Source organism: Pseudomonas sp. FSL R10-0056 (assembly GCF_009600105.1).
Classification (GTDB): Bacteria; Pseudomonadota; Gammaproteobacteria; order Pseudomonadales; family Pseudomonadaceae; genus Aquipseudomonas; species Aquipseudomonas bubulae.
The window spans coordinates 55,729-111,387 of sequence record NZ_WIWL01000204.1 but is presented as its reverse complement, the minus strand read 5'-3'; the positions used below and the strand labels follow the sequence as shown (position 1 = coordinate 111,387).

Genomic DNA, 55,659 nt, shown 5'->3' with positions numbered 1-55,659 from the left:
CAGGCCTGGACCAAGCACATCACCGACGAAACAGCACTGGCGGGCCTGACCGACTCGGCCAAGGCGCAAATGGCGGCTGCCGCACAGGCCAAGGGCCTGGACGGCTGGCTGATCAGCCTCGAGTTCCCCAGCTACTTCCCGGTGATGACCTACGCCGAAGACCGCGCCCTGCGCGAAGAAGTCTACGCGGCTTACTGCACCCGCGCCTCGGACCAGGGCCCGAATGCCGGCAAGTTCGACAACGGCCCGGTAATGGAAGAAATTCTCGACCTGCGTCAGGAGCTGGCCAAGCTGCTGGGTTTTGCCAGCTTCGCCGAGCTGAGCCTGGCCACCAAAATGGCCGAGACACCGGATCAGGTGCTGACCTTCCTGCGTGACCTGGCCAAGCGCAGCAAGCCGTTCGCTGCCCGCGACCTTGAGCAACTGCAAGCCTACGCCAGCGAGCAAGGTACCCCTGAGCTGAAAAGCTGGGACACCGGCTTCTTTGGCGAAAAACTGCGTGAGCAGCGCTACAGCGTGTCGCAAGAAGCCCTGCGCGCCTACTTCCCGATCGACAAGGTACTGGGCGGGCTGTTCGCCATTGTCCAGCGCCTGTACGGCATCGAAATTGCCGAAATCAAAGGTTTCGATACCTGGCACCCGGATGTTCGCCTGTTCGAAATCAAGGAAAACGGCCAGCACGTCGGGCGCTTCTTCTTCGACCTCTATGCCCGCGCCAACAAGCGTGGCGGTGCCTGGATGGACGGTGCTCGCGACCGTCGCCGCACCGCAGCCGGCAAGCTGCAAAGCCCGGTGGCCAACCTGGTGTGCAACTTCACTCCAGCCGTTGCGGGCAAGCCTGCACTGCTGACCCACGACGAAGTGACTACCCTGTTCCACGAATTCGGCCACGGCTTGCACCATATGCTGACCGAGATCGAACACGCGGGTGTGTCGGGCATCAACGGCGTAGCCTGGGATGCGGTCGAACTGCCGAGCCAGTTCATGGAGAACTGGTGCTGGGAACCTGAAGGCCTGGCGCTGATTTCCAGCCACTACGAAACCGGCGAAGCACTGCCAAAAGACCTGCTGGATAAAATGCTCGCAGCCAAGAACTTCCAGTCCGGGCTGATGATGATTCGTCAGCTGGAGTTCTCGTTGTTTGACTTCGAACTGCACGCCACCCACGGTGACGGTCGCAGCGTTGCGCAGGTGCTTGACGGCATCCGCGACGAAGTTTCGGTGATGCGTCCGCCTGCCTACAATCGCTTCCCGAACAGCTTTGCGCATATTTTCGCCGGCGGTTACGCCGCGGGTTACTACAGCTACAAGTGGGCAGAAGTGCTGTCGGCCGATGCGTTCTCGCGTTTTGAAGAAGAAGGCGTGTTCAACCCGCACACCGGCAAAGCGTTCCGCCAGGCGATCCTGGCCCGTGGCGGCTCGAAGGCCCCGATGGAGCTGTTCAAGGACTTCCGTGGCCGTGAGCCGTCGATTGACGCCCTGTTGCGTCACAGCGGCCTGACCGAGGACTCGGCAGCATGAGTGATGCACCGGTGAACGTGAGCAAAAAACGCTTTATCGCCGGGGCTGTCTGCCCGGCGTGCAGCGAACCTGACAAGTTGATGATGTGGAACGAAGACGAAGTGCCGCACCGCGAATGCGTGGCCTGCGGTTATTCGGATACGTTGAATGAACAGGGTTTGTCGGTGCCCAAGGAGTTGGGTACGCGGGTCAATACGTCAGCGCTGAAAAAAGCACCGGATCCCAAGGTGCAGGCGGTGCAGTTTTTTCCTAATCCGAAACTGAAAAAGCCCTGAAGATCAACAGCCCCTCACCCTCTCCCGGAGGGAGAGGGGACTGAAGTCAAAAGCAGATTCACGCAACGCCATAGATCAAGCCCCCTCTCCCTCCGGGAGAGGGTTGGGGTGAGGGCGCTCGTGCTTTTAAGCCTTCTGCCACACCTTGGGCTTGAAGAACAACGTCTCGCCCCGCGCCAGATCGGTCAGGCTGTCATGGTCCTTGACCACTTCCACTTCGATCAACTCGCTCTGCCCTTCAACCTTCAATGTCACCCGGGTGGTTGCACCCAATGGGCGAATGTCACGCACCTCTGCAGCATGATGGTCTTCGATCTCGTGACGCGACAGTGACACTTCATGCGGACGGAACAGCACATGCTGGTCCTCACCGATATGCAGGCGGTTGGAGTCACCCAGGAAGTGATACACAAAGTCGCTGGCCGGGTTTTCATAAACTTCGCCCGGTGAGCCGATCTGCTCGATTACGCCCTTGTTCATCACCACGATACGGTCGGCGACTTCCATCGCTTCTTCCTGGTCATGGGTCACGAACACGGAGGTCAGGTTGATATCTTCGTGCAGGCGCGCCAGCCAGCGGCGCAGTTCTTTACGCACCTTGGCGTCCAACGCACCAAACGGTTCGTCCAGCAGCAGTACCTTGGGTTCTACCGCCAGGGCACGGGCCAGGGCGATACGCTGACGCTGACCGCCTGACAGCTGCTCAGGGTAGCGATCCGACAGCCAGTCCAGCTGCACCATGTTCAGCAACTCGTGGACTTTTTCAGCGATGCGGGTTTCGCTCGGGCGTTCCTTTTTCGGCTTCATGCGCAGGCCGAAAGCCACGTTATCGAACACCGTCATATGGCGGAACAAGGCGTAATGCTGGAACACAAAACCGACGTTGCGATCACGCACATCGTGCCCAGAGACGTCTTCTCCGTGGAACACGATGTTGCCTTCGTCCGGGGTTTCGAGGCCGGCGATAATGCGCAGCAAAGTGGTCTTGCCGCAGCCCGACGGGCCGAGCAGGGCCACCAGCTCACCGCTATGAATGTCCAGATTGATGCTGTTCAGGGCCTTGAAGGCATTGAAGTTCTTGCTGACGTTACGGACTTCGATCGACATGGTTTATTCCTCCGCGGCGCTGGCGCGCAGGCGGTTAATACGGGATTCGCTCCACTGCTTGAGCAGCAGGATGAAGAGCGCCAGGATCAGCAACAGGGTGGCCACGGCGAAGGCGGCAACGTGGTTGTATTCGTTGTAGAGAATCTCGACGTGCAGCGGCAGGGTGTTGGTCACCCCGCGAATGTGCCCGGAAACCACCGACACCGCACCGAACTCACCCATCGCCCGCGCAGTACACAGCACCACGCCGTAGATCAGGCCCCATTTGATATTGGGTACGGTCACGTGCCAGAACATTTGCCAGCCATTGGCGCCCAGCAGGCGTGCGGCCTCCTCTTCCTGAGTGCCCTGCTCCTGCATCAGCGGGATCAGTTCCCGGGCCACAAAGGGCACGGTCACGAAGATGGTGGCCAGCACGATACCCGGCAAGGCGAATACGATCTGGATGTCGTGGTCCTGCAACCACGGACCGAGAAAGCCCTGCGCGCCAAACATCAGCACGTAGACCAGACCGGCGATCACCGGTGAGACCGAAAACGGCAGGTCGATCAGGGTGACCAGGATGCTCTTGCCGCGAAAGCTGTACTTGCTCACGCACCAGGCCGCGCTGACGCCGAAGACCACGTTCAGTGGCACCGAAATCACCACGGCGATAATGGTCAGCTTGAGGGCCGACAGGGCGTCGGGTTCGAGGATGGCGTCGAAAAAAGTACCGACCCCCATTTTCAAACCCTGGGACACCACGATCAGCAGCGGCAGCAGCAGGAACAGGGTGAAAAACAACCAGCCGAAGCCGATCAGCAGGCGCCGCGACAGCGGGCTGCCACGGCGGGCGGCATTGGCCACGGATGAAGCGCTCTGTGTTGAGCTGGACATGGTCAGGCCTCCTTCACGGTTTTTCGATGCGACGCTGAATCAAATTGATGATCAGCAGCAAAATGAAGGAAACCACCAGCATCATCACGCCAATGGCCGTGGCGCCGGTGTAGTCGTACTGGTCCAGCTTGACCATGATCAGCAGCGGCAGGATTTCGGTTTTGAACGGCATGTTACCCGCGATAAAAATCACCGAGCCGTACTCGCCCACACCGCGGGCAAAGGCCAGGGCAAAACCGGTCAACCAGGCGGGCAGCAAGGCTGGCACCAGGATGTAGCGGAACACTTGCAGGGGCTTGGCGCCCAGGCAGGCAGCGGCTTCTTCGATTTCACGGGGGATATCGGCCAGCACTGGCTGCACGGTGCGCACCACAAACGGCAGCGTGACGAACGTCAGTGCCAGGGTGATGCCCATCGGGGTGTAGGCAATCTTGAAACCCAGGTCGTTGGCGAACTGGCCGATCCAGCCGTTGGGGGCGTACAGGGCTGTCAGGGCGATACCGGCCACGGCAGTCGGCAGGGCAAACGGCAGGTCGATCATGGCATCGATGACCTTGCGTCCGGGGAAGGTATAGCGCACCAGCACCCAGGCCAGCACGGTGCCGATCACGCCGTTGATAATGGCGGCGACAAAGGCGGTGCCAAAGCTCAGTTGCAGGGCGGCCAGCACCCGGGGGGCAGTGATAATGGCCCAGAACTGGTCCCAGGTCAGTTGGGCGGCATGCACGAACATCGCAGCCAGCGGGATCAGCACAATCAGACTGAGGTACACCAAGGTGTAGCCCAGTGTCAGCCCGAAGCCGGGTATGACGGGGGAGATACGACGAGACATAAGAGTCCTTGGTTAACGCACGAAGCCCGCAACTCGGTCGCGGGCTCTATGTTCTAGCTTTCAGCGAGGCCAAAGGCCCCACCCCACAGGTTACTGCGCCTGGTAGATCTGGTCGAACACACCACCGTCATTGAAAAATTTCGGCTGCGCAGTTTTCCAGCCACCGAAGTCTTTGTCGATAGTCACAAGCTCCAGTTTCGGAAACTGCTGTGCGTACTTGGCAGCGATTGCTGCGTCACGCGGGCGGTAGAAATTTTTTGCAGCAATTTCCTGGCCGGCCGGGCTGTACAGGTGTTCGAGGTAGGCTTTGGCGATTTCGGCATTGCCCTTTTTATCGGCGTTTTTGTCGACTACAGCCACTGGCGGCTCAGCCAGGATCGACAGGGAAGGTACGACGATGTCGAATTTATCGGTACCGCCATCCTCCTTGAGTGCCAGGAATGCTTCGTTTTCCCAGGCCAGCAACACATCACCCTGACCGTTGTTGACGAAGGTGATAGTCGAACCCCGGGCGCCGGTGTCCAGTACGGGCACATGCTTGAACAGAGTCTTTACATATTCTTTGGCTTTTTCTTCGTTGCCGCCGTTGGCTTTCAGGCCGTAAGCGTAGGCTGCAAGGAAGTTCCAGCGCGCGCCGCCGCTGGTTTTAGGGTTCGGGGTAATGACCGATACGCCGTCCTTGGTCAGGTCGCCCCAGTCCTTGATGCCTTTAGGGTTGCCCTTGCGCACCAGGAACACGATGGTCGAGGTGTACGGGGTGCTGGCGTCCGGCAGGCGGGTTTGCCAGTTTTCCGGCAGCGAGCCCTTGTTCAGCCTGGCGATTTCGTCGATGTCACCGGCCAGGGCCAGGGTTACCACGTCAGCGCGCAGGCCGTCGACCACGCCGCGGGCCTGTTTGCCCGAGCCGCCGTGGGATTGCTGGATTTTGACGTTGTCACCCGGGTGGCTGGCTTTCCAGAACTGGGTGAACTCAGTGTTGTAATCCTGGTACAGCTCGCGGGTTGGATCGTAGGAAACGTTCAACAACTCGTAATCTTTGGCTACAGCGGAGCCAGCAAAAATGGCACTGGCCAGCGCGGCCAAAGCGTAACGGCGTAGGGACATAGGTGAGGCTCCAAAGCATTTTTTAATTTTTATTGAGCGCACTCAGGTGAATGCGCTTGAACGATTCAGGCGTTTTTCTGACTCGGGTTTTGCAGGCGGAATTTCTCTTTGCGTTCGATCTGCACCACTTGCGCGTTATGCACAGTGATTTCCACAGCACCAAAGCGCAGGTCTCGCAGCGCGCTCTGGATTTCCCGCAGGATGGTTGCTTCGTCCTGGCCGTCAACGCTACGCAGAGATGCGCTCATGGTGCTGCTCCTGAAAATGGGGTGCCGACAGGGTTGCTGGCGTAGGGGCAATAGTAGTGAGGTGTAGATATTCTTAAAAATACTATTTAAGAATGTTTATATAACTGAAAGCTCAAAACAGGCGCTTGAGCACCATGTGTAGCAGCTGCCGAAGGCTGCGTCCGGTTGCTAAGCGACCGTAAATACTGCGCGCGATGTTTTTCTGACACAGCGCAGGGTTCGGTTTTACGACCGCGGCGCGGCCGGACGCAGCCTCGTTCCTTCGGCAGCTGCTACGAATTTCCCAGCGGCAAACTGGGACGCGACTACACTCCAACTGCCTTATAACGACAGGATGTTTTGCAAAGGTGGGAACTGTTGCTGGACAGTCAGCACAAGTGGGATCACCTTAGAGCGGCTGTCGTCTTTTCCTGCATAGTCTGGAGTCTTTATGTCGTTTACCCCTGAGTTGGTTGCCGAACTGGAAGTCCTTGCACTGTTTGACTTGGAAAGTACCCTTGAGGGCCTGAAGATTCATCAACATGCCGCGCCAGAAAAAGTCGCCGCGGCGCAGCGCCTGTTCGAGAAAAAACTGATCGATCAACCCGATGGTGGCTATCTGACAAGCCTGGGACGTGATGCTGCCGAAAGTGTCCAAGTACTGCTGTCGATTCTTGTTGAATCCAAAGAAGTTGCCTGACGCCACGCCCCGCCCTCGGGATCTGAACGATTAATGATTCCGCGGGCACACTTATCTCCGCCCGCACTGAACCAGAGAACTGAGCGACAGGTTCTCCAGCAGTTGCGTGGGCGCTTTTTGCGCGTCAATCAGGGTCGCCTGGCCCGAGCGGTAGAGGGGTTGGCCCCTCGCCAACAAGCGCTACTGAACCTGTTGGCGCTGCTCTTTCATATCAATCACCCGCTCTTGCCCGGTTATGTGTCTGACTGCACTCCCGCCGGGGTGTCGGGTTATAAACCTGACGCACTTGCCCTCGCCTCTGCCCGACATCTGGTTCACGACTTTTCTTGCAGCATGGGCAGCGCTTGCCAGTCACAACCGATCCATGGGCTTTTTTTGATGGGCAGCCTCGGCACATTGGCCCAGACCGCGCAAAGCGATATGGACGTGTGGGTCTGCCTCGCTCCGGACTTGAATGATGCCGCCGTGTCGGCCTTGCGCAAAAAATGCCGACGCCTGGAAGCCTGGGCGACGAGCCAGGGCTGTGAAGCACACTTCTTTTTGATCGATGCACAATTGCGCAACGACGAGGGCGACGAGCCACGACAGAGGTTGTTGCTCGATGAGTTTTATCGCACCGCCATCTGGCTCGCCGGGCGCACACCGATGTGGTGGTGGGTGCCGGTGCATGAGGAAGCGCGGTACGCTGAATTCGCCTGTGGGCTACTGGAAACAGGGGTAATCGACCGTGACGAAACCATTGATCTTGGCCACCTGGCCCATATTGCCCCCGGCGAGTTTCTGGGCGCCGGGCTGTGGCAATTGCTCAAGGGCATTGAGGCGCCCTACAAGTCGCTGCTCAAGCTGCTGCTGATTGAGGTGTACGCCAGCGAGCACCCGCAGGTGAGCTGCCTGAGCCTGGGGTTCAAACAGAGGGTGTACGCCAATCAACTGGACCTGGATGAGATGGACCCCTACGTGGTGGTTTACCGACGTATTGAGCGTTACCTGGAGGGCCGGGGTGAGTTGCAGCGACTGGAACTGGTTCGCCGCAGCCTCTACCTGAAGGTCGGCCACGAGTTGAGCAATGGCGAGGCAGGCATGTTGTGGCAGCGGCGGTTACTCAAGCGCCTGACCCGCGAATGGGGCTGGGATGAGCAGCACCTGGCAATGCTCGACAATCGCTCGCAATGGCAGGCGCAGCAGGTCAGTCATGAGCGTCGGGCCCTGGCCCGGGAGCTGAGCGTCAGCTACCGGTCTTTGCGTCAGTTTGCCCGTGACGAGCAAACGCCTGCGCTGTGACATGACTGATCCGGAAGGTCTTAAGCGCTGAAATCGCTTGCTGCTTTTGGCTGGTATTCCACTTCAAGCAGTTCCAGCTTGAGGGTCTTGCCACCGGGAGCAGGCCAGTTGATGTGCTGGCCAACTTGCAGCCCCAGCAACGCGCTGCCCACAGGGGCCAGAATCGAAATCTTGCCTTCGTCGGCGTTGGCGTCTTTTGGGTATACCAGCGTCAGGCGGTAGTCCTTGCCACTGCTTTCTTCGCGACAATGCACACGGGAATTCATGGTCACGACGCCGGCAGGCACTTCTTCGTGGCCAACGATGGTTTCGGCGCGATCGAGCTCGGCTTGCAGTGCCTCAATGCCAGGAGTCGTTTCTGGCAAGCTGTCGATCAATTGCTCCAGACGCTGTACGTCCAGGCGGGTGAGGATGAGTGGGGTTGGTGTGCTCATGACCTGGCAGACTCCTTTTTTCTGCACGAAAAAGCAAAACCCCGCCGGAATATGGCGGGGTTTTGACGAACCTCGTTAGTGCGAGGCGAACCCGGACACTACCACAGCAAAATAAATACACAAGCAGGGGGGACACTGCCCCCTGATTGCGTACGACGATTATCCGTAGCAGCTGCCGCAGGCTGCGTTCGGCGACGCAGTCGTCGTAAAGTCAGGCTCTGCGGTGTGTCAGTTGAACAAAGGGCTCAGGTTTTGCGATTGCTACGCAATCGAACGCAGCCTGCGGCAGCTGCTACGGGAGCCGCTACGGGAGCCGCTGCCGCAATTGGGCCTGTTCACAAATCACCCGGCGCCGCTGGTCGTCTGCCGAGCGCCACTCGCGAATATCTTCAACGTGGCGAAAACAGCCCAGGCAGACTTTGTGCTCATCCAGCCGGCAGGTGCTGATGCAGGGGGACGGCACTGCCGGACTGACGTTACTGTAGAGCGGTTTTGCAGGTTTAGCAGAAGCGGTCACTGTCAGATCTCTTCAAATTCCAGCTCGGCGCCTGCGTGTTCCAGTGTCAGGCGCTGAACCATTTCGCTGAGCAGCTCGTCGCTTTTATCGCACTTCCACGAACTGCGTTTTTCATCGTAGTCGAAGTGAAAACCGCCGCTGGGGGCCGCCAGCCAGAGCTGCAGCAGCGGCGCCTGACGGCTGAAGATCAGGGCTTTGCCATTCTCGAACTTGATTGTCAGGATGCCGGCGGAATTCTCTACATCTACATCCAGATCAGAGTCATCAAAGATGTCTTCCAGATTTTCCTGGGTGGCATCGACCAGATCGTGAAAACGGGCTTCAGTCAAACTCATGGTGGAACCTCGTAATATCTAGTCATGCTCGGAGCTCGCAAGATACGGGCGCTCCAGGCCGATTGCAAACCCCATAACAGCCATCTGCCCGCGACCACTGATCATCCACACAGGACGTAACGCTCGGCCGCTCTGCTGCATAGGCAAGCTGGTGGGTGCTCGGTATACTCGGGCGCAATTAATGCTTTTCAAAGGATTTCGCCATGAAGCGCCTGATCTCTTCTATTGCTGCGCTCGTCGCGGTCGCCTGCCTTGTTTCTGCCTGTGGTCAAAAAGGACCGCTGTATCTTCCCGATGACAGCAAATCCCCTGAAGACCAAGCGAAGTCGTCGCAATCGCAATCGCACAAGCACCAATAAGGGAACACCATGGACGCTTTTAATTACCGGGACGGCGAGCTGTTCGCCGAAGGTGTTGCGCTGACGGCCATTGCCGAGCGTTTTGGCACGCCGACGTATGTTTATTCCCGGGCACACATCGAGGCGCAGTACAACGCTTTCGCCGATGCCCTGAACGGCATGCCGCACCTGGTGTGCTTCGCGGTCAAGGCCAACTCCAACCTGGGCGTGCTCAATGTCCTGGCGCGTCTGGGCGCCGGTTTTGACATCGTGTCCCGTGGCGAGCTGGAGCGTGTTCTGGCCGCTGGCGGCACGGCTGACAAGATCGTGTTTTCCGGTGTCGGCAAAACCCGCGATGACATGCGTCGCGCTCTGGAAGTGGGCGTGCACTGTTTCAACGTCGAGTCCACCGAAGAGCTTGAGCGCTTGCAGGTGGTGGCCGCCGAAATGGGCGTTCGCGCCCCGATTTCGCTGCGGGTCAACCCGGACGTCGATGCGGGAACCCACCCGTACATCTCCACCGGTCTGAAAGAAAACAAGTTCGGCATCGCCATCGCTGACGCCGAAGATGTCTACATCCGTGCCGCTCAATTGCCGAACCTGGAAGTGGTCGGTGTCGATTGCCATATCGGCTCCCAACTGACCACCCTCGAACCGTTCATCGACGCTCTCGACCGCCTGCTGGCACTGATCGACCGACTGGGCGATTGCGGCATCTACCTGCGCCATATCGACCTCGGTGGCGGCCTGGGCGTGCGTTACCGCGATGAAGAGCCGCCACTGGCCGGTGATTACATCAAGGCCGTGCGTGAGCGCCTCGACGGGCGTGACCTGGCGCTGGTGTTCGAGCCGGGTCGTTACATCGTGGCCAATGCTGGCGTGCTGCTGACTCAGGTCGAGTACCTCAAGCACACCGAGCACAAGGATTTCGCCATCGTCGATGCGGCGATGAACGATCTGATCCGCCCGGCCCTGTACCAGGCCTGGATGGACGTGACTGCAGTTCGCCCGCGTGACAGCGAAGCCCGCGCCTACGACATCGTCGGCCCGATCTGCGAAACCGGTGACTTCCTGGCCAAGGACCGCCAGCTGGCGCTGGCCGAAGGTGATTTGCTGGCCGTGCATTCGGCCGGTGCCTATGGTTTTGTCATGAGCTCGAACTACAACACCCGTGGCCGCGCCGCCGAAGTACTGGTGGATGGCGATCAGGCGTTTGAAGTGCGTCGTCGCGAGACCGTTGCCGAGTTGTTTGCTGGCGAAAGCCTGCTGCCGGAGTAAACCCATGTTGCTGCGTTTTACCAAAATGCACGGCCTGGGCAATGATTTCATGGTTCTCGACCTGGTCAGCCAGCACGCGCACATCCTGCCTAAGCATGCCAAGCAATGGGGTGACAGGCACACGGGTGTCGGCTTTGATCAGCTATTGATCGTTGAAGCACCGAGTAACCCGGAGGTGGACTTCCGTTACCGGATCTTCAACTCCGACGGTTCCGAAGTGGAGCAATGCGGCAACGGGGCGCGCTGCTTTGCGCGCTTCGTGCTCGACAAGCGCCTGACCACCAAGCGACAGATCAAGGTCGAAACCAAGAGCGGCATTATCGAACTGAACGTGCGCAGCGATGGGCAAATCAGCGTCGACATGGGGCCGCCGCGCCTGGTTCCGGCAGATATCCCGTTTGTGGCCGACGCCCAGGCGTTGAGCTATGAGCTGGATGTCGATGGCCAGACCGTCGAGTTGGCTGCCGTTTCGATGGGCAACCCCCATGCGGTGCTGCGCGTAGACGATATCAACGCTGCACCGGTGCATGAACTGGGCCCCAAAATTGAACACCATCCGCGCTTTCCCGCACGGGTCAATGTCGGTTTTCTGCACGTGATAGATCGTCAGCGCGGGCAACTGCGGGTCTGGGAACGCGGCGCCGGGGAAACCCAGGCCTGCGGCACCGGCGCCTGTGCAGCGGCCGTGGCAGCCATCAGCCAGGGCTGGATGGACTCACCGCTGATCCTCGATCTGCCTGGTGGCCGGTTGTCCATCGAATGGGCAGGCCCTGGCCACTCTGTGATCATGACCGGCCCGGCCATGCGTGTTTACGAAGGACAAGTCCGTTTATGAGCGAGCGCAACCGATGACCGACAAGACGCAGCCAGCAGCACTCGACGTCCCTGTGGATAACTCGCAAGCCGCAACGGTTGCAGCGTATCTGCAGGAGCATCCGGATTTCTTCAGCCAGCGCGAAGAGCTGTTGCTGTCGCTGCGCATTCCGCATCAGCGTGGCGACACCATTTCGCTGGTGGAACGTCAACTGGAGCTGCTGCGCAGTCGCAATATCGAGATGCGTCATCGCTTGTCGCAACTGATGGACGTGGCCCGTGACAACGACCGTCTGTTCGAAAAAACCCGTCGCCTGAACCTGGCCCTGATGGACGCCACCAGCCTCGAAGAGCTGGTGATTGCCGTCGAAGACAGCCTGCGCCAGGACTTCCAGGTGCCCTTTGTCAGCCTGGTGCTGTTTGGTGACAACCCGATGCCGGTCGGCCGTTGGGTCAGCAGCGCCGATGCGCAACGGGCGCTGGGTGGCTTGTTGACTGAAGGCAAGACCGTCAGCGGCAGCTTGCGCGAGCACGAGCTGGACTTCCTGTTTGGCGAAGAGCAGCGCAAGCAAATCGGTTCCACGGCCGTGGTAGCCCTTAATCATCTGGGGTTGCACGGTGTACTGGCGATTGCCAGTCGCGATCCGCAGCACTACAAAAGCTCGGTGGGCACGCTGTTCCTCGGCTATATCGCCGAAGTGCTGGGCCGGGTGCTGCCGCGCTTTACCAACGCGCTGCGCTCGGTGCGCTAGATGGAACGGCAACTGGACGCTTACTGCATTCACCTGCGCAGTGAGCGCCAGGTGTCCCCCCATACGCTTGAGGCCTACCGCCGCGACCTGAACAAGGTGCTGGCGTTTTGCGCCAAGGAATCAATCCCCGGCTGGGCGGCACTGGATATCCAGCGCATGCGCCAACTGGTGTCGCGTCTGCATCAGCAAGGGCAGTCCTCGCGCAGTATTGCCCGTCTGCTGTCGGCGGTACGCGGGCTTTATCACTACCTCAATCGAGAAGGCCTGTGCGACCACGATCCGGCAAACGGCCTGGCCCCGCCAAAAGGCGAACGTCGCCTGCCCAAGACCCTGGATACCGATCGCGCCCTGCAATTGCTGGAGGGTGGTGTCGAGGACGATTTTCTGGCCCAACGCGATCAGGCCATTCTGGAGCTGTTTTACTCGTCGGGCCTGCGCTTGTCGGAGCTGACCGGGCTAAATCTGGAACAGCTGGATCTGGCGGACGGGCTGGTCGAAGTGCTCGGCAAAGGCAGCAAGACCCGCGTGCTGCCCGTCGGCAAGAAGGCCCGGGAGGCGCTTCAGGCCTGGCTGGCAGTGCGGTTGCTGGCCAACCCCAAGGACGACGCCGTATTCGTCAGCCAGCGTGGTACGCGCCTTGGGCCAAGGGCAATTCAAATGCGGGTCAAGGCTGCCGGTGAGCGTGAGCTGGGACAGAATCTGCACCCGCACATGCTGCGCCATTCATTTGCCAGCCATCTGCTGGAGTCCTCCCAGGACTTGCGTGCCGTGCAAGAGTTGCTCGGGCATGCGGACATCAAAACCACGCAAATTTATACTCATCTGGATTTCCAGCATCTGGCATCGGTCTACGACAGCGCCCATCCAAGGGCCAAACGCAGTAAGGACAGTGAATGACGATTGAGCTGATTACCTTCGACCTCGACGACACTCTGTGGGACACCGCCCCGGTGATCGTCAGCGCTGAAGCCATGTTGCGTAACTGGCTGACGGATAACGCACCAAAATTGGGCGCTGTTGAGGCCGGGCATTTCCAGGCGATTCGCGAGCGGGTATTGAGCGAGGAGCCGCAGCTCAAGCACCGGATCAGTGCCCTGCGTCGGCGCATTCTGTTTCATGCGCTGCACGGTGCGGGTTACGCCAACGCTGCGTCTTTGGCCGATGATGCCTTTGAGGTGTTTATTGAGGCGCGTCACGCCCTGGACGTATTCCCCCAGGCCGAGCCGACCCTGATGGTGCTGGCACGGGATTACGCCCTGGGTGTGGTGACCAACGGTAACGCCGATGTGCGAAGAATAGGTTTGGGCCATCACTTCAAGTTTGTGTTGTGTGCTGAAGACATTGGCATTGCCAAACCGGACGCGCGCCTGTTTCACGAAGCGCTGGCGCGCGGTGGCGTGGCAGCAGGGGCGGCGGTGCATGTGGGCGATCACCCCGGTGACGATATTGCCGGAGCGCAATTGGCAGGCCTGCGTGCAGTGTGGTTCAACCCTGGCGGCAAGCACTGGGACGGGGACAAGGCTCCCGATGCGGAAATTGGCTGTTTGAGCGAGTTGCCGCTGGTGTTGAAGCACTTGTAACTGTGGGAGCGGGCTTGCTCGCGTTGCAGGCACCGCGGTCGCCAGACAAACCGGAATGTTGCAATCACGATAAGCCCGCGCCACAGGGATGTGAAGTTTTCCAACGCCCACAAAAAAACCCGCAGCGACGGCGGGTTTTTTCTTCAAGCATGCAAGCGGTCCTTATCCTTAGATAGGACGGCTGCCGTACTTGTTGTCAGGCTTTTTGGGCGGGTCAGCCACCACATTGGCCTCAACTTCCTGCACCTTGCCGCCCTTGGACAAAAACTCTTCCATGGCGCGGGCCAGAGCATCACGCTCCTTGTTTTTGGCTTCTACGCTCGGCAGGTCATCAACCGACACAGCGGCCTTTGACTTGCCTTTGGCCGCAGGGGCCGGCGCATCATCGCCACCATCGTCGTCTGCAACATCCTCGGCGGCCGTTTCCAGGCCCTCTTCGGTATCGTCGTCTTCGCCTACTTCGAGGTCATCGTTTTCCAGATCGTCGTCGCTCATGTTCTACCCCATGACATACGTATAGCAGATTAGTTATAGACCAGCTGTGGCGACTGTCGACCACCGCTGGTGAAAAAGTAGCCTTGGGCAAACCGCGGCTTACGCCTCTTCATCGTTGTAAGGTGAAGAGGGTTTGGCGAATACCACCATCATTACGGCATCCGCCTGAATTAACACCTCGCCAGGCGCCCTGTGCCGAATGCTCCAGCACACGGATCACGGGCCTTGAAAGCGTCGGGAGATCATCCTCGCCTTCGTCGTACTCGAGCATTGTTTTCTGCCCTCGGCGCGCATTCTAGCGTGCTGAAGAAAAAAGCAAAGCGGCTAATAGTCGAGTTGTGTCGCAAGCACGGGTCGCATAAACAAGCGTAGAACTTCGCAACCCCAATAACCTGTAGGGGAAATCATTTCATAGCACCGAATATCGCCTTATTACCGGCAAAAAAAAACCCGGCACGCCGGGTTTTTTTATAGAGGGAACCTTACAGGTTGTAACCACGCTCGTTGTGCTGAGCCAGGTCGAGGCCCACAGCCTCTTCCTCTTCTGTCACGCGCAGCCCCATCACGGCATCCAGTACCTTGAGGATGATGAAGGTGACGATCGCGGTGTAGACCACAGTGAAGGCTACGCCCTTGAACTGGATCCAGACTTGCGCTGCGATGTCGGTCACGGTGCCGAAGCCGCCCAGTGCCGGGGCTGCAAACACGCCGGTGAGGATTGCACCGACGATACCGCCGATACCGTGCACACCGAACGCATCCAGCGAGTCATCGTAGCCCAGCTTGCGCTTGAGGCTGGTGGCGCAGAAGAAGCAGATCACGCCAGCCGACAAGCCGATCACCACCGAGCCCATCGGGCCTACGGTGCCGGCAGCCGGGGTGATTGCCACCAGGCCTGCTACCACGCCCGAGGCGATGCCCAGTGCGCTAGGTTTGCCATGGGTAATCCACTCGGCAAACATCCAGCCCAGGGCTGCGGCTGCGGTGGCGATCTGGGTCACCAGCATGGCCATGCCGGCAGTACCGTTGGCGGCCGCTGCAGAGCCTGCGTTGAAGCCGAACCAGCCGATCCACAGCATGGCAGCGCCCACCAGGGTGTAACCCAGGTTGTGTGGCGCCATCGGGGTGCTTGGGTAGCCTTTGCGCTTGCCGAGCACGATGCACGCTACCAGGCCGGCGATACCGGCGTTGATATGCACCACGGTACCGCCCGCAAAGTCGAGTACGCCCCAGTCCCACAGCAGGCCGCCGTTGCCGCTCCACACCATGTGCGCAATCGGTGCATACACCAGGGTGAACCACACGCCCATGAAGATCAGCATGGCGGAGAATTTCATGCGCTCTGCAAAGGCACCGACGATCAGCGCCGGGGTGATGATGGCGAAGGTCATCTGGAAGGTGATGAACACGGCTTCCGGGAACAGCGCGGTGGATGAGGTCAGGCTTTCAGGCGTTACACCCGCCAGGAATGCTTTGCCAAACCCGCCGATAAAGGAATTGAAGTTGGTGACGCCCTGCTCCATGCCCGTGGTGTCGAACGTGATGCTGTAGCCGTAAATGACCCACAGAATGCTGATCAGACCGGTAATGGCGAAGCACTGCATCATCACGGAAAGAATGTTTTTGGAGCGCACCATGCCGCCGTAGAACAGCGCCAGGCCGGGAATGGTCATAAACAGCACCAAGGCTGTAGCAGTCAGCATCCAGGCGGTGTCGCCGGAGTTGAGGACTGGAGCAGCCACTCCGTCTGCCGCCATGGCCAGGCCAGGCATTACGACGGACAACAGGGCTCCGAGCCCTGCGATTTTACGCAGAGTCATAGTGTTTTCTCCTGGGGCGTTGGGTTTGGCGGCTTAGATTGCGTCGGTATCGGTTTCGCCGGTACGGATGCGAATAGCCTGTTCCAGATTGACTACGAAAATCTTGCCGTCACCAATCTTGCCGGTGTTGGCAGCCTTGGTGATCGCCTCGATAACCCGATCAAGATCCTTGTCGTCAATGGCGACATCAATCTTCACCTTTGGCAGAAAATCGACCACATATTCCGCACCGCGATACAGCTCGGTATGGCCCTTCTGACGGCCGAAGCCTTTGACCTCAGTAACGGTAATGCCTTGTACGCCGATCTCAGACAGCGACTCGCGCACGTCATCCAACTTGAACGGCTTGATAATGGCGGTGACTAGCTTCATGAAACTTCTCCCGAATTGGTGGACTTGCCCCAGGAAAACAAACCCGGCTCAAGTCTAAGCGCAGTGTCTGGCTTTGTAACGCATCGTCAGCCTTCTTCAGGCTGTACAACGTGTGTAAATCGCTGGTGACGAAAACACTCCTTGAACCACCTGCCGCACTGCCTTCGTCACAGCTACTGCATCAGTGCATGAGTCATGTTGGTCTTAGCAGAAACCTTGCCATGTCTGGAAAAAATCAATAATTACAGCGATTTAGAGGAAGTTGATGGCTTTTGGCCTGATTTCTCGGGGTATTTGTGCTCGATGATGGTGCGCAGCTTGCGGGGGTGGTGCGCGAAAAATGTGCAGAAAGCCCCCGCCAATGGGGGCCTACACCCCGTGATACACTCGTCACCATCAGTTTTAAGGACCTTATCCATGCTCGCGCCCAAAGATTTTCTCGACGCCCTTGGCGGCCACGCCTCCCGCTTGTTCAGTGGCGAAACCGCGCTGCCGCGCAATGAAATCGAAAGCCAGTTCAAAGCCTTGCTGCAAAGCGGTTTCAGCAAGCTTGATCTGGTGAGCCGCGAAGAGTTCGACAGCCAGATGGTGGTTTTGGCGCGCACCCGTGCTCGCCTCGAAAGCCTGGAGGCCAAAGTGGCCGAAATGGAAGCAAGGCTGTTGCCGCCGAGCGAATAACGCTCAAAGGCGGTGCATTCGCCTGTATTAACAAGGATGTTTTTATATGCTGGTGATGAACCCGCTAGTGCCCGAGATGATCGTCTCGGACCTTTCGCGCAGTCTGCATTTTTACTGTGAAGTGCTCGGTTTCAAGATCGAGTACCAACGGCCCGAGCATCTTTTTGCGTTTCTGTCATTCCATGGCAGCCAGTTGATGCTGGAACAGGACGACCTCGAAGAGTCTTCCTGGCGGGTCGGCCCGCTGGAGCAGCCGTTCGGCCGGGGCATGAACCTGTCGATCAAATGCCCGGATGCCGATTGCCTGATCGAGCGCCTGCAAGCCGCTGGCCACACCCTGCGCAAACCCCTGGAAGAACGCTGGTACCGCAGCAATGAAGTGCTGTTTGGCGAGTGCAACTTTTTGGTGCTCGACCCCGATGGCTATTTGTTGCGCTTTGCCGAGGATCTGGGGACCCGAGCGCTGGAGCAGTGAGTCAGGCGCAGTGGTGAATGGGTTGCACCTGTTCGCGAATCGCTGCACCGCGGTCGATTTCTGCCGTGCGCAGGTCGTAAGTGGTTTGCAGGTTAAGCCAGAACTCCGGGGTGGTTGCCAGGCAAATTGACAGGCGCAGTGCCATATCGGCACTGACGCCACGGCGCTGCAGCACGATATCGTTGACCGTCGGCGCGGACACCCCCAGCGCCCTGGCCAAAGCAGCAGACGAGAGGCTCAGGGGCTCAAGGTATTCTTCCTTGAGAACTTCACCCGGGTGAACCGGGCGCATGCCATTTTTGATCATGATGACCTCATTGGTAATCAGCTATTTCAACTGCTTCAGGGCCATTGGCGCCCCAGACGAAGCAGATTCGCCATTGTGCGTTGATGCGGATGCTGTGCTGGCCCTTGCGTGTACCGCTGAGAGCCTCGAGCCGGTTGCCAGGTGGTGACGCTAGATCTGTCAGCACGCTTGCAGCGTCCAGCATGGTTAATTTTCGTTCAATGACATTGAGAATGTCTGACCATAAGCGCGTCTTGCCATTTCGATACAGACTTTCAGTTCTGTTGCATTTAAAACTTACAAGCATAATTAATGAATAACGTTATTGATTAATATTAGGGTCTTTTAATTTTTTCGCCACCGCACTTTGGCAGTTCATTGGCCGTGCTCCCATACCCGTTAACATCCCGTATCCATTCCATGCCTGCCCCTGGCTTGAGATTCGCGCACCATGGTTTTTTTGCGAACTCAAGGAATGAGTCATGGCTCTGGCGATTGTTTACAGCCGCGCCCAGGTGGGCGTCGAGGCGCCTGCCGTTACGGTGGAAGCGCATCTGGCCAATGGGTTGCCAGCGTTGACGCTGGTCGGTTTGCCCGAAACAGCGGTCAAGGAAAGTAAAGACCGGGTACGCAGCGCAATCATCAACTCCACCCTGGATTTCCCGGCCCGGCGTATCACCCTCAACCTCGCGCCCGCCGACCTGCCCAAGGACGGCGGGCACGGATTAGGTGAAGGTATGGACGCCGCATAGTACTTAGTTCATCTATGGACGCTTCCGACTTCTGAGCTACGCTTTCGCTACTCTTTATTGTCAAGCCTTCGCTTGGCTATCGGCGGCCAGGAACGGGAAGGCACTCATGGCGCGACTTGAGTCAGTCAACTTCATCCCCCACCGCTCAACGGTTATCGAGGGACGGGTACACTGGACAGCGGTGGTGCACAGTCGTGCAATCAAAGGACTACCTCAGCTGTTTTGGGCAAACGGAAGCCCTTGGCGTGAAGCAAACCTCTGGTTCATGGACCGTGCCAGTACCCGGGATGTTGATCTGAAGACGGTGCAAGCAAAGGCAACCTGTTTGCACGCCTACGCAAACTGGCTGGAGGCATCAGGCAGCATGTGGTGGGACTTTCCTGCTCGCAAGGAGAATCGTTGTTTAGTGCGCTATCGCGGTGCTCTCGTGGAAGCAAGAGATAACTCGGAACTAGCTCCATCGACCGTCTCGCAACGAATGCGAGTAGTCATCGGCTTTTATCGATGGCTAAGGGTTACGGGGCTTCTTTCTCCAGATTGGCCCATGTGGCTTGAGCGAACTGTAGGTATACATCTTACTAATTCGTTCGGCCTTGAGCGTACCCTTGCAGTTACCACCACCGATCTGTCAATTCCAAACCGACCCAGAGCAGGCGAGCGGCTGGAAGATGGTCTATTACCTGTATCGGCCGCCGACCGCAATCAAATCCTCGAACTCGCCCGTGAGCAGGCATCTGAAGAGCTTTTTCTTCTATTGACCTCTGGCTTTTTCACAGGGATGAGGCTTCAAACATTGACGGATCTCAAAATACAAACACTGATTAATGCCGTACCAGATCCAGCTGACCCAAACCTTTATCGACTAGCAGTGGGCCCAGGTGCTAGTCCATCTGTAGAGACTAAATTTGGTGTGACGGGGCAAGTTTGGATCACAAAAGATCTACTTGATGAAATTCTTCGCTACTCGTACAGCGCGCGTCGCCTTAAGCGCGAAATTAAGGCGTCTTCAGATTATAAAAATCTTGTGTTCTTGACTCGTTTTGGCAATCCATATGCTCAGCGTGGTTCGGGCAAATCTGTGGCAATCAATGTGGAGATGCATTACTTCAGAAAGATCGCATTGGCGAATGGACTTCAATCAATGCGTGACTTTCGATTTCACCAAACGCGGTGTACCTTCGCGACCGAACTGGCGCGAATTGCCATAGGTGCCGGTGGTGGGATTCATGCAGTAGCGATTGTTAAAGAGGCTCTTTTGCACAAGCACGAGTCTACGGCACTTAAATACATTAAATTTGTGGAAAAAACACCTATAAAACAGGAACTGGCGAACACCTTCACCAGGGCGTTTCTCGGAATTATTTCTGGGCAGGAATAAGAAGATGCCTGACGCAGCGTTACCGGATCTGACATTCCCTGATGTAAGTTACGGCCCGAGGGAAACGCCCCTCAATTTGTCACAACTACTGTACCGAGGAGGTGCGGGCAGTGACATGCGAAAATTTGCAAGCTTGGTTTCAAATGGTAGTTTAGGTCCGCCGCTTTTGGAGCGCCTACCGCTACTGACCAAAATTCACGATGCAATTAAAGGCACTCTCGCAGGAGGAGGCAGTCGCTTCAGTGCAAAAAACAGCATACAACTTTTACGGCAGTTTTACGCTTGGGCTGACAAAGCAAGTTGCTCCCTCGAACTAAACTCTATTGAAGATAACTTTATTGCATGGACTGACCACTTATTATCTCGGCAGCGTAATGACCGCTATTTAAAAACTGCCACTATAGCAGCAAAGGCGACGACTGTAAGTTCATTACTTGATCAAGCTCTGGAGTTAAAGATCGGGCTGTATCGCAGCACGCGCATACCTAAAAGATATAATAAAAAACAGGTCCTAGGCACCCAGGCTGACAAGGTTAAGCTAAGTGATTCTTTTGCATTTGGAAGCGCCTTGCTCGATATTTCCAGTGCTCTGACAAGCGAATCAATTCGTGGATCGCTGCCGGTGCAAATTCATCTTCGGACAGGGCAGATTATCGAAGAGTGGTCCGGACTAACACCAGCGAAAAATGTAAAGTACCTTATTCCTGGCTATGGAAGCTCAGGCTCCAGAAGAAGGGTCAAGGAGGCCCGCGATAGATGGGAGGAAGACGGTTCATGGCGTACTCGATATCCGTTGATCAACCTCAGAATCCAATCAGAGATGCTAATTTTTATTTCGCAAACTGGAATGAATCTAGCGCAAGCTAACAAACTCAGAGCTGGAAAGTGCTCATACCAAAGTTACTTTGATGGATATCAGGTTCGTCGCGTGCATAAAGGACGTAGGCAAGGGGAGGTAGCTTTCGAAATATTCAATGAGTATCGGCCTTTTTTCGAAATATATCTGAATTGGCGAAGTGAAATGTTTCCTGATGATGAGGGCGGCCTTTTATTTCCAGACTCCTCACCTCAGCAGCGCGCCCAAGATAGAGCACCTAACTTTTATGCCATTAAAAAAAGATGTAAAGATCTAGGAATTCGCTATATTTCGCCAAGAGAACTTCGTAAGACTAGAATTAATTGGCTGATAAGAAAATCCCGTGATCCCATGCTGACGGCAGAGATGGCCCAGCACACGCAGGAAGTACTTCTTCGCATCTACGACCAGCCACACCACCAAGGTGCAGTATCTGAGATCAGCAAATTTCATGCTTTAGCTGATCCATCGTATGAACCGCCAGGTCCGGGAACATGTATTAAACCAGCACCTACTCCTGAAGCAGATCGACCTATTAATGCTCCGCGCCCTGACTGCTCAAGTCCTGCCGGATGCCTGTTCTGTGATCACCATCGTGATGTTGACGATGCTGAGCACGTCTGGTCGCTGGCAAGTTATCGATATTATAAGTGCTTGGAGCTAATGTGGAATCGGCACTCTAATAAAGGTGAGAGTCCAGCATCAATTACTGTCGACCGAATTACCGAAAAACTAAAGCAGTTTGAGATAAGCAGTACAGTACGTGCCCTATGGGTAAGCGAGGCGGTGAATCGGGTTGAAGAAGGGAATTTCCATCCAAAATGGGACGGATTTATTCGCCTTATCGAGGGGCGTGTATGAGCTCAAATATCTCCATCCGGAGGCTAGGTATTGACTCTCCATTAGTGTTACCTACATCAGATAACTATCGGCTTCCTAGCTGGCCTCCTCCAAGCGAATTCCCAGTCGTCATTGATTCAAACGGGAAAATAATCAGCCGCTACGGTGACACCATCTGGAACCTTACACCGTGGGCTAAACAGTCGCTTCGACTCAATTTTGGGGATAATCCACAACGTAAGGACGATCCCGTTGCAACACCCGTCAATGCCAATCTAGCGCGCCAAGTTGCAGCGTGGTGGTTGTGGGGCCCTCATGCTGTCCGCAGCGCAGCTTCTCTCAAGGCTCGATTCGTATGTATATTTCCGCTATTCGCCTTATGTTCAGCAGAGGGAATTGCGGCGTCTGAGTTGTGGAAGTTTCCAATAGTTGCCGACAAACTAATAACTGTCATCTCTCCTTCGAACGCAGTAGAAGCACTGGCGCACTTGCATGCACTGTTCGAGCAACGTGACCAACTCTGTTTCACAATACTCGACCGAGAAGGGTTACGACGATTTGAGGCTACGATACCCGAACATCAGGTAAAACAAACGCCGTATATCCCGCCTCGGATTTGGGCGTACCAAGTGGAGCGTCTTCGTAGGTTTCTGGAGGACTTTCAAAAGCACCGCGAGAACATTGAAGCCTGCTACCGATTCTGTCTTGAGAAATATGAAAAATATTATGGTTCCTTGGGTGAAGCTTGCCACCGGTCGCAGCACATCGACAAAAGCCCCCCCTCACCATTCCATCCGCGCAGCCGCTATACAATAGCCGATGACTTCACTTACGAGGGTAGATTTTCAACTATCGCGCAGCGTTTTGGCATTAGTGAACTGTTGCACCAATGGGTGCTTCAACCCGGCCAGTCACTCGATGGTGCTGGATGCAGCACGATGACGTTTTCAAGCTACCTTACTATGGTCGGTAAGATAGGAACGGCTTACTTATTGAATTTTTCAATGATGCGAATTGAAGAAGCGTGGGCACTTCGAACGAACTGTTTGGAGATCGAAAAGGATGACAACTTTGGGAACATTTACTTATTGCGTGGAGTTACAACTAAAACAATTGAGGACGACGATGCACGTTGGATTACATCGCCATTTACAGAAGTCGCGGTTGACGCAATGGCTTTGGTGGCTCGGCTGCGAATGATCTGTGCAGAAGCCAATTTAAATGTTCCCACCACCCTAGAGGAAGTTAAAGCGCCCTATCTTGTATTGCGCCCTTACGAACCTTGGGCTAACGCTAAAAACACCGGCGAACCTCTATACGTGCGACCAGCATACCCCAGCTACCAAGCTGTAATTCAATCATACCCGAAGCTCTTTAATCTTGAAGAGCTTCGGATCACTGAGGCAGATTTAAAAATAGCACGACTTGTTACAACCACATTAGACGAGAAGACGTTTGCGGTTGGTAACATCTGGCCGCTGGCCTGGCACCAACTACGCAGGACTGGAGCTGTCAATATGTTGGCCTCCGGCCTAGTCTCAGATGCGTCAGTTCAATACCAACTTAAGCACGCCACGCGGGCAATGTCGCTTTATTACGGTCAAGGATACTCACGAGCGCGCCTGAATGAGGACTCTCGCACCCATTACATTCGCACAATGTATGAGGTCTTAAGTAAGGAGATTGCTCTTTTATTTTCCGATCGTTTTATCAGCCCATACGGAGACAGCCGAAAGTCAGAAATTTTAAAAGTTGTTGATCCCAATGATGCAAAAAAACTCAACAAGGCCGCCAAAGCAGGCCAGGTATCATGGCGTCAAACTCTACTAGGAGGATGCACCAAGCGCGGTACTTGCGAATATGGTGGTGTAGATAATGTTATTCGATGCGGAGGGGGGGACAAACAAGGTCCTTGCGCAGATGCATTATTTGACCGGAATAAGGAGCAGGCTATTCGGCAGTTAGCGCGCGTGATCGATTCGCGCTTAATCGACGCCCCATTAGGCTCGCCATATCGCGAGTCTTTATATGCTCAACAACGCGCTGTGGAGAACGCCCTTGATATCATCTCGAAAAGTTAATCCACCAGACATGGGCAGGGCTGAGAAAGCTTTTCGCGAAGCTTTTGAACGACTGAAGCGCGGCAAGCCCGAAAGGCTGCCGCAAGGTACGCCAGTGTCGCAAAACAATGTGGCCAAGGAAACTGGCAGTGATCCCTCGGCCCTCAAGAAATCGCGGTATCCGGAGCTGATCAACGAAATCCAAAATTGGATAAATGAACACAATTTTCAGGCGCCTCCATCACCACGACAAAAGATCATCACCCAGCGCAAAAGGAATCGATCGCTCAAGGAAGTCATCAATGAGTTGAAGTCACAACGCGATAAAGCCGCCTCGTTGCTGGTCGAAGCTGACTCCAAGATTCTGGAATTGACTATGGAGAACGCCCGTTTAAAAGCGATGCTCAATCTTACCAATGTCAATCCGATCCGCAAACCCACAATTTAGGGAATGGACTTAACTTGGATTCTGGCAGACAAGCCTCATGGCTTTCAGGTAACGAACTCACTCGCTTTGTCTCCATACTTTAACTACCGCAGCAGAATTTAGGGCTACCAAAATGATTGAAGAAACAAGATCGATTACAAGTACCGGAAGCGAAATCAACGCCAATATTCTATTGAAAGCTGGATGGACTCTTCTGCTGGTTGCCGAACGTGAAAATAGAGATATGAAATGGGCACATTTCGTATTTGGTTGGCAAGCAGACACTCTCCCTCCGACGCTGAATTTTCCAGGTGTGGAGCCATTAGTCGACATTTAGCGTTGTGAAAGATGGGCACTTACTTTGAGTAAAACTCACGATCAATATGGACTGTGGGTTAACGCGCAGACCCATTGCACCGATAAATAGGCACGCCTATAGACTGCCACACCTATAACTCTTCTAGTTTCATGGCGAGCTCTAACAGTGACTCGACAGTCCGCTTCAGTAGTTCATGATCAACTTCTGAATCATGTTTCTTCTCACGAAGCATGTCTAGAATTTGTAGATTTTGATTGTTTGCAGACTCTATGAGATCTGCAAAAACTGGAATATCAGGTTCTGTCCTGATAGTCTTGGGGAAAAGCTTTCGAGGAAAGCCAGTCTCAGGCAGCCCCATAGATTTGAAAGTCAGTCCGATCACCTCTGGCTTGTCATCTAGCAGGTCAGCCATCCGATTAATCCAGTCTGAACTGGGTCCGATCTTGGACAACAAAAACCAGATCACTACAACTAAACCGTATAGTTTGTTGCTTTCCGAGCTACCCAAGGCTATCAGATTGAAATACCCATTTTTGGGGGTCATGATCGTCCGAATGTTGGATCTATTGCATACTCGACTGTGGTGAGCACAGCGGTTTCTTATTCCATTTAAATTGATTAACCAGTTATCTAGAACTTGTCTTTTGTCTATGCCTAGGCGATCGCAGATCATTTGTTGGTTTGCCCCGCTAAGCATACTATAGAGCTTAGAGAGGGTCCCAAAGTTCCAGGCTTCGCACGCTACCCAGATGGGAATTGGTTTTTCGTTATCTATATGAGAACGGATGCTGTCTTCACGACTGTCTTCTAACAGCTGTTGATGTTTCCGGTGCCAAAGATCGAATTCCGAAAACCTATCATCTTTTTCGATACTGGTTGAAAATCTTGAAAAATTCTTCTTATCGAAATGCGCTTGCGGATGGATTCGTCCAAGTTCGTGAGCCACAATTGTCCGCAAATATATTTCTATACGTTCAATTGCGCAAAGCAATTCAAGCCTGATCTTTTTGTCAAAAAGATAAAAATCAAAGATCGAGTCGAAGGTCGTACCGGTTTGAAATTCATCATACTTTATGATTTCTTTCGGCTGGATGAATTTGTACTTCAACGCTGGATGCCAGTAGCCTGAAAGGCGATAGTACCCGATTTGTGTTAGTTTTCTTTGTGCTCGCAAAGAGTCGCGAAGAATCATCCCGCGGGAAGTCAGTTTCTCTACTAGCAAATCATACTCGAGGAAAGGCTTGACCGTCTTTGCTAGCTGTTCCATAGCACTTCATAAAAAATTGGCAAAAAAAAGGCTAAATCGTCACCGATGCGAGGATCGGGAGTGGATTTAGCGCTGTTGGGGTGAATATACCTCAAATTGACAGATTGTCAATTTGAAGTGCTCTCTGAGGGGCAATCGACCCCACGAAGCTCATCTGAGGGCCGCTGGTAGGCTGCCAGCTGACGCCTATGGCTAAGGCGCATCGCCTTGCCTAATCTCTTGTGGGCACCAACCATAGGATGTTGCCGCTGAGCAGATACTGATCTACTCCCGGCTTTCCTACTAAATTTCCGAGTAACCCCGTTTGTAATGCTTCCTGGTTTAAATTCTAAGCCAGAGCCATGGATCACTGGCTAAGGACTCAGAAATCCGCCCGGTTCAGCTTCAATCGGCCGCACGGATCACGTTTCAATAAGTTGGCGTGATCTAGCGCTGCAGTTTTGGCCTTATGCACTAATACCCTTTCTACCAATTCTTGAATAAATCTAGAAAAGCAATGTGTTTAGATACTTCGGTTCGCTGCCAAGCGAGGGACCACTCCCAACTCGATGGGCGCGGAGAACAGTCTGAGCAGGACTCACAGTAACTTTTTTTGAATCCGGGCATAGGCATATTTGATGGCGGCAAGTATAAATTTTTAAGCAGATTACCGGTGCCTTGGACATGCCGGTGTTTAAGGCAAACAAGTAAATGCATCCCGCCTGCTGAATGCATTTGCAAGGTCTGAGCGATGATCCCGCCAGGTTTGTAGTGTACAAATAAATGCTCACAGTTAATGAGTATTTCTGTTGGATCGTAGTTTTTTAAGGCCATGGATACTATTTGGCCCATTTGAGACTTTATGTCATCTGGGTCCATCCCCATGTTTCTTGCCGTATCCTTGAAGTAGCTCATCTGCTCTTCTGTACTTATACTAAGAAAATCTCTCTCAACGATAGGCTTGTGGCTTCTTTCAACCGCCTCCAAAGTTTGGATAGCAATTGAGCTTATGCTAGACAAACTTGCCTTGAGCGCATCTCTTTCTTTCGAGCTGTGCAAGTTTGTATGCAGCGCTAACGAATATAGCCGCTCAGCTCTTTCAGGCGTTCCAGCAAAGAATGCATACGACATGCAAAATTGAAAAGTAGTGACCAACCAGTTTTGATAAAACTCAATAGATTCTTCACTTCCTCTTTCATTTTGGATGGCGCGAAACAAGAAAAGAGAAGTCGCAGATTCAAAGTAGACTTCGCAGAATATATGATATTGAAACTTGCTTCCGATCAGGCTCAGTGAATCAATGATTTTCTTTAAACTGATACATACCCGATTATACTGATTATAGATCTCCGAACGAAAAATAAAGCCCTCAGCGCTATCTCTTGAAAAAACTTTGCTCGCATTGTGATTGGAATACAAGCTATTTATCTCGTATTTAAATTTGGCAGAGCGAGCGAGGCCGATAGAGTAGCGCCTTAAATTTTCTGATTTTTCTTCGTGTGCCAGCTTAATTAAGAGAACGCTTACATTAAACATCTCTCTCATCTGATCAATCACTGATTCATGCAATGGAGAGATGCGGAGTGCTGTACGATAAAACAAGCCAGCAACGAATCTATCTGCTGCTGGTACAATTTTAGACTGAAGCAAGTCTCCTGAAACTTTATATACCTTTGTGAATTCTCCACGAGACAAGTGATTTCCTAGCATTTGGTGATGAGCCTTGTAAAGTGCATCCCCCATTTCAGAAATTCTATACTCCAACCTTTCAGGATCTAAGTCACCGAATCTGCGGATCGAACTTTTAACACCCTTGATTGCCAAGTAGTCCCATGAATTAAAAACTGAACTCAATAAGTTTTTAGCTAACGCGGGATCACGTCTTTTTATAATATTCTGAACGGGCAAGTGAATTTGAATCGAATCAGTTTTTACATTGCTGGCCTTAGCAATTAACTCTTCGTTGTCCGTGATGGAAATCCAGTATATTTTTTCACTGGATGTTTCTACCACTACTAAAATCACGGGAATATTGAAAGATAAGTAATACTTTAGCCTGCTCGTTTTCAGGTTAAAGGATAGTTTTTTATCGTTATCGATAAAGTTCGAAGTCCCCTCACCTTTGATCTGAACCTTGAAAACAAACTCTTTGCCCTGCGCCATGCCATTACTATCTTTTACCTCGATTTCTCCATCTATTCCATGGTCATTTTGATCTTCTTGAGATCTGAAAATCCAATTGGATGGGAGATTGTACTCAAAAATTCTGCCCGCCTCAGTACCAATCTCGCCAGGTGTCATCGATGACCTCTCAGTTCAGCAAGAGCTTGCTCCTGCTGTTTTTTCTTGATTGCTGCGCGACCGCAAGATGTATACCTCACTTTCAAGTGTCTAAGTGACTTGCCACTCTCGGTTTGGCTTTCTTGGGTTCCAGATTACTCGATTGTAATGCATGTCCAGTCTGCCTGCTTTCGACCCACAGCTACTGGTCGAGGTGGCAATACCCGCGACTCATCATGGACATTCAGTGGTCCAGCCAGGTGAAACTGGACATTTGCTATGGACGTTAAAAACTCGCCAAAACGTTGCCGTAGAGGCCTTTTACTCAATGTCCATGCTTATAAACTAACCCGTGGGCGGGCGTTTTGATGTGGCCATTGCCCTGGGCATTTTGGCGGCCAGCGGGCAACTGCCGGCTGTGGCGCTGGAGCAGGTGGAGTGTTTGGGCGAACTGGCGCTATCGGGCGCGATCAGGCCAGTGCAGGGCATATTGCCTGCCGCCCTGGCAGCAAGGGCCGCAGGCCGGGCGCTGGTGGTACCGCAGGCCAATGCCGAAGAAGCCTGCCTGGCCTGCGGGCTGACAGTAATTGCGGCCGAGCACTTGTTGCAGTTGGTGGCCCATTTCGCAGGTCGGGAGGTGATAGAGCCCTATATCCCCAGCGGCTTGCTGCATATCAGCAAACCCTATCCCGACCTGAGCGATGTCCAAGGGCAGCTTTCGGCCAAACGGGCATTGCTGGTCGCTGCTGCTGGCAGTCACAACCTGCTGTTTACCGGGCCGCCGGGCACGGGTAAAACCTTGCTGGCTAGCCGCCTGCCCGGCTTGTTGCCACCGCTCAATGAACAAGAGGCGCTGGAAGTGGCCGCCATTCAGTCAGTGGCCAGCCAAGTGCCATTGAACTGCTGGCCACAGCGACCGTTTCGCCAACCTCATCATTCGGCCTCGGGGCCGGCGCTGGTGGGCGGCGGCTCCAAACCGCGGCCCGGGGAAATAACCCTGGCCCATCACGGCGTATTGTTTCTGGATGAGCTTCCCGAGTTTGATCGCAAGGTTCTGGAAGTCTTGCGAGAGCCCATGGAAAGCGGCTTTATCGTGATTGCACGGGCGAAAGATCGCATGCGTTTTCCGGCGCGCTTCCAACTGGTTGCGGCGATGAATCCCTGCCCCTGTGGATATCTTGGCGAACCCACTGGCCGCTGCCGCTGTACACCGGAGCAAATCCAGCGCTATCGCAACAAACTTTCCGGCCCGTTGCTCGATCGCATCGACCTGCACCTGACCGTAGCCCGCGAGACCACCACTCTCAACCCGCCGCTTGCCTCAGGTGAGACCACGGCCAACGCCGCCGGGCTTGTGGCTGCGGCGCGTGAGCGCCAACTGCAACGTCAGGGCTGCGCCAATGCCTTTCTCGATCTGCCGGGCGTGCGAACCCAATGCCGCTTGAGCGATATGGATAACAGCTGGCTGGAGGCGGCTTGCGAGCGCATGACCTTGTCACTGCGAGCGGCACACCGACTGCTGAAAGTGGCAAGGACCCTGGCGGACCTGGAGCAGGCACACAATATAGAGCGCAAGCATCTCGCAGAGGCGTTGCAATATCGGCCATTCAGTGGCTGATTATGGCGGTCAGTGCAACTGCTCAACGGTTGGCAACACCATGGCGGCGACTTCCTGCTGCAAAAAGTCGCTGAGCCTACGCAAACGCTCGCCCCCGGGACGGGTCTTGGGCCAAACCAGATAGTAATTATCGCCGCTGGCCACGGCAGCAGGGAACGGCAGGCTCAGGCGCCCCTGGGCAACGTCTTCGGCCACCATCAACAAATCCCCCATGGAAATGCCGTAGCCCCGGGCGGCGGCAATCATGCCCAGCTCCAGGGTGTCGAAAACTTGCCCGCCCTTGAGTGACACTTGCCCGCCCAGGCCCATGCAGTCGAGCCAACGCCGCCAGTCGCGGCGGTCAGGCGTAGGGTGCAGCAGCTCAGTGCTCGCCAGGCGTGTGACGTCCCATGGCGCGTCGCCCTGAATGGCGGGCGCACCGACCGGGATCAGCATCTCCGGGAACAGCAGCGTGGCCTCCCAGTCAGGCGGAAAGTGGCCGTTGCTCAACAGCACAGCACAGTCGAATGGCTCGTGATTGAAATCCACGTGGTCAATGTCCATCCAGGCACTGGTCAGTTGCACCTCATTGCCGCTCTGCAAGTGGCGAAAGCGGCTCAGGCGGGCCAATAACCAGCGCATGGTCAGGGTCGAGGGGGCTTTCATGCGCAAGATGTCATCTTCGGCGCGCAAGGTAGTACAGGCGCGCTCCAGGGCGGCAAAGCCTTCGCGCACTCCCGGCAGCAGCAAACGCGCGGCTTCGGTGAGTTGCAGGCTGCGCCCGCTGCGCTGAAATAACCGGCAGGCGAAATGCGCTTCCAGGGTTTTGATATGGCGACTGACAGCGCTCTGGGTAATGGACAACTCTTCGCCCGCCCGGGTGAATGAACTATGGCGAGCTGCAGCCTCAAAGGCGCGCAAGGCGTAAAGCGGAGGAAGGCTACGAGCCATTACTCATATTCCTATAGCTCAAAAGGTGATGGCACAGAAGGCAAGATCAACCATGAGTTTAAATCATGCCAATGATCGTTTTTATCCCTTTGCTTAAAACACTCAACGCGCCGAGAATCAAGCCTTTCAACGCACCTATAGAAATTTCTACAATGACCAAACAGCATCCTGCACGTATCGAACTCTCGGCCATTATGAGGTTGGCCGGGCCGCTGATCGCTTCGCAGCTGGCTCACATGCTGATGGTACTCACCGATACCCTGATGATGGCGCGCTTGAGCCCGGAGGCTCTGGCTGGCGGGAGCCTGGGAGCGGCCAGCTACTCGTTCGTGTCGATTTTCTGCATTGGCGTCATCGCTGCCGTGGGCACGCTGGTGTCGATTCGCCAAGGTGCAGGGGATATCGAAGGGGCGACCCGCCTGACTCAGGCCGGGTTGTGGCTCGCCTGGGCACTGGCGTTGGGCGGCGCGGTAATGCTGTGGAATATCAAACCGCTGTTGTTGCTGTTTGGTCAGACGCCCACCAACGTTGAAGCGGCTGGCCAGTTTCTGCTGCTGCTACCGTTTGCCCTGCCCGGCTATATGACTTTTATGGCCCTGCGCGGCTTTACCAGTGCAATGGGCCGGGCCACACCGGTGATGGTGATCAGCCTGATCGGTACCGTGGCCAACTTTGTGCTCAATTACGCGCTGATTACCGGCATGTTCGGCCTGCCAAAACTGGGCTTGATGGGTATCGGCCTGGTCACGGCGATTGTGGCGACCTGCATGGCGCTGGGGTTGGCCTGGCATATCCATCGGCATCCGGCCTACAACGCGTACCCGATCAGCAAGGGCCTGTCGCGGATCAATCTGACATATTTGCGGGAACTGTGGCGGCTCGGCCTGCCGATTGGCGGGACCTATGCCGTGGAAGTCGGTTTGTTTGCCTTCGCAGCACTGTGCATGGGCACCATGGGCAGCACACAGCTGGCAGCGCACCAGATCGCACTGCAAATCGTATCGGTGGCATTTATGGTACCTGCAGGCATGTCGTATGCGATCACCATGCGTATTGGCCAGCACTATGGTGGTGGTGACTTGCAGCGGGCGCGGCTGGCAGGACGGGTCGGTATCGGTTTTGGTGCATGTGTGATGCTCGGGTTTTCCGTGGTGTTCTGGTTTTGGCCAAGGGATCTGGTGGGGTTGTTCCTCGATTACAACGACCCTGCATTCCGTCCGGTATTTGAGCTGGCCGTCAGCCTGCTGGCGGTAGCGGCATGGTTTGAGCTGTTTGATGGCGCACAAACCATCGCCATGGGCGCGATTCGCGGGCTCAAGGATGCCAAGACCACCTTTCTGGTGGGGCTGTTCTGCTATTGGGTGATTGGCGCGCCAATGGCCTGGATGCTGGCCTTTACCTTCGGTTGGGGCCCGGCAGGTGTCTGGTGGGGGCTGGCGACGGGCCTGGCCTGTGCAGCGATCAGCTTGACCCTGGCGTTCGAGTGGAAGGTGCGGCGCATGATCAAGCTGGAGCGCAAGGCGGCGAAAATGGCGGGCGTAGCTGTGTAGCAGCTGCCGAAGGAACGAGGCTGCTGCTACGGAAGTTTTTCTTAAGCCCTAGAGCGCAATTGGCACCTGCTGCCCGGCCCCAAACGTCAAATACTCCACCAGTTCGGCCAGCGGCAGCGGCTTGCTGATGAAGTAGCCCTGCACCTGATCGCAGCCAAAATCACGCAAAAGAGCAAGCTGTTCGGGAGTTTCGACGCCTTCGGCAACCACTTCCAGTTTCAGGTTGTGGGCCAGGTTGATCATGGCGTGGACCAGTTTGCGGTTCTCTTCGCGGCTTTCCATGCCGCCCACAAAGCTCTTGTCGATCTTGAGCAGCGTAATCGGCAGGCTATTGAGGTGCACAAACGATGAAAAACCCGTACCGAAATCATCCAGCGAAAAACGCACACCCAGTCGGCCCAGGGCATCCATGGTCTGTTTGACCAGATCACTGCGCCGCATCACGGCCGTTTCGGTCAGCTCGAACTCCAGCCACTGTGCTTCTACGCCGCGTTCGCTGATCAGGCGGCTGAGGGTCGAAAGCAACTGGCTGTCCTGAAACTGGCGAAACGACAGGTTGACCGCCATGTGCAGCGGCTCAAGCCCGCGTTCGCGCAACGCCTGCATATCCCGCAGGGCACGGGAGATAACCCAGTACCCCAGCGGCACAATCAGCCCGCTTTGCTCGGCCAAAGGCACGAACTCACTCGGAGCCAACAGGCCACGCTCGGCATGGCGCCAGCGCACCAGCGCTTCCAGCCCGACGATTTGCCCCGTGCCAAGATCCAGCCGCGGCTGGTAATGCAGTTCCAGTTCGTCACGGCGCAACGCCCGGCGCAACTCGCTTTCGAGGTCGGCCAGGCTGCGGGCATTGCGATTGATACGCTCGTTGAATACGTGGAAGGTACAGCCCTGGGTGCTTTTGGCCTGTTGCATGGCAATGTGCGCGTGCCACATCAACGGGTCGGCCCCGGCGTTGGCGCGGGCATGGGCAATACCCAGGCTGCAGCCGATCAACAGGCTTTCGCCGTCGACCCAGTAGGGCTCGGCCATCACCTCGGTAATGCGCTCGGCCATCCATTCGGCACGCTCGGGCGCGCGATGGGTATTGATCAACAGGGCGAATTCATCACTGCCAAGACGGGCCAGTTGGTCACCCGCTTCAAGCTGGCTTTTGAGGCGCGCCACTACTTGCAGGATCAGGCGGTCGCCAGCCTGATGGCCCAATGCATCGTTGGCGTGACGAAAGTTGTCCAGGTCCAGATGGCCCAAGGCAATGCCACGGCCGTCACTTTCGGCCAGACGCACGGCCAGCAGGGTCTGGAAGCCTTGCCTGTTGGCAATGCCGGTCAGTGGATCCTCTTCGGCGAGGCGCTGCAAGGTGTGTTCCAGCAGGCCGCGTTCACGCACATGGCGCAGACAGCGGCGCAGTACATCGCCCGTCAGGCTGGCGCCGACCAGCCAGTCGCTGACGCCCGCTGGAGCGCTATCAGGCTCGCTGTCGAGCAGCAAAACCGTGGGCAGGCGGCAGCGGCCCGCTGGGGGCTGCAGGGCCGGGGTCGTCAGGAGCAGCGCATTGCGATCGTTTTCGAACAGATGGCTGACAGACTCCCAGCTCGGCGCGCATATCAGGACGGCCGCACTTCCCATTGGCGCCAGACACTCGCGCAACAACGCTGCCCAAGATGGCTCTTCGGCCAATAGCAGCAAACGCAAGGGTTCGACAGGCGTAGACAAGCTAGCTCCCTAGACTCTGCAAAAATTCGGGCAGTGGGCATTATGACGTGCCGGCAACCAATGGCAATGACACTGGTTATCAAATACTTATTTGCTGCATTAACCCTACGGTAGCTGGAAATACTCTTTACATCCTGTGCGAAAGTAACAAAAGCAGTAAATTTAAAGGATGTGGCATGTCACACCGTCGCACAGAGGCAGCAATATTTGCTCAGCCTGTTAAAATGCCCGCCCTTTTTACAAACGACCCCTGATCTCGTCATGTCCCGACTCAATCCCCGGCAGCAAGAAGCCGTGAGCTACGTCGGCGGCCCTCTATTGGTGCTCGCCGGCGCAGGCTCCGGCAAAACCAGCGTGATTACCCGCAAAATCGCGCACCTGATCCAGAACTGTGGCATCCGTGCCCAATACATCGTCGCCATGACCTTTACCAACAAAGCCGCCCGCGAGATGAAAGAGCGTGTCGGCACCCTGCTTAAAAAGGGTGAAGGCCGCGGCTTGACGGTGTGCACGTTCCACAACCTGGGCCTCAACATCATCCGCAAGGAGCACGCGCGGCTGGGCTATAAGCCCGGCTTCTCGATCTTTGACGAGGCTGACGTCAAGGCGCTGATGGCCGACATCATGCAAAAGGAATATTCGGGCGACGACGGGGTCGACGAAATCAAGAACATGATCGGCTCGTGGAAAAACGACCTGATCCTGCCGCCCCAGGCTCTGGAAAACGCGCGCAACCCCAAGGAGCAGACCGCAGCCATCGTCTACACCCACTACCAGCGCACGCTCAAGGCCTACAACGCGGTGGACTTTGACGACCTGATCCTGCTGCCGGTCAAGCTGTTCGAAGAACATGCCGACATTCTGGAAAAGTGGCAGAACAAGGTGCGTTACCTGCTGGTGGACGAATATCAGGACACCAACGCCAGTCAGTATCTGCTGGTTAAATACCTGATCGGCAAGCGCAACCAGTTCACCGTGGTAGGTGACGACGACCAGTCGATCTACGCCTGGCGCGGCGCTCGCCCGGAAAACCTGATGCTGCTCAAGGATGATTACCCGTCCTTGAAAGTGGTGATGCTGGAGCAAAACTACCGCTCCACCAGCCGTATTCTGCGCTGCGCCAATATCCTGATTGCCAACAACCCCCACGAGTTTGAAAAGCAGTTGTGGAGCGAGATGGGCCACGGCGACGAAGTGCGGGTGATCCGCTGCCGCAACGAAGACGCCGAAGCCGAGCGAGTGGCCGTCGAAATCCTCACCCTGCACCTGCGCACCGATCGACCGTACAGCGACTTCGCGATCCTGTACCGCGGGAACTATCAAGCCAAACTGATCGAATTGAAGCTGCAGCACCATCAGATCCCGTACCGTTTGTCGGGCGGCAACAGCTTCTTCGGACGTCAGGAAGTTAAAGACCTGATGGCTTACTTCCGCCTGATCGTAAACCCGGATGACGATAACGCCTTCCTGCGCGTAATCAACGTCCCACGTCGCGAGATCGGTTCGACTACCCTGGAAAAGCTGGGTAACTACGCGACCGAGCGAAAGATCTCGATGTATGCCGCCACCGATGAAATCGGCCTGGGCGAACATCTGGACGCACGCTTCACTGACCGCCTGGTACGTTTCAAGCGCTTTATGGACCGTGTGCGTGAGCATTGCTCGGGCGAAGACCCGATTGCAGCGCTGCGCAGCATGATCATGGACATCGACTACGAAAACTGGCTACGCACCAACAGCTCCAGCGACAAGGCGGCGGACTACCGCATGTCCAATGTCTGGTTTTTGGTCGAGGCGTTGAAAAACACCCTCGAAAAAGACGAAGACGGCGCCATGACCATCGAGGAAGCCATCGGCAAACTGGTGCTGCGCGACATGCTCGAGCGCCAGCAGGAAGAGGAAGACGGTGCCGAAGGCGTGCAGATGATGACCTTGCACGCCTCCAAGGGTCTGGAATTTCCTTACGTGTTCATCATGGGCATGGAAGAAGAAATCCTCCCGCACCGCTCCAGCATTGAAGCAGACACCATTGAAGAAGAACGGCGCCTGGCCTATGTGGGCATTACCCGTGCCCGTGAGACGCTGGCATTCACCTTTGCCGCCAAGCGTAAACAGTACGGCGAGATCATTGACTGTGCGCCGAGCCGTTTCCTCGATGAGTTACCCCCGGACGATCTGGCCTGGGAAGGCAACGATGACACCCCCACCGAAGTTAAAGCGGTTCGCGGCAATACAGCACTGGCTGATATACGCGCGATGCTAAAACGCTAAAATCGACTATTTTTTACTCTACCTTCAGCGCAAAAGCGCTATTTGAGGACGTTACGTTGGAAGCACTGCACAAGAAAATTCGCGAAGAAGGCATCGTGCTTTCCGATCAGGTTTTGAAAGTCGACGCCTTTTTGAACCATCAGATCGATCCTCAGCTGATGAAGGAAATCGGCGACGAGTTCGCGCGTTTGTTCAAGGATTCGGGCATCACCAAGATCGTCACTATCGAAGCATCGGGTATCGCCCCTGCTGTGATGACTGGCTTGAACTTGGGTGTACCTGTGATTTTTGCGCGTAAGCACCAGTCCCTGACCCTGACTGAAAACCTGCTGTCGGCCACGGTGTATTCGTTCACCAAGCAGACTGAAAGCACCGTTGCGATTTCCCCGCGCCACCTGCAAAGCAGCGACCGTGTGCTGGTGATCGACGACTTCCTGGCCAATGGCAAGGCCTCGCAAGCGCTGATTTCGATCATCAAGCAAGCTGGCGCCACCGTGGCCGGTCTGGGCATCGTGATCGAGAAGTCGTTCCAGGGCGGCCGTGCCGAGCTGGATGCACAGGGCTACCGCGTTGAATCCCTGGCCCGGGTCAAATCCCTGGCGGGCGGTAAAGTGACCTTTATCGAGTAACCCTTTCAGTCCGTAGCAGCTGCCGAAGCACGAAGGCTGAGCCGCCGAACGCAGCCTGGCGGCAGCTGCTACGAAAGGCGCGTCAATTGCTTTTCGCGGTTGCCTGCAGCCCTGCCAGCAGCAAACGCTGGTACAGCTCATCGCGCAACCCGTCGGGTTGTGCGAGCTGCATGCGCTCCAGGTGTTCGGGGAATGCCTGGGGCGAAGGCGCGTCCAGCGTAGCCTTGCCCAGTTGGTACATCTGCGTGAGCTTGAATTTGCTTTTAAGCCAGTTCAACGCTCGCAGCAGGTCTTGCTCCTGCGCGCTGAAATCACTGCCCAGCGGGTATTCCGGGAACAAATGCGGGTGCCGATCGGCGATCTCCTGCAAACGCTGCGGGCTGTTGTCGGCAAAACGTGGATCAAGGCGAAAGTCCTTGGGCAGCTTGCCCATCAGTTGTGCCTGGGTAGTCAGTTCGGTCTGGAAGCGCGAGTCGGTGATGTTGAGCAGCGCCTCGATGACTTTGCTGTCGGTTTTGCCGCGCAAATCAGCAATCCCGTATTCGGTGACCACAATGTCGCGCAAATGCCGCGGGATGGTGCAGTGACCGTATTCCCAGACAATATTGGAACTTACATCACCGCCCGACTCTCGCCAACTGCGCAACATGATCACCGAGCGTGCGTCATGCAGGGCATGGCCCTGGGCAACAAAGTTGTATTGCCCGCCGACCCCGCTCAGCACCCGGCCGTCTTCGAGCTGATCAGCCACGGCGGCACCGAGCAAGGTCACGGTGAATGCGCTGTTGACGAAGCGCGCATCACGCCGTTGCAGGCGTTTCAACTCTTCCTGGCCGTATAGTTCGTTGATATAGCTGATGGCGGTCATATTGAATTCAAGGCGCTTGCTGTGGGGCAACTCCCTTAGCCGCTGGTAAAAATCGCGGGGGCCTAGGATAAAACCGCCGTGGATGCTGACCCCGTCACCCTGCAAGCTTTCATCCAGGGTGCCCGCATTGGCCTGGGCTTGCCTGTCGGCATCGGGGTAGACCTTGCGTCGCACAATCCCGGCATCGGCCAGCACCATCAGGCCGTGGACAAACATCTCGCTGCAACCATACAGGCCCCGGGCAAATGGCTCGACGCCACCTTGTTGCTCGATCAGCGTGCGCCACGGGGTGATATCGATAGCGTCGAGCAGGTCGCGGTAGCCCTCGTTGTCACCCTGGCGTGCGAGCAGGGCTGCACTCAGGGCATCACCCATCGAGCCAATGCCGATCTGCAGGGTGCCGCCGTCGCGTATCAGGGTGCTGGCATGCAGGCCGATCATATGGTCTTGCAGATTGACCGGCATGCTGGGCGTTGAAAACAACGTAGTGTGCTCATCTTCGTCAATCAACAGATCAAAATCGTCGATACTCAGCTCCGAGTCGCCGGGCATATAAGGCAGGTCACCATGTACCTGGCCCAGTATCAGAATGGTCTCGCCCGCCGCACGCCGCTTGGCAATCATGGGCAACAAATCGAGGGTAATATCCGGGTTGCAGCTCAAGCTCAGACGCGCGGCATCCTCGGGGTGTCGAGCAACCAGTTGGGCCACCAGGTTCAGGCCGCTGGCATTGATGTCGCGGGCCGCGTGACTGTAATTGCTGCTGACGTAATCCTGCTGGGCAGGCGGGCTGTTGAGCAAACTGCCCGGCTGCAAAAAGAACTGCTCGACGTGGATGTTGGTGGGCATGCTGTTGTGAAGCAGGTCGGCCAGGTAATCCAGCTCAATGTAATCGCCAAATACCCGCTCGACAAAAGGTTCCAGAAACAACCGTTGCAGTCCGTCCCCAAGTGGGGGGCGGCCCAGACTCAAAGCGGTATAGATCGTCAGTTGGCGTTCGGGCAGCTGCCTGATCCGCTGATACAGCGCATTGACGAAGCGGTTGGCCTTGCCCAGGCCCAGCGGCAGGCCAAGGTGAATATGCATCGGTAATCGCGCCAGCACATCATCGACTGCGCGTTCGATCGAACAGGACTGCACCATCTGATCCTCCTTATCCAGTCTTGAATATAGACGTGATAGCGCAGAGGACGCGGACGAGCTCAAATTTCGGGCACAAAAAAGCCGCCCATCAGCGGCTTTTTCAGAGAAGGTCGGGTTATTTCAAACCGGACATTTTCTCGATGGCGCCTTTTAGCTCTTCATCGGTACAGGTCATGCAAGTGCCTTTTGGCGGCATGGCGTTGATACCGGTGATGGCTTTGGCCAGGATGCCATCAAGGCCGCCCTGATGATCGGCGCGCTCTTTCCAGGCCGCGGTGTCACCGATTTTCGGTGCGCCCAACAGGCCGGTGCCGTGGCATGCACTGCAATGCTTGGCAATAATGTCGTCGGGGGTCATGCCACCGCCGCCGCCCACCGAGGCTGCTACGTCCATCCCTTTGCATTCTTGCCCTTGAACACAGACCTTACCCACTGGCTCAAGACGTTTTGCGATGTCATCGTTCGTTGCTGCCTGAGCGTTGACTGCCCATAGGGCCACTACTGCTGCTGGTACGGCCAGCATTTTCATAATTAGGTTCACGCGTTCACCCTCAATGGTGGCTATTCACGCCCACAACCACGGTTTCGCGGGCGGCGAAAGTATAACGGTTAGCCCGCCTCTCTGAAACAACCCTAAAGACAAAGGGGGAATAGAGCTGGCGAAATGCATCTACGGGTGCCTCTGCAAGCAGACAGGGCGCCTCTGTTCTTAGAAATTCGCCGGGGTGGCTGCGCTGATTAGTCGCGCCGCGACGTCGAACGGATTACGAAAGCGGTGTGGTTTGGAGCTTTCGAAATAATAGCTGTCACCGGCTTCCAGCACGAAGGTCTCAAGACCCACGGTTAACTCTAGGCGACCTTCCACCAAAATCCCGGTTTCTTCGCCTTCATGGGTCAGCATTTCGTCCCCGGTATCGGCGCCCGGTGGATAAATCTCGTTGAGAAAGGCAATGGCCCGGCTCGGATGTGCCTTGCCCACCAGTTTCATGGTCACCGCACCGTCGGAAATGTCGATCAGCTCATTGGCTTTGTAGACAATTTGAGTTGGGTTTTCTTGAAGGATTTCTTCGGAAAAAAACTCGACCATGGACATGGGGATGCCACTCAGCACTTTTCGCAGGGAGCTTATGGACGGGCTCACGCTGTTCTTTTCGATCATCGAAATGGTGCTGTTGGTGACGCCCGCGCGCTTGGCGAGTTCACGCTGCGACAGGCCTTTGAGTTTGCGGATGGATTGCAGTCGTTCACCGACGTCCAATGCGGGAGCCTCCTGGGGGTCAGATTCGGGTCGAGAAGCCGCCATCATGGCGATAGCGTTCAGTATTTACAACACTTCGACTTCAAACCCGGACGCCCATTCGCCCCCACATATTGGATACAACCCATCAGTTACCGGAATAGAGCCGTGGAACGCGTTTGAGGTTGCAGAAAATCTGGTAAGGAATGGTATCTGCTGCAGTGGCCACTTCGCTGGCGAGAATATTTTTACCCCACAACTCGACCGTCGAACCCAGGCCCGCTTGCGGCACATCGGTGAGGTCGATGCACAGCATGTCCATCGACACACGACCCAGCAACTGGCTGCGCACACCGTCCACAAATACCGGGGTACCGGTGGGTGCCTGGCGCGGGTAGCCGTCGGCATAACCCATGGCCACCACGCCGATTCGCATGGGTTTTGGGGTGATGAACCTGGCACCGTAGCCCACTGGCTCACCGGCGGGCAGTTCGCGCACGCAGATCACTTTGGACTCCAGGGTCATCACAGGTTGCAAGCGAGAGGCAGTGGCCTGTGGCTCGTCAAATGGCGAGCTGCCATACAACATCAAGCCCGGGCGTACCCAGTCACTTGGCACGCGTGGCCAGCCGAGTACGGCCGGCGAGTTGCGCAAGCTGATTTCTGCCGTCAAATCGGCGCGAGCGCCGAGGAACACAGCAACCTGCTCTACGCTTCGGGTGCAATCGAGCTCATCGGCGCGGGCAAAATGGCTCATCAGCACGATTTTCGCCACATTGGCACTGGCCTGCAGACGCTGGTAAGCGGCCTTGTAATCGTTGGGGTGCAAGCCAACGCGGTGCATGCCACTGTCCAGTTTCAGCCACACATGGATGGGTTTGGCGAGCCGGGCCTGCTCGATGGCATCAAGCTGCCACAGCGAATGCACCACACACCAGAAGTCATGTTCGACGATCAGTGGTAGTTCATCCGCTTCAAAAAAACCTTCCAGCAGCAGGATTGGCGCGCGAATACCGGCGGCGCGCAGTTCCAGTGCTTCTTCAATACAGGCCACGGCAAAACCGTCAGCCTCGGCCTCAAGAGCCTGGGCGCAGCGCACGGCACCGTGGCCGTAGGCATCGGCCTTGATCACAGCAAGGGCCTTGGCCCCCGTGACTTCACGGGCCAGTTGGTAATTGTGACGCAGGGCTTGGAGGTCGATCAGGGCACGGGCTGGGCGCATGGCGGCGGGCTTCTAACGGCAAAAGAATAAAAAACGGTGCACACCCGCAGCGTGAACTGCGTGCTGCACCGCAAGAGGGACTGTTACGTGATCAAAAAACTTACGGCAATGCTGCCACAACAGACAGTTCAACCAGGATTTCGGGCTCGCACAGCTTGGCCTCGACAGTTGCGCGGGCCGGCGCTACACCCTTGGGCAGCCATTGGTCCCAGACGCTGTTCATGCCGGCAAAGTCGGCATCGATGTCTTTGAGGTAAATAGTGACCGACAGGATACGGCTTTTATCGGAGCCCGCCAGGTCCAGCAAATGCTCGATATTGGCCAGTGTTTCACGGGTCTGTTGCTCGACCCCGGCGTTCATGTCGTCGCCGACTTGCCCGGACAGGTAGACAGTGCCGTTATGGGTAACGATCTGGCTCATGCGTTCATTGGTGAGCTGGCGCTGGATTGCCATGTTTTGCAGTCTCCTGGTGGTTGCCGTAGCGGGAAATATCAAGGCCTTCGGCGCTGATTTGCGGGGTCTTTTTGGCCATTACGTCCGCGAGGAAACGACCGGAACCGCAGGCCATGGTCCAACCCAGTGTGCCATGCCCGGTGTTCAGGAACAGGTTTTTGAACGGGGTTGCGCCCACAATCGGCGTGCCGTCCGGGGTGGTCGGGCGCAGGCCGGTCCAGAAACTGGCCTGGCTCAGATCACCGCCCTGAGGATAAAGGTCGTTGACGATCATCTCCAGGGTTTCGCGTCGGCGCGGGTTCAGCGACAGGTCAAAACCGGCGATTTCAGCCATGCCGCCAACGCGAATGCGGTTGTCGAAACGGGTGATCGCGACCTTGTAGGTCTCATCGAGAATGGTCGAGGTCGGTGCCATGTCCGAATTGGTAATCGGAATGGTCAGCGAGTAGCCCTTGAGCGGATAAACCGGCGCCTTGATGCCCAGTGGCTTGAGCATTTGCGGCGAGTAGCTGCCCAGTGCCAGTACGTAACGATCGGCGGTTTCGAGTTTGCCGTCGATCATCACGCCATTGATGCGATCACCTGCGTAGTCCAGACGCTGGATATCCTGGCCGAAGCGGAACTCAACACCCAGGTTTTTGGCCATTTCAGCCAGGCGGGTGGTAAACATCTGACAGTCGCCAGTCTGGTCATTGGGCAGGCGCAGGGCGCCGGCCAAAATGTCGGTCACGCTGGCCAGTGCGGGCTCAACCCGGGCAATACCGGCACGGTCGAGCAGTTCGAACGGTACACCGGATTCTTTCAGGACCGCGATGTCCTTGGCGGCGCCATCGAGCTGGGCCTGAGTGCGGAACAGTTGTGTGGTGCCGAGGTTACGGGCTTCGTAAGCAATACCCGTTTCGGCACGCAGTTCGTCGAGGCAGTCACGGCTGTACTCGGACAGGCGAACCATGCGCTCCTTGTTCACGGCATAGCGGCTGGCGGTGCAGTTGCGCAGCATCTGTGCCATCCACAGGTACTGATCAATGCTGGTCGTGGCCTTGATGGCCAGAGGTGCGTGGCGTTCGAGCAACCACTTGATCGCCTTGAGCGGCACGCCCGGTGCAGCCCACGGCGAAGCGTAGCCCGGGGACACCTGGCCCGCGTTGGCAAAGCTGGTTTCCATTGCAACGGCTGGCTGACGGTCCACGACAACCACATCAAAACCGGCTCGGGCCAGATAATAGGCGCTGGCAGTACCAATAACGCCGCCACCCAATACCATAACTCGCATATTCATTCCCTCATCGCGGCCAGCCGCAGACGTTTATTGTTCGATGCAAAGATGAGCGCAGTATATGAAGCATTGAGCAGTGGTATTCACTGTATAAGAAGCTATATTTGGCGACAATTCTCGGGCATAACCCTTTTCACGGAGGAGAATCTCCTATGCGTACAAATCATCAAACAAAGCGTGAATTGGACAAGATAGATCGCAACATTTTGCGCATCCTCCAGGTCGATGGCCGCATCTCGTTTACCGAGCTGGGAGAGAAGGTTGGGTTGTCGACCACTCCCTGTACAGAACGAGTGCGCAGGCTGGAACGTGAAGGGATCATCATGGGCTACAACGCCCGGCTGAACCCGCAACATTTACAGGGCAGCCTGCTGGTATTTGTGGAAATCAGCCTGGACTACAAATCAGGCGATACCTTTGATGAATTCCGACGCGCCGTGTTGAAGTTGCCCCATGTGCTGGAGTGTCATCTGGTGTCGGGGGACTTCGACTATCTGGTGAAGGCGCGGATCAGCGAGATGGCTTCTTACCGCAAGCTGCTGGGTGACATCTTGCTCAAGCTGCCCCACGTGCGTGAGTCCAAAAGCTATATCGTGATGGAAGAAGTCAAAGAGAGCCTGAATCTGCCGATTGCAGATTGACGGCTTTCCCTTAGAGGGGCTGCGCAGACCGGCTTTTGCCTTTAGTCCCCTCTCCCTCCGGGAGAGGGGCAGGGTGAGGGGGCTCTTGATCTAGACCAGCACCTGCCGCGTACTGGCGATGTACTCATGCACCAGCTTCTCTGCGCTGGGGTGAATCATCTCTACCGGGCGTCGACCGTTGGGGCACGGCAAGGTGGGGGTAGTGCCAAACAACCGACAGATCAATGGCCGCTCTTCATACACCGTGCAGCCATTGGGCCCCAGATGCACACAGTTCAGCTCATCCATTGCTGCTTCTTGTTCGGCAGCCGTCTTGCGCGGCAAGCGGGCCATTTCTTCGGATGAAGTGGTCACAGGCCCGCAGCAGTCATGGCAACCCGGCACGCATTCGAACGAGGGGATTTGCTGCCTGAGAAAGCGGATCTTGTGACTGTTACAGCTCATCCAGAACGTACCGATTGAGAAAAGGCCGCAGAGTCTGCCTGAAAACCCCTGCCCTAGACAGGGCCATTCGGCTGTTCTTGCCCCACGGGAATGGCACGGCTTATGCTCCGTCAAATTTTCCAAACATCAATAATCAGGATTACGCACATGAACGCCCCTGTTCAGCGCAGCCAGCACACCGCTTCTTATTACGCCGCCAGCAGCCTGCCACAACCCGATCATCCGGTGTTGCAGGGCGAGCTGGTGGCGGATGTGTGTGTGGTGGGCGGTGGCTTTTCCGGCCTGAATACGGCGCTGGAGCTGGCCGAGCGCGGCATGAGCGTGGTCTTGCTGGAAGCGCACAAGATCGGTTGGGGCGCCAGCGGGCGCAATGGCGGGCAACTGATTCGCGGGGTCGGCCATGGTGTTGAGCAGTTTGAAGGCGTCATCGGCAAGGACGGTGTGCGGCAAATGAAGCTGATGGGGCTGGAGGCGGTGGAAATCGTGCGCCAGCGCGTCGAGCGTTTCAATATTGCCTGTGACCTGACCTGGGGCTATTGCGACCTGGCCAACAAACCCCGTGACCTTGAAGGTTTTGCTGAAGAGGCCCAGGAGCTGCGCGATCTGGGTTATCGCCATGAAACCCGTCTGTTGCAGGCCAACGAAGTGCACAGCGTGGTGGGTTCGGACCGGTATGTCGGCGGCTTTGTCGATATGGGCTCGGGTCATTTGCACCCGCTGAATCTGGCGCTGGGCGAAGCAGCGGCCGCTGCGCAACTGGGTGTAAAGCTGTTTGAAAACTCCGCAGTAACCCGCATCGATTACGGCCCTGAAGTACGGGTGCACACGGCCCAGGGCTCCGTGCGGGCCAAAAGTCTGGTACTGGGCTGCAACGCCTATCTCAAGGACCTCAACCCGCAACTAAGCGGCAAAGTGCTGCCTGCGGGCAGCTACATCATTGCCACCGAGCCGTTGAGCGAAGCCCGGGCTCACGCCTTGCTGCCACAGAACATGGCCGTGTGCGACCAGCGCGTGGCGCTGGACTACTACCGTCTTTCGGCAGATCGGCGTCTGTTATTCGGTGGGGCCTGTCATTATTCTGGGCGGGATCCGCAGGATATTGCCGCGTACATGCGTCCTAAAATGCTCGAGGTGTTCCCGCATCTTAAAGACGTGAAAATCGACTACCAGTGGGGCGGCATGATCGGCATTGGTGCCAACCGCCTGCCGCAGATCGGCCGCCTGCAAGAGCATCCCAATGTGTATTACGCCCAGGCGTATTCAGGGCACGGGGTTAACGCAACCCACCTGGCGGGCAAGTTGCTGGCCGAAGCTATCAGTGGCCAGCACAGTGACGGTTTTGATCTGTTTGCCAAGGTCCCGCATATCACCTTCCCGGGTGGCAAATACCTGCGTTCGCCATTGCTGGCGCTGGGGATGCTGTGGCACCGGTTAAAAGAGCTGCGCTGATTCAAACCTGTAGCCGCTGCCGCAGGTTTGGTTACGAACGCCAAAATGGCTTGCAGCCTTCCTGCCGGGCCATTTCGCGGGTCAACCCCACATCGCGCAGCTGCTGTTCGTCCAGGTTCAGCAGCATCCGGCGACTGCGAGCACGGTGGCAGAACAGCCCCCACACCCCAAGACCGGCCGGGGTGCTGGTGACTTGACGGGCTTCATGCTCAGCCAGTAATTGTTGGCTGTGCAGCGTCAGGCGCACATCGCTCAAACCATTCATCAGACAGCTCCTTTTGACTCGATTGCCATGAGTCAGCATGATGGCCGTGCGCTGGAAACCATGACAGATTCAGCAAAGTCTTTTTAAATACATACAGATCTGCCATTTCAGGCGCTGAATCCTTGGTTTACGCCCCATCTGTACTGGTCCACCCTTCGGGAGTTCTGCCATGACCCTTTATGTCAACCTCGCCGACCTGCTCGGTACGCGCATCGAGCAGGGCTTTTATCGCCCTGGCGACCGTTTGCCGTCGGTGCGGGCGCTAAGCGCCGAGCATGGTGTGAGCCTGAGTACGGTGCAGCAGGCGTATCGCTTGCTGGAGGACAATGGCCTGGCGTCGCCGCGGCCCAAGTCCGGGTACTTCGTGCCGATGGAGCGTGAGCTGCCCGCCCTACCGGGCATGGGTAAACCTGCCCAGCGACCCGTGGAAATTTCACAGTGGGAGCAAGTGCGGGAACTGGTTCGCTCAGTGCCGCAAAAGGACGTGATCCAGTTGGGGCGCGGCATGCCGGACGTCACCACGCCAACCATCAAGCCGCTGTTGCGCAGCCTGGCGCAGATCAGCCGGCGTCTGGACTTGCCCGGTCTGTATTACGACAACGTCTACGGGGTACTCGGCCTGCGCGAGCAGGTGGCGCGGTTGTTGCTCGATTCGGGCTGCCAGTTGGGCGCAGAAGATCTGGTAATCACCACGGGCTGCCATGAGGCCTTGTCGTGCAGTATTCGAGCCGTGTGCGAACCGGGTGATATCGTCGCGGTCGACTCGCCAAGCTTTCATGGCGCCATGCAAACCCTCAAGGGCCTGGGGATGAAGGCCCTGGAGATCCCTACCGATCCGCTGACCGGCATCAGCCTCGAAGCCCTGGAACTGGCCCTGGAACAGTGGCCGATCAAGGCTATCCAGCTCACCCCCAGTTGCAACAACCCACTGGGCTACATCATGCCCGAAGCCCGCAAGCGGGCGCTGGTGACCCTGGCCCAGCGTTTTGATGTGGCGATCATTGAAGACGATGTGTACGGCGAACTGGCCTACACCTACCCTCGCCCGCGAACCATCAAGTCCTTCGACGATGACGGTCGTGTCCTGCTGTGCAGTTCATTCTCCAAAACCCTGGCCCCCGGCTTGCGCGTTGGCTGGGTGGCGCCGGGGCGTTATCTGGAGCGGGTGCTGCACATGAAATACATCAGCACCGGCTCTTGCGCACCGCAGCCGCAACTGGCGGTTGCCGACTTCCTGAAAAACGGTCATTTCGAGCCGCACCTGCGCAAAATGCGCAGCCAATACCAGCGCAATCGCGACCTGATGCTGGGCTGGATCAGCCGCTACTTTCCGCCCGGCACCCGTGCCAGCAGGCCCCAGGGCAGCTTTATGCTGTGGCTTGAGCTGCCTGACGGCTTCGACAGCCTGCGCCTCAACCGCATGTTGCTGGACCAGGGCGTGCAGATCGCGGTGGGCAGTATTTTTTCGGCTTCGGGCAAGTACCGTAATTGCTTGCGCATGAACTACGCTGCAAAGCCTACGCCGCAGATCGAAGAAGCGGTGCGCAAAGTGGGTATGGCAGCCAGTAAACTGCTGGCAGATACCGTTTAACTCCAGTGACGTCTGGCCCGAGGCTTTACCCGTTGAAATCACTTTGCGCATTGTTTTTAGTCGTCTTGCTGGGAGGCTGTGCCACGTTGGACGTACCCCGTGAACCCACCCAGGCGTTACCCGCCGCAGACTCGGCCTTTGGCCGCTCGATCCAGGCCCAGGCCGCGCCGTATCAAGGTCGCTCGGGGTTCAGGCTGCTGCCCAACAGCGGCGAAGCCTTCAGGGCCCGGGCCGAGTTGATTCGCAACGCGCAAACCAGCCTCGACCTGCAGTACTACATCGTCCACGACGGCTTGAGTACGCGCATGCTGATTGACGAATTGCTCAAGGCCGCAGATCGCGGCGTGCGTGTGCGCATCCTGCTCGATGACACCGCCAGTGATGGCCTGGACGATATCCTGGCCACCCTCGCCGCTCATCCCAATATCCAGATTCGCCTGTTCAACCCCCTGCAACTGGGCCGTGGAACGGGTGTAACCCGAGCGATGGGACGGCTGTTCAACCTCTCGCGCCAGCACCGGCGCATGCACAACAAACTCTGGCTGGCCGATAACAGTGCGGCGATCGTGGGCGGGCGCAATCTGGGCGATGAGTACTTCGATGCCAAGCCGGAGCTGAATTTTACCGATATCGACCTGCTTGGCGTCGGCCCGGTGGCCGAGCAGTTGGGGCACAGCTTCGATCAGTACTGGAACAGTGCCCTGAGCCAGCCGATTGGTGATTTTGTCTCCTCGCAACTCTCTGAGCAGGAGCTGGGCAAGGCGCGCAAACAACTGGAGACCTCGCTCAAGCGTGCGCAGCAACGCAACCCGGCGCTCTATCAGGAGCTGGCCTCATACGAAACCCGCCCGCAGCTCGACGTGTGGCGCAAGGAGCTGATCTGGGCCTGGAATCAGGCGCTGTGGGATGCTCCGAGCAAGGTGCTGGCCCGGGATGAGCCTGACCCGCATCTACTGCTGACCACACAACTGGCGCCGGAGCTGGTAGGCGTTAATCAGGAGCTGATTCTGGTTTCAGCCTACTTTGTGCCGGGTGAAACCGGGCTGGTGTACCTGACGGGCCGCGCCGATGCCGGGGTCGATGTACGTTTATTGACCAACTCCCTGGAGGCTACAGACGTGCCCGTGGTGCATGGCGGTTATGCACCCTATCGCAAGGCGCTGCTGGAGCATGGGGTCAAACTCTTCGAATTGCGCCGCCAGCCGGGCAGCAGCGGTGGCAGTGGCCCGCACTGGTTCAAGCCCGGGATGAGTTCGGATTCGAGCCTGCACAGCAAGGCGATGATCTTTGATCGGCAAAAATCCTTTATCGGTTCATTCAATTTCGATCCGCGTTCAGGCTTGTGGAACACCGAAGTCGGCGTGCTGGTGGACAGCCCCGAGCTGGCCGCCGAGGCCCGCAAACTGGCGTTGCAGGGCATGGCCCCGGCCTTGAGTTATGAGCCGAAACTGGAGCAGGGCAAGATGGTCTGGGTGACCGAAGACAATGGCCAGTTGCACACTTTGCATCATGAACCGGGCAACTGGTGGCGCCGGCTCAATGCCTGGTTCAGCAAAAGTGTGGGGCTGGAAAAAATGCTCTGATTGGCGGCTGCCCTCTCCCCAACCCTCTCCCGGAGGGAGAGGGAGCTGATCGACGGCGATTCTATAGACGTATTCGACCAGCACGGCGAAACAAGTCGCCCAACGCATGTCTGTGCTCCAATTATGTGGTGTAAAAACCATTGTGGGAGCGGGCTTGCTCGCGATGAAGGCACCGCGGTCTTTCAATCAGACCCGGTGCTGTCATCGCGGGCAAGCCCGCTCCCACAGGGTGTTGCGTTTAGAGGATTACAGCTTGATCCAGGTGGACTTCAGCTCGGTGTATTTATCAAACGCGTGCAGAGACTTGTCACGGCCGTTGCCCGACTGCTTGAAGCCACCAAACGGCGCGGTCATGTCGCCGCCATCGTATTGGTTGACCCATACGCTACCGGCGCGCAGGGCCTTGGCGGTCAGGTGAGCCTTGGAGATATCGGCCGTCCAGACGGCTGCCGCCAGGCCGTATGGTGTGTCGTTGGCAATCTTGATGGCCTCTTCGGCACTGTCGAAGGTGATAACCGACAATACCGGGCCGAAGATTTCTTCCTGAGCGATTTTCATCGCATTGCTGACGCCGTCGAAAATGGTCGGTTCAACGTAGGTGCCGCCGGTTTCTTGCAGAATTTGATTACCGCCTGCTACCAGTTTTGCGCCTTCGCTATGGCCGGACTTGATGTACGACAGCACGGTGTTCATTTGCTGGGTATCCACCAGCGCGCCCACGGTGGTTTCCGGGTCCAGCGGGTTGCCGGGCTTCCAGCCCTTGAGGGCGTCGATCACCAGCGGCAGGAACTTGTCCTTGATCGAGCGCTCCACCAGCAGGCGCGAACCCGCGGTGCAAACTTCACCCTGGTTAAAGGCAATGGCGCTGGCAGCGGCTTCGGCAGCCGCTTGCAGATCCGGCGCATCAGCGAAAACGATGTTCGGGCTCTTGCCACCGGCTTCAAGCCAGATGCGCTTCATGTTGGACTCGCCAGCGTAGATCATCAGCTGCTTGGCGATTTTGGTCGAACCGGTAAACACCAGCGTATCGACGTCCATATGCAGGGCCAGCGCCTTGCCGACCGTGTGGCCGTAGCCTGGCAGCACGTTGAAGACGCCCGCTGGAATGCCGGCTTCAACGGCCAGCGCAGCGATACGGATAGCCGTCAGAGGGGACTTTTCGGACGGCTTGAGGATGACCGAGTTACCGGTCGACAGGGCCGGGCCCAGTTTCCAGCAGGCCATCATCAGCGGGAAGTTCCACGGCACAATGGCAGCGACAACGCCCACCGGCTCGCGGGTTACCAAGCCCAGTTGGTCGTGCGGGGTGGCGGCGACTTCGTCGTAGATCTTGTCGATGGCCTCGCCGCTCCAGCTCAGCGCGCCGGCAGCACCGGGCACATCGATGTGCAGGGAGTCACTGATCGGCTTGCCCATGTCCAGGGTTTCAAGCAGGGCCAGTTCTTCGGCGTTTTGCTTGAGCAGGCCGGCAAAGCGGATCATTGCGGCTTTGCGCTTGGCCGGAGCCAGGCGGGACCAGACGCCGGACTCGAACGTCTTGCGGGCCACTTCCACGGCGCGCTGGGCGTCAGCGCTGTCGCAGCTGGCAACCTTACCCAGCAAACGGCCATCGACCGGGCTCAGACACTCGAACGTTTCATTGGAGACCGCATCGGTGTATTCACCGTTGATGAAGGCGCGACCTTCGATTTTCAGCTGTTGGGCCCGTTGTTCCCAGTCAGCACGCGTCAGGGTGGTCATTCGAGTGTCCTCCTCTTGTTGAAATGGAAGCGCCACCCTAAACCAGTGGCCCTGGAACTTTCAATATATTTGACACAGGTGGCGTAAACACCATGGCTTGTTCGTTTTAATAAACATAGACTTTAATTTTGCTGACCACACATGCCGCAATTTCGGGGGGATAACAAAGATGAGCATCGCAAGCGTAGTCGACTTCAGCACTGCCAATACCCAGGCTGAACGTTTTAGCCCGGCCCCGGAAAAGGTGCTTAAAGGCAACCCTGAGCAAGTTATCCACAACCACTACGACAGCCCCTGTGGGCAAATGAACGCCGGGGTGTGGGAAGGAGCTGTGGGCCAGTGGACCGTCAATTACACCGAGCACGAATACTGCGAGATCGTGCAGGGCGTTTCCGTTTTGCGTGACCATGAAGGTAACGCCAAGACCCTGCGCGCCGGCGATCGCTTTGTCATCCCCGCGGGATTCAAAGGGACATGGGAAGTGCTGGAGCCCTGTCGGAAAATTTACGTAGTCTTTGAGAGCAAGGCCTGAGACAGCTGATCCAGAGCCTTCAACAAGCCCTGCCACGCTTTGATGGCGGGGCTTTTTTATGCCTGCCCTCCAGGGCTACAGGCTACAAATTCAGAAATACGTCGCCAGCGCCCTTCGCGTCAATGTGAGCCAGTCTTGAGAGAACGCCGGGCACTTAAGGAATGAGCAGGCCCGCAGCGTTATTTCATTTATCTGAAAACAGGGAAGACCCATGTCCAGTCTGAATACTTTGAAACGCCTGTTGTTGACCACCAGCGTCCTGCTGGGGTTTTGCTCCATGCCCGCGATGGCTGAGGAGGACGGCAAGTGCAAAACGGTTGCGATCAATTTTCTGGTTGCGCCTGAGGCGACGCCTGCTTTGCTGGAGATGCTGCGCCGGGAGTCCGGGGCAACCGAGTTGCGTGTAGAGAGGCCGGGCATAGGCTACACCCGAGAGCACAACGCAGACCGCCTTCGCGTGGTCGTCGACGAAAACAACCTTATGCAGAGCTATATGTGCGGCTAGGGCTGACAAACGCGCACAAAAAAGGCCCGTATCGTGAGATATGGGCCTTTTTCGTAAGAAGAAAAACCAATTACTTGATTTTGGCTTCTTTGTAGATCACGTGCTTGCGAACCCGCGGATCGAATTTTTTGATTTCGATTTTGTCCGGAGTGGTGCGCTTGTTCTTATCAGTGGTGTAGAAATGGCCTGTACCAGCGCTCGACACCAAACGGATCAATTCACGCATGATTAGCTCCCTTAGATCTTGCCAGCACGGCGGATTTCGGCCAGCACGACAGTGATGCCACGCTTGTCGATGATACGCATGCCTTTAGCAGATACGCGCAGACGTACGAAACGTTTCTCTTCTTCAACCCAGAAGCGGTGATGCTGCAGGTTCGGCAGGAAACGACGACGGGTTTTGTTATTTGCGTGGGAAATGTTATTCCCAGTCACCGGACCCTTACCGGTAACTTGACAGACTCTCGACATGCCTCAGCCCTCTAAAACCACATGCCCAACCCGGCATGGGTTGGCCGCTTAATCTCTCAGTCATGGCGCCAGGCGCCGCGTTTCTTTAAGGGTCTTACCGGCTACACCTACAAACGCAGGAACCGGGCCCCTAGAAAAGAGCGCTGCTTTATACCAGAAAGACTAAAGAGCAACAACAAGCAGTGTGATTTGGTGTAATTAATGAAGCCGCCATTTTAACGCCAATCCGCGCGGCGTCTATGCCTTGTGGCGTTTTACCGCTCGTCGCTGGGTGAAAGGTATCGGGGGCTGGTGCCCGCTCGTAGCCGCTGCCGAAGGCTGCGATCGAGCACGTAGTGGTCGCCTTTTCACGCTTGCTCAAGGCCCTGGAAGCCCTTTCCCGGCCTGCGACAGCGACTACAGGATGTCGAATGCCATTAAAAAGTGGTCATTTGAGTACCAGAACACTAGGGTAAGATTTTTCCAGACTGCACTTGCAGATGGGCCTTATCGACTTGTACAGGAAACAGATCATGCGCCTCGCTGCCGTCCCCTTTTTGCTCACCTTTTGCCTGAGCCCGCTCGTACACGCGGCCACCTTGAGCGTTTGCACCGAGGCCAGCCCTGAAGGGTTCGACGTTGTGCAGTACAACTCGCTCAGTACCACCAATGCCTCGGCAGACGTGCTGATGAACCGCCTGCTGGACTTTGACGCTAAAGCCGCGAAGCTGGTGCCTTCACTGGCGCAAAGCTGGTCAGTGTCCCCTGATGGTCTTGTGTACGATTTCAAGCTGCGCCCCGGGATCAAGTTCCACAGCACGCCTTATTTTTCCCCCAGCCGTGAGTTGAATGCCGATGACGTGCGTTTCAGCTTCGAACGCATGCTTGACCCTGCCAACCCATGGCACAAGGTGGCGCAAAGCGGTTTTCCCCACGCGCAATCCTTGCAGTTGCCTGAGCTGATCAAAAAAATTGAAACTCCGGATCCGCTGACCGTGCGCTTCACTCTGAGTCGCCCTGATTCGACCTTCTTGCCAGCGCTGAGCATGGGCTTTGCCTCGATCTACTCGGCTGAATATGCCGACAAGCTGATGAAAGCAGGCACACCGGAGCTGATGAACAGCCAGCCGATAGGTACCGGGCCTTTTGTATTCAACCGTTTCCAGAAAGACGCGGTGGTGCGCTACAAGGCCAACCCGGACTACTTTGCCGGCAAGCCAGCCGTTGACGGGCTGATTTTTGCCATCACCCCGGACGCCAACGTGCGGCTGCAAAAATTGCGTCGCAATGAATGCCAGATTGCTCTCTCGCCCAAGCCGCTGGACGTCGCAGCTGCCGCCAAGGATCCAGCGCTGGCTGTAGCGCAGACCCCGGCCTTCATGACCGCGTTTGTGGCCATCAATAGCCAGCATCCACCGCTGGATAAACCCGAGGTACGTCAGGCCATCAATCTGGCTTTCGACAAGGACACTTATCTCAAGGCCGTGTTTGAAAACAGCGCCCAAGCGGCCAACGGTATTTACCCGGCGACCACCTGGAGTTATGCCAAAGACTTGCCGGGCTATGCCCACAATCCGCAAAAAGCCCGTGAATTACTGGCCAGGGCGGGTCTGAAAGACGGCTTCAAAACCACGATCTGGACGCGCCCGACAGGCAGCGTGCTCAATCCCAACCCGAGCCTGGGCGCGCAGTTGCTGCAAGCCGACCTGGCCAAGGTGGGTGTGCAGGCCGATATCCGGGTGATCGAATGGGGCGAGCTGATCCGTCGCGCCAAGGCTGGCGAGCATGACCTGCTGTTTATGGGCTGGGCAGGCGATAACGGTGACCCGGACAACTTCCTCACGCCGCAGTTTTCCTGTGCGGCAGTGAAATCCGGAACCAACTTTGCGCGTTATTGCGACAAGGCGCTGGACGGTTTGATCAGCCAGGGCAAAACCCTGACCGATCAGGACAAACGCAGTGCTTTGTATCAAAAGGCGCAAGCGCAGATCCAGCAACAGGCGCTGTGGCTACCGCTGGCCCATCCAACGGCCTACGCACTGACCCGTAAAGACGTACAGGGATATCAGGTGAGTCCGTTTGGGCGCCAAGACTTTTCAACAGTCAGCGTTAAGCCCTGAGCCTTACATCCAGCCGCGCTCGACCATTGAAAGCGGCTGGCCGTCACCGACTATAAAATGATCCAGCACCCGCACTTCGATCAGATCAAGTGCCTGGATCAGGCGCTTGGTCAACGTGCGGTCAGCCTGGCTGGGGTCGCTGATGCCCGAGGGATGGTTGTGGCAGAAAATCACCGCTGCCGCATTGTGCGCCAGGGCACGCTTGACCACCTGACGCGGGTAGACACTGGCGCTGTCTATCGAGCCCCTGAACAGCACCTCGAAGGCCAGCATGCGGTGCCTGGAGTCCAGAAACAGGCAGCCGAAGGCTTCGTGTGGCTCATGGCGCAGCAATGACTTGAGATAATCCCGAACGACTTGCGGGCTCTCCAGCGCGCTGTCGCGGCGCAAGCGTTCGGCCAGGTGGCGGCGGCTCATTTCGAGTACGGCCTGCAACTGGCTGAACTTGGCCGGGCCCAGCCCGAGCGGGAGACAGAATGCGCGCAGATCGGCTTCGAGCAAGGCCCGCAGGCTGCCAAACTCGCTGAGCAGATGGCGCGCCAGATCGACTGCACTTTTGCCCGAAACCCCGGTGCGCAAGAAGATTGCCAGCAGTTCGGCGTCTGAAAGACTGCCTGATCCGTGTTGCAAAAGCTTCTCCCGCGGGCGCTCCGCCGCAGGCCAATCTCGAATGCTCATAACACCTCCTTGTAAATGGGCGCCGCTGTTCCCTGGCAGGCGCTGTGTTATCTTAGCCCATCATTTTTGCGCGGCATTTGGCCATTTTCTGCGCAGTCATCATCGAACTAAAAGGCAGGCCTATGCAGCGGCTGTATCGAAAACGCATTGTTTTGGGCGTCGGCGGCGGCATCGCGGCTTACAAGAGTGCAGAGCTGGTTCGCCGTCTACTGGACCAAGGCGCGGAAGTAAGGGTTGTCATGACCCGTGGCGGCAGCGAATTCATCACGCCTCTGACCATGCAGGCGTTGTCCGGGCACCCCGTTCATCTGGATTTGCTCGACCCTGCGGCTGAAGCGGCCATGGGGCATATCGAGCTGGCCAAGTGGGCCGACCTGGTACTGATTGCACCTGCAACCGCTGACCTGATTGCCCGCCTTGCCCAAGGCCTGGCCAATGACCTGCTGACCACCCTGGTGCTCGCCACGGATGCCACGGTTGCCATCGCTCCGGC

General features: G+C 56.6%; 56 protein-coding genes and 3 pseudogenes (2 of these 59 cut by a window edge). 30 read left to right on the top strand and 29 right to left on the bottom strand.

Translation table 11 applies throughout. From position 1 onward, the window contains the following. Positions 1-1,521, top strand: partial view of an oligopeptidase A gene (gene prlC, locus GHO42_RS19245; protein ID WP_094999976.1) — the 3' portion only. 531 nt of this gene lie to the left of the window's left edge; 1,521 of the gene's 2,052 nt are visible here — the last part of the coding sequence; its start codon lies off the left edge, out of view; it ends in the stop codon at positions 1,519-1,521. Then, entirely contained in the window at positions 1,518-1,796 is a 279-nt protein-coding gene (locus tag GHO42_RS19240; protein ID WP_094999759.1) for a YheV family putative zinc ribbon protein, read from the top strand. The genes prlC and GHO42_RS19240 overlap by 4 nt, the downstream gene beginning before the upstream one ends. Before the next feature lie 126 nt (positions 1,797-1,922). Here the strand turns inward: GHO42_RS19240 and GHO42_RS19235 are convergent, their stop codons facing one another. From GHO42_RS19235 to oscA, 5 genes are all read right to left on the bottom strand, one after another. Next, the gene (locus tag GHO42_RS19235) at positions 1,923-2,903 is read right to left on the bottom strand and encodes a sulfate/molybdate ABC transporter ATP-binding protein (protein WP_094999758.1); all 981 of its coding nucleotides are present in this window, start codon (positions 2,901-2,903) and stop codon (positions 1,923-1,925) included. Positions 2,904-2,906: 3 nt separating this feature from the next. Next, positions 2,907-3,779 carry a sulfate ABC transporter permease subunit CysW gene (gene cysW, locus GHO42_RS19230; protein ID WP_094999757.1) on the bottom strand — a complete coding sequence of 291 codons (873 nt, stop codon included), beginning with the start codon at positions 3,777-3,779 and terminating at the stop codon, positions 2,907-2,909. A 13-nt stretch (positions 3,780-3,792) separates the two neighbouring features. Next, positions 3,793-4,611 (bottom strand): sulfate ABC transporter permease subunit CysT, encoded by an 819-nt coding sequence (gene cysT / locus GHO42_RS19225; RefSeq protein ID WP_095017851.1) that lies wholly within the window; start codon positions 4,609-4,611, stop codon positions 3,793-3,795. A 90-nt stretch (positions 4,612-4,701) separates the two neighbouring features. Next, positions 4,702-5,715 carry a sulfate ABC transporter substrate-binding protein gene (locus tag GHO42_RS19220; RefSeq protein ID WP_095017852.1) on the bottom strand — a complete coding sequence of 338 codons (1,014 nt, stop codon included), beginning with the start codon at positions 5,713-5,715 and terminating at the stop codon, positions 4,702-4,704. Between the two features lie 65 nt (positions 5,716-5,780). After that, the gene (gene oscA / locus GHO42_RS19215) at positions 5,781-5,963 is read right to left on the bottom strand and encodes a sulfur starvation response protein OscA (RefSeq protein WP_016782652.1); all 183 of its coding nucleotides are present in this window, start codon (positions 5,961-5,963) and stop codon (positions 5,781-5,783) included. A 430-nt stretch (positions 5,964-6,393) separates the two neighbouring features. On the opposite strand from oscA, the gene GHO42_RS19210 reads away from it, so the two are divergent. Next, complete coding sequence (locus tag GHO42_RS19210) at positions 6,394-6,642, top strand: TIGR02647 family protein (protein ID WP_094999754.1); 249 nt, start codon at positions 6,394-6,396, stop codon at positions 6,640-6,642. A 36-nt stretch (positions 6,643-6,678) separates the two neighbouring features. After that, positions 6,679-7,920 (top strand): annotated as a pseudogene (locus GHO42_RS19205) (class I adenylate cyclase); the annotation flags it as partial. Positions 7,921-7,943: 23 nt separating this feature from the next. Here GHO42_RS19205 and rnk read toward each other — a convergent pair. The 3 genes from rnk to cyaY all read right to left on the bottom strand — a co-directional run bounded on the left by rnk (position 7,944) and on the right by cyaY (position 9,209). Next, on the bottom strand, positions 7,944-8,357 hold the full coding sequence (gene rnk, locus GHO42_RS19200; RefSeq protein ID WP_019828269.1) for a nucleoside diphosphate kinase regulator: 414 nt from the start codon (positions 8,355-8,357) through the stop codon (positions 7,944-7,946). A 304-nt stretch (positions 8,358-8,661) separates the two neighbouring features. After that, a complete protein-coding gene (locus GHO42_RS19195; RefSeq protein WP_153326713.1) occupies positions 8,662-8,880 on the bottom strand; it encodes a DUF1289 domain-containing protein in 219 nt (72 codons plus the stop codon). After that, positions 8,877-9,209, bottom strand: coding sequence for an iron donor protein CyaY (cyaY, locus tag GHO42_RS19190; RefSeq protein WP_094999751.1), 333 nt, complete (start codon positions 9,207-9,209; stop codon positions 8,877-8,879). The genes GHO42_RS19195 and cyaY overlap by 4 nt, the downstream gene beginning before the upstream one ends. Before the next feature lie 203 nt (positions 9,210-9,412). On the opposite strand from cyaY, the gene GHO42_RS19185 reads away from it, so the two are divergent. Genes GHO42_RS19185 through GHO42_RS19160 form a run of 6 tightly spaced genes read left to right on the top strand, consistent with a single transcriptional unit; the run spans position 9,413 to position 13,970 of the window. After that, positions 9,413-9,568, top strand: a complete 156-nt coding sequence (locus tag GHO42_RS19185) for a lipoprotein (protein ID WP_019828266.1) — start codon at positions 9,413-9,415, stop codon at positions 9,566-9,568. 9 nt (positions 9,569-9,577) lie between these two features. Then, entirely contained in the window at positions 9,578-10,825 is a 1,248-nt protein-coding gene (lysA, locus tag GHO42_RS19180; protein WP_094999750.1) for a diaminopimelate decarboxylase, read from the top strand. 4 nt (positions 10,826-10,829) lie between these two features. Beyond that, positions 10,830-11,660, top strand: coding sequence for a diaminopimelate epimerase (gene dapF, locus GHO42_RS19175; RefSeq protein ID WP_094999749.1), 831 nt, complete (start codon positions 10,830-10,832; stop codon positions 11,658-11,660). A 13-nt stretch (positions 11,661-11,673) separates the two neighbouring features. Continuing rightward, the gene (locus GHO42_RS19170; RefSeq protein ID WP_094999748.1) at positions 11,674-12,390 is read left to right on the top strand and encodes a DUF484 family protein; all 717 of its coding nucleotides are present in this window, start codon (positions 11,674-11,676) and stop codon (positions 12,388-12,390) included. After that, positions 12,391-13,287 carry a tyrosine recombinase XerC gene (gene xerC, locus GHO42_RS19165; RefSeq protein WP_095026823.1) on the top strand — a complete coding sequence of 299 codons (897 nt, stop codon included), beginning with the start codon at positions 12,391-12,393 and terminating at the stop codon, positions 13,285-13,287. After that, positions 13,284-13,970: an HAD family hydrolase gene (locus tag GHO42_RS19160; protein WP_153326715.1), complete on the top strand. Its 687-nt coding sequence runs from the start codon at positions 13,284-13,286 to the stop codon at positions 13,968-13,970. Before xerC ends, GHO42_RS19160 begins: the two co-directional genes overlap by 4 nt. 168 nt (positions 13,971-14,138) lie before the next feature. Here GHO42_RS19160 and sutA read toward each other — a convergent pair whose 3' ends face one another. From sutA to glnK, 3 genes are all read right to left on the bottom strand, one after another. Then, complete coding sequence (sutA, locus tag GHO42_RS19155) at positions 14,139-14,465, bottom strand: transcriptional regulator SutA (RefSeq protein WP_094999745.1); 327 nt, start codon at positions 14,463-14,465, stop codon at positions 14,139-14,141. Between the two features lie 482 nt (positions 14,466-14,947). Next, positions 14,948-16,285, bottom strand: a complete 1,338-nt coding sequence (locus GHO42_RS19150; protein ID WP_094999744.1) for an ammonium transporter — start codon at positions 16,283-16,285, stop codon at positions 14,948-14,950. Between the two features lie 33 nt (positions 16,286-16,318). Further along, positions 16,319-16,657 (bottom strand): P-II family nitrogen regulator, encoded by a 339-nt coding sequence (glnK, locus tag GHO42_RS19145; RefSeq protein ID WP_002555808.1) that lies wholly within the window; start codon positions 16,655-16,657, stop codon positions 16,319-16,321. Between the two features lie 417 nt (positions 16,658-17,074). Between glnK and GHO42_RS19140 the strand changes: the two genes are divergently transcribed. Next, the gene (locus GHO42_RS19140; protein ID WP_094999743.1) at positions 17,075-17,335 is read left to right on the top strand and encodes an accessory factor UbiK family protein; all 261 of its coding nucleotides are present in this window, start codon (positions 17,075-17,077) and stop codon (positions 17,333-17,335) included. Between the two features lie 46 nt (positions 17,336-17,381). After that, on the top strand, positions 17,382-17,810 hold the full coding sequence (locus tag GHO42_RS19135) for a VOC family protein (protein ID WP_095017856.1): 429 nt from the start codon (positions 17,382-17,384) through the stop codon (positions 17,808-17,810). Position 17,811: 1 nt separating this feature from the next. On the opposite strand, the gene GHO42_RS19130 is transcribed toward GHO42_RS19135, so the two are convergent. Both GHO42_RS19130 and GHO42_RS19125 read right to left on the bottom strand, forming a co-directional pair. Next, positions 17,812-18,117 carry a HigA family addiction module antitoxin gene (locus GHO42_RS19130; protein ID WP_094999741.1) on the bottom strand — a complete coding sequence of 102 codons (306 nt, stop codon included), beginning with the start codon at positions 18,115-18,117 and terminating at the stop codon, positions 17,812-17,814. A gap of 7 nt (positions 18,118-18,124) precedes the next feature. Next, positions 18,125-18,403, bottom strand: coding sequence for a type II toxin-antitoxin system RelE/ParE family toxin (locus tag GHO42_RS19125; RefSeq protein ID WP_095017857.1), 279 nt, complete (start codon positions 18,401-18,403; stop codon positions 18,125-18,127). A 175-nt stretch (positions 18,404-18,578) separates the two neighbouring features. On the opposite strand from GHO42_RS19125, the pseudogene GHO42_RS19120 reads away from it, so the two are divergent. The 6 genes and pseudogenes from GHO42_RS19120 to GHO42_RS19095 all read left to right on the top strand — a co-directional run. Further along, positions 18,579-18,815 (top strand): annotated as a pseudogene (locus GHO42_RS19120) (magnesium chelatase domain-containing protein); the annotation flags it as partial. A gap of 298 nt (positions 18,816-19,113) precedes the next feature. Then, complete coding sequence (locus GHO42_RS19115; protein WP_256670506.1) at positions 19,114-20,226, top strand: site-specific integrase; 1,113 nt, start codon at positions 19,114-19,116, stop codon at positions 20,224-20,226. Between the two features lie 4 nt (positions 20,227-20,230). Continuing rightward, positions 20,231-21,943 carry a site-specific integrase gene (locus GHO42_RS19110; RefSeq protein WP_153326722.1) on the top strand — a complete coding sequence of 571 codons (1,713 nt, stop codon included), beginning with the start codon at positions 20,231-20,233 and terminating at the stop codon, positions 21,941-21,943. Beyond that, entirely contained in the window at positions 21,940-24,003 is a 2,064-nt protein-coding gene (locus GHO42_RS26210; protein ID WP_153326724.1) for a hypothetical protein, read from the top strand. Before GHO42_RS19110 ends, GHO42_RS26210 begins: the two co-directional genes overlap by 4 nt. Continuing rightward, complete coding sequence (locus GHO42_RS19100; protein ID WP_256670495.1) at positions 23,951-24,430, top strand: hypothetical protein; 480 nt, start codon at positions 23,951-23,953, stop codon at positions 24,428-24,430. The genes GHO42_RS26210 and GHO42_RS19100 overlap by 53 nt, the downstream gene beginning before the upstream one ends. A 112-nt stretch (positions 24,431-24,542) precedes the next feature. Then, on the top strand, positions 24,543-24,746 hold the full coding sequence (locus GHO42_RS19095) for a hypothetical protein (RefSeq protein ID WP_153326726.1): 204 nt from the start codon (positions 24,543-24,545) through the stop codon (positions 24,744-24,746). Positions 24,747-24,858: 112 nt separating this feature from the next. Here the strand turns inward: GHO42_RS19095 and GHO42_RS19090 are convergent, their stop codons facing one another. Then, complete coding sequence (locus GHO42_RS19090) at positions 24,859-25,995, bottom strand: Abi family protein (RefSeq protein WP_153326728.1); 1,137 nt, start codon at positions 25,993-25,995, stop codon at positions 24,859-24,861. Positions 25,996-26,460: 465 nt separating this feature from the next. Further along, complete coding sequence (locus GHO42_RS19085) at positions 26,461-28,275, bottom strand: DUF4365 domain-containing protein (RefSeq protein WP_153326730.1); 1,815 nt, start codon at positions 28,273-28,275, stop codon at positions 26,461-26,463. Between the two features lie 334 nt (positions 28,276-28,609). On the opposite strand from GHO42_RS19085, the pseudogene GHO42_RS19080 reads away from it, so the two are divergent. Further along, positions 28,610-29,872: pseudogene (locus GHO42_RS19080) on the top strand (YifB family Mg chelatase-like AAA ATPase); the annotation flags it as partial. Between the two features lie 9 nt (positions 29,873-29,881). Here the strand turns inward: GHO42_RS19080 and GHO42_RS19075 are convergent. After that, positions 29,882-30,802: a LysR substrate-binding domain-containing protein gene (locus tag GHO42_RS19075; protein ID WP_094999739.1), complete on the bottom strand. Its 921-nt coding sequence runs from the start codon at positions 30,800-30,802 to the stop codon at positions 29,882-29,884. A 152-nt stretch (positions 30,803-30,954) separates the two neighbouring features. On the opposite strand from GHO42_RS19075, the gene GHO42_RS19070 reads away from it, so the two are divergent. Then, positions 30,955-32,352, top strand: a complete 1,398-nt coding sequence (locus GHO42_RS19070) for a NorM family multidrug efflux MATE transporter (protein WP_138738390.1) — start codon at positions 30,955-30,957, stop codon at positions 32,350-32,352. A 48-nt stretch (positions 32,353-32,400) separates the two neighbouring features. Here GHO42_RS19070 and GHO42_RS19065 read toward each other — a convergent pair whose 3' ends face one another. Further along, the gene (locus tag GHO42_RS19065; RefSeq protein WP_094999737.1) at positions 32,401-34,068 is read right to left on the bottom strand and encodes a bifunctional diguanylate cyclase/phosphodiesterase; all 1,668 of its coding nucleotides are present in this window, start codon (positions 34,066-34,068) and stop codon (positions 32,401-32,403) included. Between the two features lie 261 nt (positions 34,069-34,329). On the opposite strand from GHO42_RS19065, the gene rep reads away from it, so the two are divergent. Then, positions 34,330-36,339, top strand: a complete 2,010-nt coding sequence (gene rep, locus GHO42_RS19060) for a DNA helicase Rep (RefSeq protein ID WP_016782673.1) — start codon at positions 34,330-34,332, stop codon at positions 36,337-36,339. Positions 36,340-36,395: 56 nt separating this feature from the next. Next, positions 36,396-36,968, top strand: a complete 573-nt coding sequence (locus GHO42_RS19055; protein ID WP_016782674.1) for a xanthine phosphoribosyltransferase — start codon at positions 36,396-36,398, stop codon at positions 36,966-36,968. Positions 36,969-37,050: 82 nt separating this feature from the next. Here GHO42_RS19055 and GHO42_RS19050 read toward each other — a convergent pair whose 3' ends face one another. The 6 genes from GHO42_RS19050 to dadA all read right to left on the bottom strand — a co-directional run bounded on the left by GHO42_RS19050 (position 37,051) and on the right by dadA (position 43,165). Beyond that, on the bottom strand, positions 37,051-38,979 hold the full coding sequence (locus tag GHO42_RS19050) for an acetyl-CoA hydrolase/transferase C-terminal domain-containing protein (RefSeq protein WP_095031532.1): 1,929 nt from the start codon (positions 38,977-38,979) through the stop codon (positions 37,051-37,053). A gap of 115 nt (positions 38,980-39,094) precedes the next feature. Further along, positions 39,095-39,508 (bottom strand): cytochrome c5 family protein, encoded by a 414-nt coding sequence (locus GHO42_RS19045; protein WP_094999735.1) that lies wholly within the window; start codon positions 39,506-39,508, stop codon positions 39,095-39,097. 180 nt (positions 39,509-39,688) lie between these two features. Continuing rightward, a complete protein-coding gene (locus GHO42_RS19040) occupies positions 39,689-40,237 on the bottom strand; it encodes a cupin domain-containing protein (RefSeq protein WP_016782677.1) in 549 nt (182 codons plus the stop codon). Between the two features lie 127 nt (positions 40,238-40,364). After that, complete coding sequence (alr, locus tag GHO42_RS19035; protein WP_094999734.1) at positions 40,365-41,438, bottom strand: alanine racemase; 1,074 nt, start codon at positions 41,436-41,438, stop codon at positions 40,365-40,367. Positions 41,439-41,538: 100 nt separating this feature from the next. Then, positions 41,539-41,892, bottom strand: a complete 354-nt coding sequence (locus tag GHO42_RS19030; RefSeq protein WP_094999733.1) for a RidA family protein — start codon at positions 41,890-41,892, stop codon at positions 41,539-41,541. Continuing rightward, positions 41,864-43,165 carry a D-amino acid dehydrogenase gene (gene dadA, locus GHO42_RS19025; protein ID WP_029611630.1) on the bottom strand — a complete coding sequence of 434 codons (1,302 nt, stop codon included), beginning with the start codon at positions 43,163-43,165 and terminating at the stop codon, positions 41,864-41,866. The genes GHO42_RS19030 and dadA overlap by 29 nt, the downstream gene beginning before the upstream one ends. A gap of 155 nt (positions 43,166-43,320) precedes the next feature. Between dadA and GHO42_RS19020 the strand changes: the two genes are divergently transcribed. Next, complete coding sequence (locus GHO42_RS19020; protein ID WP_016782681.1) at positions 43,321-43,809, top strand: Lrp/AsnC ligand binding domain-containing protein; 489 nt, start codon at positions 43,321-43,323, stop codon at positions 43,807-43,809. 90 nt (positions 43,810-43,899) lie between these two features. Here the strand turns inward: GHO42_RS19020 and GHO42_RS19015 are convergent, their stop codons facing one another. After that, positions 43,900-44,253 (bottom strand): YkgJ family cysteine cluster protein, encoded by a 354-nt coding sequence (locus GHO42_RS19015; protein WP_003437837.1) that lies wholly within the window; start codon positions 44,251-44,253, stop codon positions 43,900-43,902. Between the two features lie 147 nt (positions 44,254-44,400). On the opposite strand from GHO42_RS19015, the gene GHO42_RS19010 reads away from it, so the two are divergent. Further along, positions 44,401-45,702 carry an FAD-binding oxidoreductase gene (locus tag GHO42_RS19010; protein ID WP_095020510.1) on the top strand — a complete coding sequence of 434 codons (1,302 nt, stop codon included), beginning with the start codon at positions 44,401-44,403 and terminating at the stop codon, positions 45,700-45,702. A gap of 31 nt (positions 45,703-45,733) precedes the next feature. Here the strand turns inward: GHO42_RS19010 and GHO42_RS19005 are convergent, their stop codons facing one another. Next, positions 45,734-45,967 (bottom strand): DUF1127 domain-containing protein, encoded by a 234-nt coding sequence (locus GHO42_RS19005; RefSeq protein WP_094999731.1) that lies wholly within the window; start codon positions 45,965-45,967, stop codon positions 45,734-45,736. Positions 45,968-46,136: 169 nt separating this feature from the next. Between GHO42_RS19005 and GHO42_RS19000 the strand changes: the two genes are divergently transcribed. Together GHO42_RS19000 and GHO42_RS18995 are read left to right on the top strand one after the other, a co-directional pair. Beyond that, positions 46,137-47,558, top strand: a complete 1,422-nt coding sequence (locus GHO42_RS19000; protein WP_153384172.1) for a PLP-dependent aminotransferase family protein — start codon at positions 46,137-46,139, stop codon at positions 47,556-47,558. A 32-nt stretch (positions 47,559-47,590) separates the two neighbouring features. After that, positions 47,591-49,141, top strand: coding sequence for a phospholipase D family protein (locus GHO42_RS18995; RefSeq protein ID WP_095017866.1), 1,551 nt, complete (start codon positions 47,591-47,593; stop codon positions 49,139-49,141). A gap of 246 nt (positions 49,142-49,387) precedes the next feature. Here GHO42_RS18995 and GHO42_RS18990 read toward each other — a convergent pair whose 3' ends face one another. Next, positions 49,388-50,881: an aldehyde dehydrogenase gene (locus tag GHO42_RS18990; protein ID WP_094999728.1), complete on the bottom strand. Its 1,494-nt coding sequence runs from the start codon at positions 50,879-50,881 to the stop codon at positions 49,388-49,390. Positions 50,882-51,050: 169 nt separating this feature from the next. Here GHO42_RS18990 and GHO42_RS18985 point away from each other — a divergent pair, with 169 nt between their 5' ends. Both GHO42_RS18985 and GHO42_RS18980 read left to right on the top strand, forming a co-directional pair. Then, the gene (locus tag GHO42_RS18985; protein ID WP_094999727.1) at positions 51,051-51,413 is read left to right on the top strand and encodes a cupin domain-containing protein; all 363 of its coding nucleotides are present in this window, start codon (positions 51,051-51,053) and stop codon (positions 51,411-51,413) included. 211 nt (positions 51,414-51,624) lie between these two features. Beyond that, positions 51,625-51,918 (top strand): I78 family peptidase inhibitor, encoded by a 294-nt coding sequence (locus GHO42_RS18980; RefSeq protein WP_094999726.1) that lies wholly within the window; start codon positions 51,625-51,627, stop codon positions 51,916-51,918. Positions 51,919-51,988: 70 nt separating this feature from the next. On the opposite strand, the gene rpmG is transcribed toward GHO42_RS18980, so the two are convergent. Both rpmG and rpmB read right to left on the bottom strand, forming a co-directional pair. Next, positions 51,989-52,144 carry a 50S ribosomal protein L33 gene (gene rpmG, locus GHO42_RS18975; RefSeq protein WP_003437824.1) on the bottom strand — a complete coding sequence of 52 codons (156 nt, stop codon included), beginning with the start codon at positions 52,142-52,144 and terminating at the stop codon, positions 51,989-51,991. 11 nt (positions 52,145-52,155) lie between these two features. Next, entirely contained in the window at positions 52,156-52,389 is a 234-nt protein-coding gene (gene rpmB / locus GHO42_RS18970) for a 50S ribosomal protein L28 (protein WP_019410280.1), read from the bottom strand. Positions 52,390-52,901: 512 nt separating this feature from the next. Here rpmB and GHO42_RS18965 point away from each other — a divergent pair. Further along, positions 52,902-54,488, top strand: coding sequence for an ABC transporter substrate-binding protein (locus GHO42_RS18965; protein ID WP_094999725.1), 1,587 nt, complete (start codon positions 52,902-52,904; stop codon positions 54,486-54,488). A gap of 3 nt (positions 54,489-54,491) precedes the next feature. Here GHO42_RS18965 and radC read toward each other — a convergent pair whose 3' ends face one another. Continuing rightward, on the bottom strand, positions 54,492-55,166 hold the full coding sequence (gene radC / locus GHO42_RS18960) for a DNA repair protein RadC (RefSeq protein WP_095017867.1): 675 nt from the start codon (positions 55,164-55,166) through the stop codon (positions 54,492-54,494). A 122-nt stretch (positions 55,167-55,288) separates the two neighbouring features. Between radC and coaBC the strand changes: the two genes are divergently transcribed. Further along, a protein-coding gene (gene coaBC / locus GHO42_RS18955) for a bifunctional phosphopantothenoylcysteine decarboxylase/phosphopantothenate--cysteine ligase CoaBC (RefSeq protein ID WP_094999723.1) crosses the window boundary here: on the top strand, positions 55,289-55,659 show its 5' portion. Its footprint extends 838 nt past the window's final position; 371 of the gene's 1,209 nt are visible here — the first part of the coding sequence; the start codon lies at positions 55,289-55,291; its stop codon lies off the right edge, out of view.

Bases quoted from the DNA above. Each gene is read 5' to 3' on its own strand.
- dapF (WP_094999749.1), top strand. From the start codon at position 10,830: ATGTTGCTGCGTTTTACCAAAATGCACGGCCTGGGCAATGATTTCATG.
- GHO42_RS19045 (WP_094999735.1), bottom strand. From the start codon at position 39,508: ATGAAAATGCTGGCCGTACCAGCAGCAGTAGTGGCCCTATGGGCAGTC.
- GHO42_RS18985 (WP_094999727.1), top strand. From the start codon at position 51,051: ATGAGCATCGCAAGCGTAGTCGACTTCAGCACTGCCAATACCCAGGCT.
- GHO42_RS26210 (WP_153326724.1), top strand. From the start codon at position 21,940: ATGAGCTCAAATATCTCCATCCGGAGGCTAGGTATTGACTCTCCATTA.
- xerC (WP_095026823.1), top strand. From the start codon at position 12,391: ATGGAACGGCAACTGGACGCTTACTGCATTCACCTGCGCAGTGAGCGC.
- GHO42_RS19000 (WP_153384172.1), top strand. From the start codon at position 46,137: ATGACCCTTTATGTCAACCTCGCCGACCTGCTCGGTACGCGCATCGAG.
- GHO42_RS19130 (WP_094999741.1), bottom strand. From the start codon at position 18,117: ATGATCAAAAATGGCATGCGCCCGGTTCACCCGGGTGAAGTTCTCAAG.
- GHO42_RS19015 (WP_003437837.1), bottom strand. From the start codon at position 44,253: ATGAGCTGTAACAGTCACAAGATCCGCTTTCTCAGGCAGCAAATCCCC.
- GHO42_RS19150 (WP_094999744.1), bottom strand. From the start codon at position 16,285: ATGACTCTGCGTAAAATCGCAGGGCTCGGAGCCCTGTTGTCCGTCGTA.
- lysA (WP_094999750.1), top strand. From the start codon at position 9,578: ATGGACGCTTTTAATTACCGGGACGGCGAGCTGTTCGCCGAAGGTGTT.
- GHO42_RS19090 (WP_153326728.1), bottom strand. From the start codon at position 25,995: ATGGAACAGCTAGCAAAGACGGTCAAGCCTTTCCTCGAGTATGATTTG.
- GHO42_RS19095 (WP_153326726.1), top strand. From the start codon at position 24,543: ATGATTGAAGAAACAAGATCGATTACAAGTACCGGAAGCGAAATCAAC.
- rpmB (WP_019410280.1), bottom strand. From the start codon at position 52,389: ATGTCGAGAGTCTGTCAAGTTACCGGTAAGGGTCCGGTGACTGGGAAT.
- rep (WP_016782673.1), top strand. From the start codon at position 34,330: ATGTCCCGACTCAATCCCCGGCAGCAAGAAGCCGTGAGCTACGTCGGC.
- GHO42_RS18965 (WP_094999725.1), top strand. From the start codon at position 52,902: ATGCGCCTCGCTGCCGTCCCCTTTTTGCTCACCTTTTGCCTGAGCCCG.
- GHO42_RS19115 (WP_256670506.1), top strand. From the start codon at position 19,114: ATGGACCGTGCCAGTACCCGGGATGTTGATCTGAAGACGGTGCAAGCA.
- glnK (WP_002555808.1), bottom strand. From the start codon at position 16,657: ATGAAGCTAGTCACCGCCATTATCAAGCCGTTCAAGTTGGATGACGTG.
- GHO42_RS19160 (WP_153326715.1), top strand. From the start codon at position 13,284: ATGACGATTGAGCTGATTACCTTCGACCTCGACGACACTCTGTGGGAC.
- GHO42_RS19220 (WP_095017852.1), bottom strand. From the start codon at position 5,715: ATGTCCCTACGCCGTTACGCTTTGGCCGCGCTGGCCAGTGCCATTTTT.
- alr (WP_094999734.1), bottom strand. From the start codon at position 41,438: ATGCGCCCAGCCCGTGCCCTGATCGACCTCCAAGCCCTGCGTCACAAT.
- GHO42_RS19185 (WP_019828266.1), top strand. From the start codon at position 9,413: ATGAAGCGCCTGATCTCTTCTATTGCTGCGCTCGTCGCGGTCGCCTGC.
- dadA (WP_029611630.1), bottom strand. From the start codon at position 43,165: ATGCGAGTTATGGTATTGGGTGGCGGCGTTATTGGTACTGCCAGCGCC.
- GHO42_RS19050 (WP_095031532.1), bottom strand. From the start codon at position 38,979: ATGGTGCAGTCCTGTTCGATCGAACGCGCAGTCGATGATGTGCTGGCG.
- GHO42_RS19005 (WP_094999731.1), bottom strand. From the start codon at position 45,967: ATGAATGGTTTGAGCGATGTGCGCCTGACGCTGCACAGCCAACAATTA.
- GHO42_RS19110 (WP_153326722.1), top strand. From the start codon at position 20,231: ATGCCTGACGCAGCGTTACCGGATCTGACATTCCCTGATGTAAGTTAC.
- GHO42_RS19135 (WP_095017856.1), top strand. From the start codon at position 17,382: ATGCTGGTGATGAACCCGCTAGTGCCCGAGATGATCGTCTCGGACCTT.
- cysW (WP_094999757.1), bottom strand. From the start codon at position 3,779: ATGTCCAGCTCAACACAGAGCGCTTCATCCGTGGCCAATGCCGCCCGC.
- GHO42_RS19170 (WP_094999748.1), top strand. From the start codon at position 11,674: ATGACCGACAAGACGCAGCCAGCAGCACTCGACGTCCCTGTGGATAAC.
- GHO42_RS19240 (WP_094999759.1), top strand. From the start codon at position 1,518: ATGAGTGATGCACCGGTGAACGTGAGCAAAAAACGCTTTATCGCCGGG.
- GHO42_RS19070 (WP_138738390.1), top strand. From the start codon at position 30,955: ATGACCAAACAGCATCCTGCACGTATCGAACTCTCGGCCATTATGAGG.
- GHO42_RS19030 (WP_094999733.1), bottom strand. From the start codon at position 41,892: ATGGCAATCCAGCGCCAGCTCACCAATGAACGCATGAGCCAGATCGTT.
- GHO42_RS19085 (WP_153326730.1), bottom strand. From the start codon at position 28,275: ATGACACCTGGCGAGATTGGTACTGAGGCGGGCAGAATTTTTGAGTAC.
- sutA (WP_094999745.1), bottom strand. From the start codon at position 14,465: ATGAGCGACGACGATCTGGAAAACGATGACCTCGAAGTAGGCGAAGAC.
- GHO42_RS18980 (WP_094999726.1), top strand. From the start codon at position 51,625: ATGTCCAGTCTGAATACTTTGAAACGCCTGTTGTTGACCACCAGCGTC.
- radC (WP_095017867.1), bottom strand. From the start codon at position 55,166: ATGAGCATTCGAGATTGGCCTGCGGCGGAGCGCCCGCGGGAGAAGCTT.
- GHO42_RS19020 (WP_016782681.1), top strand. From the start codon at position 43,321: ATGCGTACAAATCATCAAACAAAGCGTGAATTGGACAAGATAGATCGC.
- rnk (WP_019828269.1), bottom strand. From the start codon at position 8,357: ATGAGCACACCAACCCCACTCATCCTCACCCGCCTGGACGTACAGCGT.
- GHO42_RS19010 (WP_095020510.1), top strand. From the start codon at position 44,401: ATGAACGCCCCTGTTCAGCGCAGCCAGCACACCGCTTCTTATTACGCC.
- cysT (WP_095017851.1), bottom strand. From the start codon at position 4,611: ATGTCTCGTCGTATCTCCCCCGTCATACCCGGCTTCGGGCTGACACTG.
- GHO42_RS18990 (WP_094999728.1), bottom strand. From the start codon at position 50,881: ATGACCACCCTGACGCGTGCTGACTGGGAACAACGGGCCCAACAGCTG.
- oscA (WP_016782652.1), bottom strand. From the start codon at position 5,963: ATGAGCGCATCTCTGCGTAGCGTTGACGGCCAGGACGAAGCAACCATC.
- GHO42_RS19140 (WP_094999743.1), top strand. From the start codon at position 17,075: ATGCTCGCGCCCAAAGATTTTCTCGACGCCCTTGGCGGCCACGCCTCC.
- cyaY (WP_094999751.1), bottom strand. From the start codon at position 9,209: ATGAGTTTGACTGAAGCCCGTTTTCACGATCTGGTCGATGCCACCCAG.
- GHO42_RS19125 (WP_095017857.1), bottom strand. From the start codon at position 18,403: ATGCTTGTAAGTTTTAAATGCAACAGAACTGAAAGTCTGTATCGAAAT.
- GHO42_RS19100 (WP_256670495.1), top strand. From the start codon at position 23,951: ATGCTCAACAACGCGCTGTGGAGAACGCCCTTGATATCATCTCGAAAA.
- GHO42_RS19210 (WP_094999754.1), top strand. From the start codon at position 6,394: ATGTCGTTTACCCCTGAGTTGGTTGCCGAACTGGAAGTCCTTGCACTG.
- rpmG (WP_003437824.1), bottom strand. From the start codon at position 52,144: ATGCGTGAATTGATCCGTTTGGTGTCGAGCGCTGGTACAGGCCATTTC.
- GHO42_RS19075 (WP_094999739.1), bottom strand. From the start codon at position 30,802: ATGGCTCGTAGCCTTCCTCCGCTTTACGCCTTGCGCGCCTTTGAGGCT.
- GHO42_RS19235 (WP_094999758.1), bottom strand. From the start codon at position 2,903: ATGTCGATCGAAGTCCGTAACGTCAGCAAGAACTTCAATGCCTTCAAG.